Source organism: Providencia sp. PROV209, from assembly GCF_028479485.1.
Taxonomy (GTDB): Bacteria; Pseudomonadota; Gammaproteobacteria; order Enterobacterales; family Enterobacteriaceae; genus Providencia; species Providencia alcalifaciens.
In genome coordinates this window covers 1-57,671 of the sequence record NZ_JAMPNR010000020.1, presented here as the reverse complement: position 1 = coordinate 57,671, position 57,671 = coordinate 1, and the positions used below count along the sequence as shown (strand labels likewise).

The following is a 57,671-nucleotide window of genomic DNA, read 5'->3' as shown; positions in this document are numbered from 1 at the left end:
CTCCCCCAAATAGGCTAAACTATCCACCTAAAAGCTATCAGCAATCAATTTCTATTCATTCACCCAATGCGCTATATCTGCCATAATACCGCTAGCAAATTTATTTGAGCGTTCTAAGCCAATAACAAGATTAAGAGGTAACGATTTATGGATCAGTGTCATACTAACGGTTTGATTTCTCTAGAACTTGCATTAGAAAAATTACTGTCTAACACCCCAACCGTGACTAGCACAGAAATCATTCCACTCACTGAGTCTGCTCAACGTATTATTGCCGAAGATCTCATTTCACCGATCAACGTTCCACCTTTCGATAATTCAGCGATGGATGGTTATGGTTTCCGCTTCGCAGATTGGGATGGAAAAACCCCCATGCCTGTCGCCGGCAAATCATTTGCAGGCAATCCAATGGAAGGCAAACTTCCGGCGGGTAGCTGTGTACGTATTATGACCGGTGCACCAATCCCTAATGGTGTTGATACCGTTGTCATGCAAGAAGCGACCGAACAAACTGACCAAGGCATTGTTTTTACAGAAGCCTTTAAACTCGGTAACAATATCCGCAAAGCGGGTGAAGACATTGCACAGGGTCAAGCCGTATTTCCAGCGGGAACGTTACTGTCCACAGCACAGTTACCCTTGATTGCTTCACTGGGTATTGCCGACGTGACCGTTTATCGCCGCTTAAAAGTCGCTGTATTCTCAACGGGTGATGAACTTCAAGCAGTAGGCAGCCCACTGGCGGACGGTCAAATTTATGATACCAACCGTTTTGCTGTGCGCTTGATGTTAGAAAAGCTCAATTGTGAAGTATTAGACCTCGGCGTCATTCCCGATTCGCCAGAAAAATTAAAACAGACATTTATTGAAGCGAACCAGAAAGCCGATTTAGTCATCAGCAGCGGCGGTGTCTCAGTTGGCGAAGCTGACTACACCAAACAAATTCTTGATGAACTGGGCGAAATTGGCTTTTGGAAGTTAGCCATCAAGCCAGGTAAACCTTTTGCTTTTGGTAAACTCAGTTCAGCATGGTTCTGTGGCTTACCTGGAAATCCTGTCTCCGCCGCGCTCACTTTTTATCAACTCGTTCAGCCGCTCATTGCTCGCTTATCGGGTCACAGTCAATGGAAGGCGCCTGTACGTTTTAAAGTTCCTGTCACCACTCCATTGAAAAAATCACCTGGACGCCTTGATTTTCAACGTGGAATTTTAAGTGTTAATGAACAAGGTCAGCTGCAAGTTGCGACCACAGGGCACCAAGGCTCACATATTTTCAGTTCCTTCAGCCAAGCAAACTGCTTTATCGTATTAGAACGTGAGCGAGGAAAAGTGGCTGTGGGCGAAACTGTTGATGTGGAAATGTTCAATTACTTATTAAAAAGTGAGTAACGACTGTGCAAGAACTGACTGACCAAGAAATGCTGCGTTATAACCGCCAAATTATCCTACGCGGTTTTGATTTTGACGGGCAAGAAAAACTGAAAGCCAGTAACGTTTTGGTGATTGGACTCGGTGGTCTTGGCTGCGCCGCAACCCAATACCTTGCAGCTGCGGGTGTTGGGCACTTAACACTTGTGGATTTTGATACAGTTTCCCTGTCAAATTTACAGCGGCAGACCCTACATCGTGATGCAACGATTGGTCAACCTAAAGTCGACTCTGCCAAAGCACAACTGGTGGCAATCAATCCTCACATACAAATTGATACCATTGATGCACAATTGGACGATCCTGAGTTAAATGAACTCGTACAGCGGCATGAGGTGGTCTTGGACTGTACTGACAATGTCGCTATTCGCGAGCAACTTAACCGCATCTGCTTAAAGCATAAAACCCCTTTCGTTTCCGGCGCAGCAATCCGTATGGAAGGTCAGCTTTCTGTATTTACCTATGAAGATGGAATGCCTTGCTATCACTGCCTTAGCCGGTTATTCGGTGACAATAGCCTAACTTGTGTGGAAGCGGGAGTTATGGCGCCACTTGTTGGCACAATTGGTACATTAGAGGCAATGGAAACCATCAAATTGCTCACTCAATATGGCACCGTAACAACTGGAAAAGTGCTGCTATTTGATGCAATGACGCTCGATTTTCGCCAATTTAAATTGAATAAAGATCCGAACTGCGAGGTTTGTTCCTAAACATAATCCATGGCGAGGACTCTCTCGCCATTTCCCTCGGCTTAAATTTAGGAATATTCCTAAAAATAAGTTTATCTTGTCTTTGGTCTTATACTATCCCCCTTTCGGGGAACACGAGTATCCCACTGGTTTGAACTATGACCGTATGAGTCATTACTGAGAATATAAATATGTCATTACCTCCTTGCCCAAAATGTCAGTCCGAATACACCTATACTGACAACGATATGTACATCTGCCCTGAGTGTGCGCACGAATGGAACGATGCAGAGCCAGTTGCTGACATTGATGAACTCATCGTAAAAGATGCTAATGGCAACTTATTAGCTGATGGCGATACTGTTACAGTGATTAAAGATCTCAAGGTGAAAGGAAGTTCTTCAATGCTGAAAATCGGTACCCGAGTGAAAGGGATCCGTTTAGTGGAAGGTGACCATAATATCGATTGTAAAATCGATGGTTTCGGTCAAATGAAACTGAAATCTGAGTTCGTGAAGAAAAACTAATTTCTCAGCAGCATCTCACTGCCAAAATAAAAATAGCCCCGCTGAACGCAACTTCGCGGGGCTATTTTTTTGCCTAAAACGTCATTAGATTACAACGCCTTGGCTCTTCAGATATTCGTCATACGTTCCTTTAAAATCAACCACTTTATCTTCTTTAATTTCTAAGATTCTGGTCGCTAATGAACTGACAAATTCACGGTCATGGGAAACAAAGATCAGTGTGCCTTGATACATTTCTAACGCTAAGTTCAGCGATTCAATGGATTCCATGTCTAAGTGGTTAGTTGGCTCATCCATAACCAAAATATTTGGCTGTTGCATCATCAGCTTACCAAATAACATACGTCCTTGTTCACCACCGGATAATACAGATACTTTTTTCTTAATGTCATCTTGAGAGAACAACAAACGACCTAAAATACTGCGGACGGCTTGCTCATCATCCCCTTCATTTTTCCACTGACTCATCCAGTCAAAAACATTCAGGTCAGTATCGAAATCTTCAGCATGGTCCTGCGCATAGTAACCAATATTGTGGTTTTCAGACCATTTTACCGTTCCGCTTGTCGCCGGTTGTTCACCTACCAGCGTTTTTAAGAATGTTGTTTTACCGATACCGTTAGCACCGATAACCGCCATCTTTTCACCCACTTCCAATAACAAGTTCACATTCTTAAATAATGGACCTTGGTCATAACCATTGGTTACCGCTTCTAATTCCAACGCGTTACGGAACAGCTTTTTCTCTTGCTCAAAGCGAATGAATGGGTTTTGGCGGCTAGAAGCTTTAACTTCATCTAATTGAATTTTATCAATTTGACGAGCGCGAGAAGTCGCTTGTTTGGATTTTGATGCGTTAGCACTGAAGCGGCTAACGAAAGATTGTAACTCTGCAATTTGCGCTTTTTTCTTCGCATTATCGGATAAAAGGCGCTCTCTCGCTTGAGTTGCCGCAATCATATACTCATCATAGTTACCCGGGAATAAACGCAACTCACCGTAATCTAAGTCCGCCATATGCGTACAAACGGTGTTTAAAAAGTGTCTATCATGGGAAATGATGACCATGGTGCAGTTACGATCATTCAAGACTTGTTCTAACCAACGGATTGTGTCGATATCCAAGTTGTTGGTTGGTTCATCAAGTAACAAAATATCAGGATCCGCAAACAGCGCCTGAGCCAGCAGCACACGTAACTTCCAACCCGGAGCAACTTCGCTCATCGGACCATAATGTTGCTCAACCGGAATACCAACACCTAGTAACAGCTCACCAGCACGGGCTTCCGCGCTATAGCCATCCATTTCACCATAAGCCACTTCCAGATCAGCAACGCGATAGCCATCTTCTTCGCTCATTTCTGGCATTGCATAAATTCTGTCGCGCTCTTGTTTGACATCCCAAAGCTCAGCATGTCCCATGATAACGGTGTCTAGCACAGTAAATTCTTCAAACGCAAACTGATCTTGGCGTAATTTACCCAGACGTTCGTTTGGATCTGTTGTACTGACATTCCCTGCGGTTGGTGTTAAGTCACCGCCGAGGATCTTCATAAATGTAGATTTGCCCGCGCCATTTGCGCCGATTAGACCGTAACGATTGCCTGTACCGAATTTTACTGAAATGTTTTCAAACAGCGGCTTACTGCCAAACTGCATAGTGATATTATTGGTTGTTAACACTGCGATGCCTTAAATTGATCTTTGTAGAGTCGTCCCCGAGACTGGCTTATTTGCCCTGTTCCCGCCGACTTGAAGTCTGATTAGAATAAATAGCCGCGCATTATGCCATAATCCAGCGTTTAGATCTTGTGCTGATTTTCGCGCTACGTTTTCTGACATGAATAAGGTCAACCACGATACCGATTTAGATATCGTATCCGTTAATCACAATCTAAAAATGAAAATAGCGAAAAAGCTCCCCATAAAAGCAGAGCCTAAAAAATTACAACGAGATCCCCATTGTGCGAGATACCTCAGTTAATCCTTCACGTTCATAAAACTTAATAGCTTGATGGTTTTGCGCTAATACAGAAAGCTCTAAATGACTAAATTTTTGCTTTTTTGCCCACTCTTTCATTCCATCCAAGAGCTCTTTCCCTGCCCTTTCGCCACGAAAATCTGGGGAGACAATTAAATCAAAAATATATCCAAAATCCCTCGGTACAATACAGCTATAAGGATCTGAGGTCTGTTTTTGAGCAATACAAAAACCTTTAATTTCACCTTCATGATCAACCACTAAAAGATGAAACTTAGTGTCATTAATTGCATTCTCAACAAACTCGTTCGATTGTTCCGCGTCTTGTAAGCGCTCACTATCAAGCTTAGCCATCTCCGCAAATAAAATTTGATAGAGAGAAAGAATGGCTGATAAATCCTCTTTTTTTGCGGTTCTGATCATTGCATCACCCTTTTCAATCGTAGGTTTTTACTGGCGGTGCAATGTATGTCTCAAATTGATCTAATAAATCTGCTGGGGAAGATTCCACAATCGCAATATGACGATATTTCTCATGCAGAAAACCTTCATCCGCCATTTTGTTGGTCATATCAATCAACGGCTGCCAGTAATGATTAATATTGAACAATCCACAAGGCTTAGTGTGTAAACCAATTTGGCTCCATGTGAATACTTCACTGTATTCTTCTAATGTACCGTATCCACCAGGCATGGCGACAAATCCATCCGCAAGCTCAATCATTTTACTTTTACGCTGATGCATAGTGTCTACTTTGTACAATTCAGTCAGATTTTTATGGGATATTTCACGTTCTTCAAGGAGAGATGGAATTACACCTATCGCTTTCCCACCTAAAGATAATACTGTATCTGCAATGGTGCCCATCAGCCCAACACTCGCCCCACCATAAACTAAAGCGATATCACGTTTAACCAGCTCTTTGGCAAATTCAATGGCCTGTTTTTGATAAATGTCGTTATTGCCCATGCTAGAGCCACAATAAACCGCCACACTTTTAATTTTTTTCATGTTCTACCTTTCATACCTATTATCATTCTTGTCAGCGCGAAATTATACGGCACCCACAACGAAGCTCAACTCACAATATTTGATTATTTATAACTTAGTGACTCTCTAATATTAAATAATATGGTCAATACTCCATATTTAACAAAGCAATATAATCTGCATGAATTCTGTGAGATAATTCACGTCAATTTGCTGGCTAAGTGTAAATATCCTAACAGGCCACCATTATTATTTAGATTTACCCATTTTACCTGTCACGTTGCTATCGTTTTTTTGAGGTTTTTTATTCATGTCTGCCGATACTAAAAAGAGTGCATTTCCACTATTACCAATAGGCTTGCTATTACTGGCAATGACCTCAATTCAAAGTGGTGCCTCTTTAGCTAAAACATTATTCCCACTTATCGGCGCTCCCGGTGTTACGGGTCTACGCTTACTATTAGCGACTATTATTTTATGTGTCATTTTTAAACCTTGGCGTTTAAATTTTAGAAAAAGCTCATTAGTTCCGCTACTTGCTTATGGCTTGTCTCTCGGTACGATGAACTATTTATTTTACTTAGCTCTCGAGCGTATCCCTCTTGGTATTGCAGTGGCACTTGAATTCACAGGTCCACTCGCTGTGGCAATGTTTTCATCTCGCCGCCCTATTGATTTTTTATGGATAGGGTTAGTGATCACCGGCTTACTCTTCTTATTACCTATTGGGGATAACATTAACTCCCTAGACCTTCTTGGTGTTGCTTATGCTTTAGGCGCGGGTGTTTGCTGGGCTATTTATATTATCTTTGGACAACGTGCTGGTGCAGGTTATGGTGCTGCAACAGTTGCTGTAGGCTCACTGATTTCAGCGCTAATTTTCTTTCCGATTGGGTTAATGCAAACGGGGGTTGAAGCCATGTTTGACCCAGCGATATTGCCTTTAGCCTTAGCAGTTGCCATACTATCCACGGCATTCCCATACACGTTAGAAATGATAGCGTTAACCAAATTACCCGCAAAAACATTTGGTACCTTAATGAGCCTCGAGCCTTGCATGGGCGCATTTTTAGGCATTGTTTTCCTGCAAGAACATTTGACTATGACTCAATGGTTAGCGCTGCTGTGTATTGTTTGTGCCTCTATCGGATCAACCTCAACGTCAGTGCCTAAATCCAAGATTGAAAAAGTCTCATAAATATTGCCGATTTTTACCATCCATCACCAAGGCTAATAATTTTATTTATTAGCCTTTTTATTATGTTATTTTTTAGCAGAGCCTTTATTTCATTAGCTTGTAAAGTAATATTCATCTATTTGAAAAATACCAACGATAGATTTGATTGGCAAAATCTAAAATAAATACAATTCACTCATTTACCTATTAAAGTAATAGATAATGACTTTATGACATTCTTAGCTTTACGCTCTATATTTATAAACAGACAAGATAATTGAATCAATTTATATTTAAGAGAGGAAATTCTATGAATACTGCAAAATTATTTAAAACCTCTTCAACTGACCTTTTATATACCCGTAATGATATTGAAGATAGCGTTAAACTAGAAACTATCGGTATATTAAACATGATGGTGATTCATTTCACTGATCTTTCTTTAATCACCAAACAAGCACATTGGAATATGCGTGGACTCAATTTTATTGCAATACATGAAATGTTGGATGGCTTTAGAGATAGCATCATTGGGCACTTGGATGAGTTTGCTGAACGAGCTGTTCAACTCGGTGGTGTGGCAACCGGAACATCACAGCAAGTAAATAAGTTCACATCCTTAGAAGCTTATCCTTTAGATATTCATTCAGTCCAAGATCATTTAAAAGCACTCGCTGAGCGTTATGCTGTTGTGGCAAATGATATTCGCAAAGCGATTGATGAAGTTGAAGATGAAAATACCGCAGATATGTTTACTGCCGCTTCCCGCGACCTAGATAAATTCCTGTGGTTATTAGAAGCCAATATTGAGTAGTGTCGTAAAACAGAGTCAATATATTGACCATGAGACCACTTCGGTGGTCTCAATTTATTTATCGTGCTGCCTTATCTGATGTGGGCATATCGGGTTGCTCAATAGGGAAAACAGGTAACGAATTTAATAAACGTTTCCCGTAGTTTTTTGTTAATAAACGTTTATCGTAAATGATGATTTCACCATAACATTCATGGCTTCGAATCAACCGCCCCGCCTGCTGAATCAAATTGAATGAAGCACTTGGTAAACTTTGCACTTCAAATGGATAGCGCTTTAACGATTTTAACCAATCCCCTTCAGTGATAATCACAGGATTCGTTACGGGTGGAAATGCGATTTTGTGAATATGCACTTGAGTTAAATATTCACCTTTTAGATCTAACCCTTCTGCAAATGACTGTAAGCCTATCAAGGCACTTTTTTGTCCTTGCTTAATACGCTCACAATGGGTTTCAACTAAGCGATAACGTGGTTGATCACCTTGAACTAATAACTGTAATCGCAGATCTTTCACATGCTCAAGAAACCCATCCATCGCACGTTGGCTACTAAATAAAATCAGCACCCCATGGTGATTTCCTTCCGTAAATTGGTGACGAAAATAAGTCGCCATTTCTTTTAAATGTTCCGCTTCATGAGCCATCGTTGGCTCATACTTCATTTTAGGAATAACTAATTTACCCTGTTCTACATGATTAAAAGGTGAAGTCAGCGTGACAAACCGGTCATAACTCTTTTCAGATAACCCGGTTAACTCCATAAAACGTGAATAACTGTTCAAAGAGCGTAATGTTGCTGAAGTAATGACAATATGAGGAACATTTCGCCAGAGTAAATGTTGTAACTGCTCGCTCACTCGAATACCGGCGCAATGCATAAAAATACGTGACTGATTTTTTTCATATCGACGGCTAAGCCATTTGGATACAGGTGCGCCAGAACTTTGTTCAAGCGAGGCTAAGCGCCATAATTTAGCCATATTCTCAAAATAACCCATCGCTCGACTCGTGACTAAAATTGAACGATGCAGACGCACAATATCTTGTTTCGCAGTCTGCTCTGTCAGATCGCTTAAAATTGCTTCAGATAACCCGCGCAGCGCGTCCGTGAGCTTAAATAGCTCTTGGCAGCATAACTGCATTGCTTCGGGTAATACTCCCATTGGGAAAAGGTATTCTGACTCTTTGGATGTCTCAGGAAGTAGTCCATTCGCCAACAATGAGAAATCTCGGAAACAATCCCGTAATTTTTCCGCATGCTGCTGTAACTTATCCGGATTTGCCAACTTAGGCGGTTTCGCAGGACGAAACTGAGCCACGTATTGCCCGACATGGTGAATAAAATTATCCACTTGAGCGGTAAGCTGAACGAGTGTAATTTCCCCTTCGACTTCTAAAGCATCTCTCGCGACATCGGGAATATGGTGCCCTTCATCGAGAACTAGCAATAATTTTTTCGGATCGGGCAATACCGATTCGCTTTCCATCGCCGCCATAACTAAGGCATGGTTAGCCACAACAACATCGGCATCTTCAATTTCACGGCGAGCAATAAAAAATGGACAGCGTTGATAAAACTGACAATTTCGTCCAAGGCAATTCATTTTATCAGTACTGACTTTACGCCATAAACTATCGCTAAACGCCTTTTTATGATGATCTCGCAACCCATCCCAAGCAAAACTATGAAAATCATTACGTAATTGCTGGCACTGAGCTCTTTCCTCACTATTCGCAATTTCTGTTTTGTCTTCCACTAACAGCATTAGGTCAATTTGCTCCCCTTCCGCGGCACAAATCGCTTCTAAATTTCGCGGACAAACATAGCGAGCTCGCCCGAACGCACCCGTGAATTTTAAATCAGGAATAATTTTACTCAGCAACGGTAAATCTTTACTGAAGATCTGGTCTTGTAGGGCTACGTTGGCAGTGCTAACCACCAAGGTTTTCCCCTCTTCACGCCCAACAGCAATCCCCGGAATCAGGTACGATAATGTTTTACCAACGCCCGTTGGGGCTTCAATAATTAAATGGCGTCCTTCAGCATCTGACAAATTTTTCGCCACTTCAGCAATCATTTGGCGCTGAGGTGCCCGAGAGACAAAGCCCTCGATTTGATTAGATAACCCTTTATACCATTGAGTTATTTGTTCTTTGATTTTATTTGACAGAGACATAGATACGCTGAAGACCAAGTAAAGAGGATAAGATAACCAATCACAGAAAAAGCAGAAAAGCTGCTAATTAATCTTTTGCGAAACGCTTCGCAAAACTACTGTATTAATTTCCATTATACACAAATTCTGGAAAGCCTTTCGCAAAACACCTATTCGAAGCAAGAAAATCTCCCTGAAAACTTGTTTGCTATTGCCATCCAGTTATACTTTGGCTTCTTCATATCTAATCAGGCTAATAAAAATGAAAAAAGTCGTCATCGCACTGTGCGCTTTATGCGCGTTGAGTTCTATCGGAGGAATTGTGTTAGCAGGGATGAATATTTATACCCGCTCAACGACACCTTTAGAACAAAATCAGGCTCAATCGCCATCAGTATTACCTGCACCTAATCAAATTCAGTAATCAGCCATTAATAATCTAACGGGACGGTGAGTTATGATGTACAACGATTATTTTGTCACGCCAGAGTGGTTAAATTCACATCTTTCAGATAGCAATCTGATTGTACTTGATGCATCAACCCCCCCGCCAACCGCCCCCTATGATTGTTATCAGAGCTATCTTGATGAGCACATTCCACATGCACAATTTTTTAATCAAGATGAAATTGCAGATAAAAGTAGCGACTTACCGCATATGCTGCCTAGTGCAGCCACATTTAGCCAAGCCGTTGGGGCGATGGGTATTAATAACCAGACCCAAGTCATTATTTATGCGCAAAATAACTTATTTTCATCGCCTCGTGCATGGTGGACTTTCCGCACATTAGGCTGTAAACACGTAAAAATCCTAGCGGGTGGAATTAACGCGTGGAAAGCCGCAGGCTTTGCAACACAGTCAGGTAAAATTACACCACCAGCAACACAAACCTTTATTGCAGATAGGCAAAATGCCAATGCCCTGAACCAACAACAAATGTTGGAGATTGCAACTGATGGTAAGATTCAAATCGTTGATGCTCGCGCCGCTGCGCGTTTTCTTGCTCAAGCCCCTGAGCCGCGCCCAGGTTTAAGAATGGGCCATATCCCCGGCAGTAAAAACGTGCCTTGGGATTTATTAGTGGAGAATGGGGAATACAAATCACCAGAACAATTAAAAGCGATTTTTGCCGAGCATGATGTCGATATCCACGCGCCAACAGTGACAACGTGTGGCTCGGGCATGACCGCCGCGGTTGTCTTAATGGCTTTAATGCTACTCGGTAACTCTCATGTTCGCCTCTATGATGGTTCTTGGGCGCAATGGGGTCAAGACAACGGTTTACCCATCGAACCTTAATCTTACTCATTCCCCCTATAGCTACTTTTTAAGTATGGGGGAATGTAATTATTCTCTTTGCGCTTATAGTGTAAATATAAAAAGCATTAAATAAATAACGTCATTTTTCTATTACGTCATTTTAATGAAGATAATAATTAATAAGTGACTGATGGGAACGCTGAGTAATAAACCTAAAAACGCATTCTACTGTTTAAGGCACTGTCGCAGTATGAAAATTGAAAAATTAAAGCCACACATTATTTAGCGATACGTCATAATATGTGGCTTTAATAAATAATTTATAGTGCGGTAGCAGTTTTTTTTACTTTCTCAGAAAACTACTTGATAAACATCCCTGCAAGGAATAGTACGACGATGGCACCAATAACGGCGACAATAAAGCTGCCAAAATTAAATCCATCTACCTTACCTTTACCAAAGAATGTACTGATATATCCCCCAACAACGGCCCCTACGATCCCCAGAACCGTGGTCATAATGAAACCCATTTGATAGGTTCCAGGCATCAGCCATTTAGCTAAAACACCCGCGATTAAACCAAAGATAATCCAAGCAATAACGCCCATTTGAGGCCTCCAATATCCAGTTGCACTCTATCTCTGCAGCATTCTATCTTTGTTGCATGTCATAAATGTTTTATTTCATACGGTGATAGCACTATGTGAAATAAATCATCACCATACCTGTTAATTAAAGACCTAATCTTAAATTTTAGCAAATCACATAATTCTAATATGGCATGACAGGTAGCGATTCCACATGATGTGCAATGATATCTGCGATTTGCTCTGCTGTTTTCAAAGCTCTAACCTGAGAGAACAAAACGTCGGCTTGTTGATACTCTTTACGCAAATAGCTAAGCCACTGTTTAATACGGGCTGCGTGGTAATGTCCCGTATCTCCCTGTTTTTCTAACTCTGTATATTTAAAGAGTATTTTGCCAACCTGCTCCCAAGGCATCTTCGGGACATTGTGTTTGATAACTCGGCTCAAATTCGGTGTATTTAAGGCGCCTCGACCAATCATAATTGAATCGCACCCCGTCATTTCCATACACCGTTTAGCACTTTCATAATCCCAGATTTCACCATTCGCAATCACTGGAATTGACAATTTTTGGCGAATCTCACCAATGGCCTGCCAGTTAATACATTCGGCTTTGTAGCCATCTTCTTTTGTACGCCCATGCACTGTTAACTCAGTTGCCCCAGCTTGTTGCACAGCATCCGCAATTTCATGAGCAAATTGACTACTGTCCCAACCTAATCGAACTTTTACAGAGACCGGTAATTCTTTAGGCACTGCGGCACGTATCGCTTTAGCGGCATGATAGATAAGGTCGGGTTGCTTCAATAATGTCGCGCCACCGCCACTACCATTCACTGTTTTTGAAGGGCACCCACAATTGAGATCTACCCCCCAAGAACCGAGCTCTACCGCGCGGTTGGCATTTTCAGCCAACCACTCGGGATACTGACCTAACAACTGTACTCTCACTAATGTTCCCGAGGGTGTTCGGCTGCCATACTGGAGCTCCGGACATAGCCGATAAAACGTTTTTGCAGGCAGTAATGTATCTACAACTCGTACAAATTCTGTGATGCACAAGTCGTAGTCATTCACCTCACTCAATAAACGGCGAACCAGAGAATCAAGTACCCCTTCCATCGGAGCGAGCAGTACACGCATTAGCTTTCACTACGCCCTTGTCTAACACGCTTCTGAGCGCTTTTCCATGGAGAACCAGCTGATTCAGATTGACCTTTACCCGCGCTTGTATTTTGACGACGAGGACGACTATGACCTTTATTGCTATTACTTCGCTCACCACCACGGTTATCTGGAGAACGACGGTCATTGCGCTGAGAAGGCTTTTGAATCGGCTCAGCTTTGATTGATGGGTTTGGTTCATACCCTTCAATCGCCATTAATGGAATAGATTTTTTCAGTAACTTTTCAATATCTTTCAGCAACTTAGCCTCATCGATACACACTAAAGAAACCGCCATACCCGTTGCTTCCGCGCGCCCAGTACGACCAATACGGTGAACATAATCTTCAGCCACATTAGGCAACTCAAAGTTAACTACATAAGGCAGTTGTTCAATATCCAAACCACGGGCAGCGATATCTGTCGCCACGAGTACACGGATATCTCCCGATTTAAAATCAGCTAAAGCGCGAGTACGAGCTCCTTGGCTCTTATTTCCATGAATTGCCGCTGCTTTTACGCCATCTTTATTTAAATGTTCCGCTAAACGGTTAGCGCCATGCTTAGTACGCGTGAACACCAAGACTTGTTGCCAATTCTCGCGCCCAATCATAAATGACAGTAATTCTGCTTTACGATTTTTATCCACTAAATGGACATATTGGGTCACTTGTTCAGACGCGGAGTTACGCGGTGCCACTTCAATCGATACAGGGTTATTCAGTAATTTACTCGCCAACTGTTTAATCTCATCAGAGAACGTTGCAGAAAACAGAAGGTTTTGGCGCTTTTTCGGTAATTTAGTGATCACGCGACGAATATCGTGAATAAAGCCCATATCCAGCATACGGTCAGCTTCATCCAAAACGAAAACTTCGACTTGAGAAAGATCCACTGCATTTTGGTGCTCCAGATCCAACAAACGACCCGGTGTTGCGATCAGGACATCCACCCCACCACGCAACTTCATCATTTGAGGATTAATGCTCACACCACCAAACACAACAAATGAGCGAATTTTCAAATGGCGGCTATATTCTTTTACGTTTTCAGCCACTTGAGCTGCAAGCTCACGAGTTGGAGTTAAAATCAATGCACGGATAGGACGGCGGTTATTGCCCCGAGGATTGTCTACCAATTTTTGCAAAATAGGTAAGGTAAAACCGGCTGTTTTACCGGTACCAGTTTGAGCACTGGCTAATAAGTCTTTACCCGCTAGAACAGCAGGAATAGCTTGTTGTTGAATAGGCGTAGGACTTTCATAGCCTAATTCATTAATGGCACGCAAGATTTCCTCGTTTAACGCGAGGTCTGAAAAACTAGTCAAATTAATTACTCCGGGCTCCACCGCTTCAATATATTGGGCAGCTCTAGGGGGGAAGGTTTGATATTCAATAGAAGAAAAGCGCAAACTGCCATGCGATACCCAAAAATTCTACCATCATTTGACCGCGATAAATATATTAATTTAGATTGATGAATAAACTAATACAAAATCTGCTTTATATAGTATATATACGTACACAAAACTAAAGATACATCTGTTTTCATCCTGAATAATGAACAAATGCCAACTAAGAGCATGTTAAAAATTTATTTAATTCTGAATCAAAAGGAATGTTTATGAACACAAATTCATCGCCAACATTGCGTGGAGAGAGCGCTAAGCTCCAACTTCTTCTCGCTGCCGCAGACGTTTATGGAGAACAAGGCATTGATGGGGCTACCACTCGCCAAATTGCCCAAGCATCAGGGCAAAACATCGCTGCAATTTCATATTATTTCGGTTCAAAAGAAGGGCTTTATCTGGCGGTTGCTCAGCAAATTGCAAACAATATCAAGGAGAGCTTTGAGGAAAGTATTAATAAAATCGATTACTTTATTAGCCAGCCAGCAGAGTTACAAATTCCTGAAGAAGCACTCGAACTCTTAAAAAACACCATTATTTCTTATAATTTTTTCCAACTTAAAAAAGAAAATCTCAGTTTTTCACGTATCCTTGCTCGCGAACAACTCAACCCAACCGAAGCCTATGGTTTAATTCATGAGCAGGCTTTGGGTCCTATCCATTCACGGCTTAACCGCTTAGTTTCTATCTATATCGGCGCTGATCCAAACGACTTAGCAACATTAATTCACACTCATGCCATTTTAGGTGAAACACTTTCTTTCCGTATTGCGAGAGAAACACTACTGAGGCAAACGGGCTGGAAACACATCAATGAGAATGAATTTAAAATTATTAATCAGGTTCTTATTGAACACATCGATATCTTATTATTGGGGTTACGGCATCGCCAACAATCAGAAAAGTGATATGATATATAGATAAAACTAAATCATAATCTTGAGTAATGAGTTTACCCGTCACTAAGGTTAGTTATGAACACAAAACGCCGCACACAAGTTCTTTTACTGATTATTCTGCTGATTGCCGCCATTTCAGGGGGCTATTACTATCAATCGCTTCAGGACAAAACATTCGCTCTATATGGTAATGTGGATGTGCGTACCGTTAACCTCAGCTTCCGTGTCGGTGGTAAACTCGCCTCTTTAGAGGTTGATGAAGGGGCGCAAGTCAAAGCTGGACAGTTACTTGGAAAATTAGATGACGCTCCTTACATCAATGCCTTAAATAAAGCCAAAGGGCTCCGTGACAGTGCCAAAGCACAGTTAGCACTTAAAGAAAAAGGCTATCGCACCCAAGAAATCGCCCAAGTTGAAGCTGAAGTTGCCCAGCGCCAAGCTGCTTGGCAATATGCGGACAATTTTTATAAGCGCCAACAGGGCTTAGCTGCCCAAAAACTGATATCTGCCAATGATCTGGATAATGCTAAAAATAACCGTAATCAAACGCTTGCCGCACTGAAAGCATCCCAAGATAAACTTAATCAATATCAAAGTGGATTTCGCCAAGAAGAGATAGCCGCAGCACGAGGAGAATGGCTACAGGCAGAAGCGGCTGTTGCTCAAGCGGAACTCGACCTTGCCGATACTCAGTTACTGGCTCCTTCTGATGGTACTGTATTAACCCGAGCCATCGAGCCAGGTACCATTATAGGCTCCGGTAATACCGTTTTTAGCGTAACTTTAACCCACCCAGTTTGGGTTCGCGCCTATGTTAGCGAAGCACATTTAGGCGATGCCGTACCCGGTAGTAAAGTTTTGTTATTTACCGATAGCCAACCCAATACCCCCTATCATGGCACTATTGGCTTTGTTTCCCCCACTGCCGAATTCACGCCAAAAAGCGTACAAACTCCGGATTTACGCACTGATTTAGTGTATCGCTTACGCATTATTGTCGATGATCCAAATGATAAACTTCGTCAAGGGATGCCCGTTACCGTTCAATTTGCGGCTCCTCAACAGTAGGGCGCATTATGGCTCAGCAACATATCATTTCGTTAAATTGTGTTGAGAAACATTTTGCCGGACTGGGTACCCCTGCCGTTGAAAGCTTAACGACTGAAATTCATGGTGGTTCAGTCACCGGATTAGTCGGGCCTGATGGCGCAGGCAAAACCACACTGATGCGTATGCTTGCTGGGTTACTTAAGCCAGATTCAGGGCAAATTAGTTTAATGGGGTTAGATCCTATCCGAGATAGCATTGAGGTACGAGCTAACCTCGGCTACATGCCGCAAAAATTTGGGTTATATGAAGATTTAACTGTTCAAGAGAACCTTGATTTATATGCAGATCTTCGAGGTGTCGTTGGTGAAGAGCGCCAACAAACCTATCAACAATTACTGACATTCACTAGCCTCGAACCTTTTACTCAGCGTCTTGCTGGTAAGCTGTCAGGGGGAATGAAACAAAAATTGGGGCTTGCCTGTACTCTATTAGGTAAACCCAAAGTGTTACTTTTGGATGAACCCGGCGTTGGTGTTGACCCTATTGCCAGACGAGAACTTTGGCAAATGGTGCACACCTTAGCAGATGAAGGTATGTTGATCCTTTGGAGTACCTCGTATCTGGACGAAGCAGAGCAATGCAAAGAAGTCCTTCTGCTCAACGAAGGCAAGCTACTCTATAGCGGAAAACCGGAGCAGCTGACGCAGAAGATGGTGGGTCGTTCATTTTTACTCGAAGTGCCCGCCACCCAAAAACGTACTATGCTACAAAATGCATTAGTCTTGCCAGAAACCACAGATGGCGTAATTCAAGGGCGTTATATTCGATTAATTTTAAAACCCCAAGCCTCTCAACAGAGCTTACTTCAAGCGTTGAAAATGGATCATCAAACGCTTATTGAAGCCGAGCCTCGCTTTGAAGATGCCTTTATTGATCTCTTAGGGGGCGGTCCATCCCATCGTTCCGAACTCGCGGCTATCGTGCCACAAATTCCGCCAGCACCTAATGAAACGGTGATAGAAGCTCGCAATCTGACCAAAAAATTTGGGGATTTCGCAGCCACTGATACTGTCAATTTCCAAGTCAAACGGGGAGAGATTTTTGGGCTATTGGGACCGAATGGTGCAGGTAAATCTACTACGTTTAAAATGATGTGTGGGCTCATGAAACCCACCGATGGGCAAGCATTAGTGCTTGGGATGGATTTAAAAACCAGCTCAAATAAAGCTCGCCAACATCTCGGGTATATGGCGCAAAAATTTTCCCTCTATGGCAACCTCAAGGTCGGGCAAAACTTAAAATTCTTCTCCGGTGTATACGGTCTACATCATAAACAGCAAACCACCAAAATGCAGGAAATGATCAACGCCTTTAATTTTACGCCAATTATTAGCCAAATTACCGACTCCTTACCTCTCGGTTATAAACAGCGACTCGCCCTCGCCTGCTCCTTGATGCATGAGCCAGATATTCTCTTTTTAGATGAACCCACGTCTGGTGTGGACCCGCTAACTCGCCGAGAATTTTGGTTACATATCAATGGGATGGTGGATAAAGGTGTGACCGTGATGGTCACAACCCACTTTATGGATGAGGCGGAATACTGTGACCGTATAGGACTCGTTTATCATGGTAAAATCATTGCAGCGGGCACACCCGATGAATTGAAGCAGCAAGTTGCTAGCACTAAAAACCCCAATCCTTCCATGGAAGATGCTTTTATTGAATTGATTTTTAACTACGATAAACAGCAGGAGGCGCAATGAGTACTACCGCTTCAGGTTTTTCATGGCGTCGGCTAAAAGCACTCTGCTGGAAAGAGAGCAAACAGATTGTTCGTGATCCCAGCAGCGCATTGATAGCCATTGTTATCCCGCTGATGCTGCTGTTTATTTTTGGTTATGGAATTAATCTCGACTCCAGTAAATTACGCGTTGGTATCTTGATGGATCAACAAAGCCAACCCGCTCGTGAATTAGTGGATACCTTTACAGGGTCGCCTTTTATTGATGCCACTATCAGTGATAACCGCAACTTATTGATTAATAAAATGCAGGCCGGAGAAATTCGCGGCATCGTGGTGATCCCCGTTAATTTTGCAGAGCAACTTTTGCGTCCCGATGGACATGCGGCAATTCAAGTGATTACCGATGGGAGCGAACCCAATACTGCCAATTTTGTTCAAGCCTATACCAAAGGGGTATGGCATACATGGCTTATCCAACAAGGTGAAAATCAAGGATACCCAACTGACCCACTGATCGAACTTAATATGCGCTATTGGTTTAATGAAGCGGCATTAAGCCAGCATTTTATTATTCCAGGCGCAATTAGTATTATCATGACTGTTGTCGGTGCGATATTAACGTCATTGGTTATTGCTCGAGAATGGGAGCGCGGTACGATGGAAGCGCTGCTTTCCACCCAAATTACCCGCACTGAGTTACTACTTTCTAAATTATTGCCTTACCAGCTTCTCGGCTCCTTTGTCATGGTGCTGTGTATGCTGGTGACAACCTTGATATTGGATATTCCGTATCGTGGCTCTTTATTAATTTTATTTGTGATCACCAGCTTATATTTAGCAACCGCGTTAGGCATGGGATTACTCATTTCTACTATTACTCGCAATCAATTTAATGCGGCAATGGTGGCACTAAATGCCGCGTTCTTACCTGCGATTATGCTTTCTGGATTTATTTTCGAAATCGATAGTATGCCGGTATTTATTCAAGTCGTGACCTATTTCATTCCGGCTCGCTACTTTGTGAGTAGCCTTCAAACCTTGTTTTTAGCGGGGGATATCTACTTGGTATTATTGACTGATTTCTTACTGCTGATTGCCTCAGCCATATTATTCATCGGCTTAACGGCGTTGAAAACGCGCCGTCGTTTGGATTGAGGTTCCTATGTTTTATCGCCTTTACACCTTAATTATGAAAGAGTTGCAATCGTTATTACAGGAAAAACAGACTCGTATTATTTTGATCATGCCAGTCATTTTCCAGATGATTCTCTTTCCGCTGGCAGCAACCTTAGAAGTCACGAATACCACCATTGCCATTTTTGACCAAGATAGCGGTGAGCACTCTATTGAACTCACCCAACGGCTAGCCAAAGCGAGTGCATTTTCTCATGTTCTTTTGCTAAAAAATGAAGCGGAGATCCGCGAAACGATCAATAACCGTAAAGCCCTATTGGTCGTCCGTTTTAATCAAAATTTCAGTGCAGATATTGCCAGTCATCACACCGCCAATATGATGCTACTACTCGATGGTCGAAACTCAAATAGCGCGCAAATTGCCGCGAACTATATTGAGCAAATCGTCACGCAATACCAGCAGGAGCTCACGCAAACACAGCTGAAGCCCAATAATAGTGAGCTGATAGTCCGCAATTGGTATAACCCAAATCTAGATTATAAATGGTTTATCGTGCCATCGTTGGTCGCGCTGATTACGACGATTGGGGTTCTTATCGTAACCTCGCTGTCAATTGCGAGAGAGCGTGAACAAGGTACTCTAGATCAATTATTGGTTTCCCCTCTCACGACATGGCAAATCTTTATTGGTAAGGCAATTCCGGCTTTAGTCGTTGCCACCGCACAAGCTACCTTAGTGTTAGTGATTGGGATCTTTTGCTATAAAATCCCGTTTGCTGGTTCACTATTACTATTCTACGGTACGATGATCTTTTATGGCTTATCGCTGGTGGGGTTTGGTTTGTTGATCTCTGCATTATGTTCGACACAGCAGCAAGCGTTCATCGGGGTATTTGTGTTTATGATGCCAGCAGTGTTGCTATCTGGTTATATCTCACCTGTCGAGAATATGCCTGTTTGGCTGCAAGACATTACATGGATTAACCCGATTCGCCATTTCACGGATATTACCAAGCAGATCTACCTCAAAGATGCCGACTTCTCGGTGATATTTCATAGCCTATGGCCACTTCTGATTATTTTCCTAGTCACCAGTACCCTAGCCTATTATCTATTTCGCAAAAAAATCGCGTAATAACCAGATAGAAGCCATAAAAAACCCCGCAACAACTGAGTTATTGCGGGGTTTCGTGTTTCAATCTGTTCAACTAACGATTAACGGCGATCACCAAAAATACGCAGTAACATTAAGAACAGGTTGATGAAGTCTAAGTACAGAGATAACGCACCCATAATTGAGTATTTACGCATATTTTCTCTGTCATCTTGGTTGATCTGCTCACCCATTTCTTTCAGTTTTTGAGTGTCATATGCTGTTAATGCAGCAAACAGTAACACCCCACCGTAAGTGATGACCCAGTACATCATTGAGCTTTGCAGCCAGATGTTAACCAGTGAAGCTACAACTAAACCAATCAGTGCCATAAACAGGAAGTTACCCATTCCTGTTAAGCTACGCTTCGTGGTGTAACCAAAGAAGCTCAGTGCACCAAACATAACGGCGGTAATGATAAAGGTACCTACAACAGATTCACCAGTATAAACCGCTAAAATCACAGAGATAGTGAGACCCGTTAGCAATGCGTACAGCATAAACATACCTGTCGCAATCGCACCGCTCATTTTAGGCAGTAAAAAAGACAACCCCATCACTAAACCAAGTTCAGCGATGATCATGCCGAAAAATAGCACTTTATTTGTAGCGATAGTAAAAAACAGGCCGCTGCTTAAGGAATACCAAGCAACAAAAGCTGTGAGCAATAATCCAACTGTCATCCAACCGTAGACTTGGGACATAAATGCCTGAACGCCAGTGCTGGCATTCTGGACAAGAGAATCATTACGTTGATCAAATTGACCCATGATGGTTACCCTTCCATTTTAAGTAAAATCGACCCAGCAAAACCACCAACAGAGTAATCCTTACTGTGGTCGGACAAATTTGTTCCAAAGTTTATCACAATATTTTGACATTACCATTCGGCTTATTCGCATTTTCCGCATAACTATTTTGGATTACCAGCGGTTTGCTGATGCTTCATCACTCTCTTTAGCTTCAACCCAACGCTCGTTATCGGGAAGAGACTCTTTCTTCCAAAATGGTGCTTTCGTTTTTAGGTAGTCCATGATGAATTCAGCCGCTTGGAATGCGGCATTACGGTGTGCACTTGTCACCCCGACAAACACGATTTCTTCGCCCGGTTGTAAAGTGCCGATACGATGAATAACACTGACTCGCTGTAATGGCCAACGCTCTCTAGATTGCATCACTATGTCTGATAATGCTTTTTCTGTCATACCGGGGTAGTGCTCAAGCGTAAGAGCGGCAACGCTATCCCCTAAATTATGATTACGTACTTTTCCGGTAAACGTGACAACCGCACCATCACTATCACATTGAGCTAGCCATGAATATTGCTCGCCCACACTGAAATTTTCGGTTTGTACTGCAATATGGGTGTTATTCATGCTTAGCCTCCAGTGACAGGCGGGAAAAAGGCGACTTCATCACCAGCCGTGAGCGGGTGGTCAGCTGAAACAAACGATTGATTAACAGCGGCTAACAATTTGCCATCTTCCAGTGCCAGAGCCCAACGTTCGCCCTTTTGTGATAATGCTTGGCGTAGTGCTTCAACGGTTGGGTAATCTGCGGATAACACTAAACGGTCAGTACCAACTAACTCGCGAACTTGAGCAAAAAAGAGGACAGTAATCATACTTCCACCTTAAAATGACCTGATTTTCCACCGGTTTTTTCTAATAAACGTACCGGACCAATCACCATATCTTTTTGCACCGCTTTGCACATGTCATAGATGGTTAACGCAGCAACTGATGCCGCCGTCAAAGCCTCCATTTCTACCCCTGTTTTCCCTGTTAGACGACAACAGGTTTCGATGCGTACACGATTATGCTCTGGTTCCGCTTCAAGAGTGACTTCAACTTTTGTCAGTAACAAAGGGTGACACAGTGGGATTAACTGCCATGTGTTTTTTGCTGCTTGGATCCCTGCAATACGTGCGGTTGCGAACACATCACCTTTATGGTGACTACCCTCCACAATCATCGCTAATGTTTCTGGGTTCATGGTCACAAACGCTTCTGCGCGCGCTTCTCGGACAGTTTCAGCTTTTGCTGATACATCAACCATATGCGCCTCGCCCGACGCATTAAGGTGGGTCAGTTGGGACATAATTACTCCTGAAAATCAAAAAATTATTAACCGCCAATAACGGAAAGATTTGGGGTGATCCCGCTGTCGCCTTGGTGAAGAAAATGGGTTTCGCGCTTAGACATTAAACCACTTTGGATGCGCGCTTTCAGGGCTTCATTCTGGTTTTCATCACCCAGTAAATCACGCAATGGAATCCCATTTTCACCAAATAAGCACAGATGCAGATTGCCCAAAGAAGAAACTCTTAAACGGTTACAACTTTGGCAGAAATCCTTCTCATACGGCATGATCAGCCCGATTTCCCCTTGATAGTCAGGGTGGCTAAAGACTTGGGCAGGACCATCACTACGAGAACGAGGCTGCATATACCAACCTTCTGCAATAAGACGATCACGAACGGTTTCACCAGACACATGGTAACGTTGGAATAGACTGCTCCCTTCCCCGGTCTCCATGAGTTCAATAAAACGTAATTGAATTGGACGATGTTTGATCCAATTTAAGAATGACTTGAGGGCGATATCATTGACATTTTTCATCAAGACCGCGTTGACTTTGACTTTGTCAAAACCGGCATCAAATGCAGCATCGATACCTTTCATCACTTGGAAGAATTTGTCTTGTCCAGTGATCGCTGCAAATTGGCGAGGATCAAGGCTATCAACACTCACATTCACCGCATTTAAACCCGCATCACGCCATGCTTGCACATCTCTCGCCATGCGATAGCCATTGGTTGTTACCGCGATTTTTTTGATCGAATCATTTTCTTTAATCGCCGCAATAATGTCAGTGAAATCTTTACGCATTGTGGGCTCGCCACCAGTAATACGCACTTTTTCTGTGCCAAGTTCGGCAAAAGCGCGGCTCACTCGACGAATTTCATCCAGTGTTAAGAATTCGTGGCGACCACTTGGTTTGTAACCATCAGGCAGGCAATATGTGCAACGGAAGTTGCAAACATCGGTTATAGATAAACGAAGATAGTAAAATTTTCGGTCAAATTGATCGACAAGTTGCTGCATATTCACACCTTTCCAAATACGGGAGATGCAGACATTTCTATCTCGCACCCTGGTGACTCAAGGCCACGGCCAGAACATCATATTCATCAGGAACTTAGACGCAAAGGCTAGGAGTTTTATCGGGAACCCAGTCTGTAGATAAAGTCCAAATCGTTAAGACGATTATCGTCACTTGGTTCACTTATTTTCTGTAAGAATTTTAGCCCATTGCAAACCAAAAAGCTAACCAAAATACGATATATAACTTAATATACAACGACTTATGGAAGCAGTAACTAATTTCAGAAGTCCTTATTATTATAGATAATTTTCTCTTCTTCCTATGCTAAAACCTAAATTCATCTGTCAAATCTTCGTCAAAATGAGGTTAATTCTATGCACATTGTTTGTTGTAGATCAGTTTTATACCGCGCTTTTTGATAGATAAAACCAAGAACCCAGAAATATGATGCTGCGAGTTATTACATCACGGCATTTCCATCTGGTAATATAAAGAATAATTTTAAATGACATGCTAGAGGATAAAACATGTATTTAAATTCAGCGAATTCAAAAAATAATAATCCATATTATTTTACAACAAATAATACCCAGCTAATTTCTATTTATGAAAAACAACATCTCAATTATCTTGATAAAATGATGACCAATGAAAATATTTCATCTCATATTCCTTATTATACTGATGGGCTTAATCAATTAAGCCAACATTACACTAAGGAATATTTAGAGAATGAAACAGCACTTGATATTCATGACCAAATTCGACTATTTAATAATACGCATTCCTTTAACAATATGCATTTTGTAGATTGGTTTGCTCTACAGGACTATAAACATGCCGGGTATGTCAAAATTAATCAAACATTGCGGGATAATCCACACAACGCCACTCACTATCCAGCAGAAATAAAACAGCTTTATTTAACCTTAATGCATCAAATATTATTGCAATCTATTCCACTTAAACATGAAGAAATCCTCTACCGAGGAGAAGTTCGTGATATTAACTTCACTCATAGGCTCAATAAAGGCGATGTAATAAAATCTCATGCATTTTGGAGTACATCAAAAAATAAAGAGACCGCCAATAGTTTTTGTGATGATGCGAATAGTTTAACAAATGATGAATTTAATATTTTCTACGTTATTGAGAATAATAGCCCTTATTCAGGCGCCAGTATTAGTCAAATTCTGCACGATAGTGAAAATGAGTTTTTATTTTTACCACAAACTGAATTTAACGTTATCGATACCTACCGTGATGAGAAAAATAACATTTTCAATGTACGATTAGAAACTGTCCCAACCACTGAATATGCGCTTACCGAAAAAATTCATCAGATTATTTTTTCTTAATTATCTTAATTAGAAGGCATCTCAATTTCTCTTGTATGATTCTGTTTCCACGCCTTATTCGTCCATTTCACTTAGCTCTTTACACAATAAATTTGTGATACCGATCGAGAATATTCTCTTTTATTGTTTTTTATCACGGTAAGTAAACTTCAGATGATGTTTTATGATAAATTAGCGCCAATTTTGTTTTAGCGCTGATTCTAGAAACATAGATTGATAGTTTAAATAGGAACACTATGCCAAACCGTAGTTTGACAAATCTTAATCACGTCGTCGCTCTCGGGGGTGGACATGGACTTGGTCGAGTGATGTCTTCTCTTTCATCTTTAGGCTCTCGTTTGACTGGCATCGTCACCACTACCGATAATGGTGGTTCTACTGGTCGTATTCGCCGTTCAGAGGGTGGAATCGCTTGGGGCGATATGCGTAACTGCTTGAACCAGCTGATTACCGAACCCTCTATTGCATCCAAGATGTTTGAATATCGATTTGCAGGAACAGGAGAATTATCAGGGCATAATCTTGGCAACCTGATGTTAAAATCACTGGATCATTTAAGTGTTCGTCCACTCGAAGCCATCAATCTAATTCGTAATATGTTAAAGGTGGATGCGCAGTTAATCCCGATGTCTGAATCTCCCGTCGACCTGATGGCAATTGATGATATGGGTAATGAAGTCTACGGTGAAGTTAACGTTGATGCTCTCGCCGAGTTACCGAAAGAATTACGCCTGTATCCGCCTGTAAAAGCCACTTCCGAAGCCCTTGATGCTATCCATCAAGCAGATTTGATTTTCATTGGTCCGGGCAGTTTTTTTACCAGCCTAATGCCTCTTTTGTTACTCGATGATATTGCTTGTGCACTGAAAGAAAGCCAAGCACCTATGGTGTACATCGGGAATTTAGGGAAGGAAATCAGTACGTCAGCAGCTAGCCTCACACTTCCCGAAAAACTCGTGATGATGGAACAGTATATTGGGCGCAAAAAAATCGATGCGGTCATTGTTGGACCCCGTACTGATGTGAGTACAATCATCCAAGAACGCAAGGTCACTCAACGTGTTTTAGAAGCAGACGATATTCCTTATCGCCATGACCGAAATCTGCTATTAAAGGCGATTGAAGAAACCATTCCTCTTTTGTAATACATTGAATATGAAGTTACAGGTTAATACCTGTAGCTTCATTAGCTCATCTTACGTTCGGTAATGATGCTTATCCAATCCATACTTTTTCATCCGTAAATACAATTTTTTACGCGGCATTTGCAAATATTCCGAAACATCATTAATTCGCCCTTGATGAATATTTAGTGCTTCCGTAATAATTTGGCGCTCATAGTTTTCAATTTGCTGATCTAATGCTGTCGGTGCTACCGATGTTAATAATGGGTTTGCCGTTTCCCCCATAGGCATAATACCTACCGCGTACAACTCTGCGGCATTCGCTAATTCAGTGACATTTCCAGGCCAATGACGACGACTGAGTTTTTTCATAAAGGATTCATCTAATTCAGGCAAATCTTGATTCAATCGTATGCAGGCAAGCTCTAAATAATGCTGGAACAAAACGGGAATATCCGCTTTACGCTGAGATAACGGTAAGCAATTCACTTGAGTTAACGAAAAATAATAGTAGAGCTCAGCAATAATTTGCTGCTGCTTAGCTAAAATAAGCAATGGCTGCTCAGAAATACCAATTAAACGAAATCCCCGCGGGTCTTGCTGCAAATGTTGAACAAGATAACGTTGCTGATTAACCGGAAGTAACTCAATATTTTTAATCACCAAGGTGCCTGATTGAGCCTCTTTCACCCACATTTCTACTGGAGCGTCTTGGTCGCTAAGAAGTGTTTTGATGACTAAAGGCGCTTGTTGATGCGTACTGATTTGATGCAAGTAACGCGCCAAATAAGTGCGACCACTGCCCAATTCCCCTTGCAAAAAAACGGCGGCAAGTGTTTCAGATAATCCTTGAAGCTGCCCACGAATCTGCTGTGACCACTCACTAATTCCCACAAAGTTAAGCTGCCATTGATTTTTTCCCCAGCGACGTTGCAGTACCCGCTGCTTACGCGCCGCCAATGCTTTTGAAACTTGCTCTAACAGATACTCTGGATTAACCGGCTTTTGTAAAAAATCCCATGCTCCCATTTTGACGGCTTCAACCGCCATCGGGACATCCCCATGACCCGTAATCAACACCATGGGAAGATGTTTATCTTTTGACAAAAACAACGACATGAGCTCGATCCCCGAACATTCGGGCATACACACATCACTGAGCACAATACCGCACCAGTCTCGGTGAACTAACTCTTTTGCCGTTAATGGATTATCGCAAGCATAAACTCGATACCCAGCTTGAGCGAGTAATAGACAGTACGCTTCCAATACATCCTTATCATCATCAATCAGCAATATGTCATGGTTATCATCAAGCATCTTCAAGCACCTTCTTAAATTCTAAAATTACACATCCATTTCCGCGCAATGTTGAAGCGATACGCAGCTCACCACCAATTTGTTGCATAATCGATTGGCTGATAGATAGCCCCACCCCAAGACCGATTTCCTTACTTGTGGTAAACGGCTTCATTAACGTATCAGCTAAATGTAATGGCCACCCGCCCCCGTTATCACATAACGTCAGCGTCAGTTTGTCGGCAGCTTCACTGTAATCAATGGTGATTTCTGCGTTCTGCGGACTCGCATCAAGGGCGTTCGATAACAAATTCACCAGCACTTGCTGAATACCGATCTCATCTCCTAAGACTTGAGGTAAAACATCAGGGTAACTCAGCATAACCTTACGCGTTTTATGTTGTAAACGCAGGACATCCCAAGCACTTTGAATAGATTGGCGTAAGCTAATAGGTTGTAGCTGTTCGTTATCATCACGTTTACGGGCAAATTGACGAAGAGAACGCACGATGCCATCCATGCGCGCAACCAGCTGCTCCGATTTATTTAGCGCCATTAATGTGGCTTCACACTCTTGTTCTGGTAACCCTTTCTTCGCCATAAATAAATGCATAGAGAGTGCATTCAAAGGTTGGTTAATTTCATGGGCTAATGTGGTCATTGTCTGCCCGACAACGGCGAGTTTTGCCGTTTGAATCAATTCATTTTGTGTTGTCCGTAAGTTTTTCTCAATTGCCTTACGCTCTGCAATCTCTTGCTCTAATTGATTTTTTTGTTGATTTATTTGCGCAATACTGCGCTGTAATAATGTGCCTATCCGCCCTAATTCGTCACGTCCTTCTACAGGGATCGTGGTCGTAAGATCCCCGATACTGATCCGAGCTACCGCTTGGTTTAATGCCGTAAAACGTTTAACTAATCGAGGGCGAATAAACAACATATTGAACAACAACACTAAGAGTAAGGCTAACCCTGCGGTGATAATGATAATCGTGCCACTCCACGACATAATATTCGCTAAACGCTGGTTTAATGTCTGCAACTGGAAGTGGCTACTGCCTAGCTGTACATCAAGTTGGTTGCGAAAACTCGCCAAGATACGCTCTTTCTCCTTCGTCACTTCACTGAGCGCTATCTTCGCCGTCTGGTAGTTTTGCAGCACCTCCAACATTTGATTGTCAGAAAGTCCGATATCCAATAACTCATCAATCGTTTGGCGTAGCGTGACTGAACTTGGGTATAAACTCAACGCTTCTTCATTTGCCGATAAGTTGGTTTTTAAATAGCCTAAATAACGTGCGTATCCACCAACATCAACAGGGTCATCAAGGGAACTATCGCCTTGAATATCTTTTAAGCGCCCAGTCAAAATATTCGTGATCTGCTCTTCTAAACGCGCCAGCGTATAAATTAATTGCAGTTCACCTTGAACATTACGTAATCGACTTTGTAATCCCTTCGCTTGGCGAGGGTCTTGCTCAATTTTATCCAACAAAGAACCTTGCTGTAGGCTGATATCTTGGGATAACGAGTTTAATTCGGTATTAAAATCATCATGTAGCCAGTTGATCCGAGCAGAGAGTGTGTTGGTCTTTTCTCGTGCTAAAAACAGGGTATAAAGCGCTTTATCCAGCCGCTGTAATAGATCCTGACTTTGCGACAAAATCATGGCTATCTGCTGCTGGTCTTGCCCATTTAACTGTTGATTAAACGCTTCAATTTGCGATAGATGGGCGGTAATTTGATTGCGTAGTTGTAATCGCGTGGCGGTATTCGGCGCTTTTAAAAATTCATTTAACTCATTCACTAATGTATTCAGCTGCCCTTCAATCAAAAATGAAGCCTGCATTTTGGGAAAATAATCCCCAAGCGCATAACGAATCTGTTTATTTTGCTCTTGCCATGCATACAGGCTGACGCAGCTCACAATCACCGTCATTAATGCGCCAGTGATAAATGCCCCGCGTAAAATGGCAGTGATACTAAAGCGTCCCATCAAACTACTTATCGATATTTTCATTTGATAGCTTCCAACTCGCTAATTGCTTGGCGCTGCTGTTCCTGAAAAAAGCGCTGCCAGCGCATATACTCTTCTTCCGCTTTACGGCTATCTTCAAAACGCGAGTAATAAGCCGGATCTTCACTCTCCTTAGCACTGACAGGCATTGCAGTCAGTAAAGCCCGCACGTCGGGTAACGGACGCTTTAATTTAGCTTCCGCCATATACACCGCACGCCATGCATCTTTGGATTCCGTTAAACGGAATGTAATCGCTGCATCAAATAATTGCTGAACTAACCGTTGACGCTGCAACACTAAATGGACATCTAATGGTTTAGGAGAATCTAACAACTTGCTCTGTTGTACTTTCCGAGGGTTATTATTCTCAAGCGGTGTGACTGGATATTTTCCTGTGCTGCTGTCTGCAAAAATTTTTTGCCCTTGTTCACTGAGTAAAAAATCAATCAGTTGACGTGACTTTTCAGGCGTCAAACTATGGCGAGTGATCGCAATAAATGTCGGGGATGTTGCAGAATCAGGAAGATAATGAAATTCAAGTTCAGGATCGGACAGCAACACATTCGCGTAATTATCAATAATCGGGGCCGCACCACCAAGCCCAACTTTTATTTTATCGGCAACACCAAAACTGCGGGAGGATACGGTAGCTAAGTTTCCCGACATGCCAAGCAAAATGTGCCATCCATCTTCCCATCCTCGCTGCTGTAATAGCGATTCAATCATTAAGTGGTAAGTATCCGAACGAGATGGGCTACTGATCAACAATGAACCTTGATACTGACTATTGGTAAGGTCATCCCATGTCTTTGGAATAGGTAACTGATTTTGCTCCATCCATTTACGGTTAGTCAAAATGCCATATCCGGAGAATGCAACCGCAGCAACCGAGCCTCTTAATGATGATGGAATTAAACGCTGTGAGTATTCGGGGATCTCAGGTAGTGCACTCAATCGATTATGCTGCTGTAAATGATGCATTAGCATCGGTGATGACGTCAGTATTAAGTCGACATTCTCCAACGCTTCCGTGTCCAGTAAACGCTCTAATGAGGCACTTGTACGGTTAATGGTGCGAATGGGTATTGCATCTGCTCGCGCATTCCAATTTGTGACAATAGCCTGTGTCGCTTCAGGTGAAAATGTCGTTGCTATCACTAACTCATCACTTTTCGCATAACTATTTCCCATGCCATTGAGTATCACGATGAACAAACACAGCGAAGTTATCAGTGGACGAATTTGTATTATTGATCTCATTAGAGTAGTCATCCCCTGGGTAGATGTGATTCATATCAAAGAAAGTAACAATAGTTCGAGTTTGCCAAAAATCGCATTTGAGACAAATTTTACCCTTTTCGGATTTATAGGCTCATCGCAACACATACCCGCTTTATTCTCATTGTTAGGCGATTAAATCAACCTTTAGTTGTTCATTTTTTGAAATGCATTCTCGTTAATTTTCGAATGAGTCAAATTGACGCATGACTATGCAAAATTGGGTCAATTTTGACCCAAATCCTTCATATTGCGATATTTTTTCAACAAGAACATGATGACCCTGTCAGAAATAAAACGACAAAAACATCAGGGAATTTCTTTTTACTTTATTTCACAGGTGAACCTATGCTGTCATTTTTAAAGCCAGCCACGGCAAAAAAACAAATTGCACCAGAAAAAGTTCCTACTACCTATAAACGTTATCGGGTACAAGCTCTGCTCAGCGTTTTCTTAGGTTATTTAGCTTATTACATTGTTCGTAATAACTTCACGCTCTCTACCCCTTATTTAAAAGAAAACTTAGATTTAAGTACGACACAAATTGGTCTATTAACCAGCTGTATGCTGATTGCTTATGGGATCAGTAAAGGGGTGATGAGTAGCCTTGCAGACAAAGCGAGCCCAAAAGCGTTCATGGCTTTCGGTTTGATCTTATGCGCTATCGTCAACTTCGGAATGGGATTCAGTAATGCCTTTTGGTTATTTGCTGGGTTTGTTGTCCTCAATGGGATGTTCCAAGGTATGGGGGTTGGACCTTCATTTATCACCATCGCTAACTGGTTCCCTCGTCGTGAGCGTGGACGTATTGGCGCATTTTGGAATATTTCTCATAACGTCGGTGGCGGTATTGTTGCCCCAATCGTCGGTGCCGCATTTGCGGTATTAGGAACAGAGCACTGGCAAAGCGCCAGCTACATGGTACCTGCATGCATTGCTATTCTGTTTGCTGCTGTCGTATTAGTATTAGGTAAAGGCTCACCAAAACAAGAGGGTTTACCCGCACTTGACCAAATGATGCCAGAAGAAAAAGTCATTCTGACCTCTGCCCAGAAAGAGAAATCACCAGAGAACATGAGTGCATTCCAAATCTTCTGCACTTACGTACTGAAAAACAAGAATGCTTGGTATATCTCCTTTGTTGACGTATTTGTGTATATGGTACGTTTCGGTGTGATCAGCTGGTTACCTATCTATTTACTGACAGAGAAGAACTTCTCCAAAGATCAAATGAGTGTGGCGTTTTTATTCTTCGAATGGGCAGCTATTCCATCCACTTTATTAGCGGGTTGGTTAACAGACAAGCTATTCAAAGGCCGTAGAATGCCATTAGCTATCGTTTGTATGACGCTGATTTTCTTCTGCCTTATTGGTTACTGGCAGAGCCAATCATTAGCTGTCGTGACATTTTTTGCGGCTGTTGTTGGTTGCTTAATCTATGTACCTCAATTTCTCGCATCGGTTCAAACCATGGAAATTGTCCCAAGCTTTGCTGTCGGTTCAGCGGTAGGGTTACGTGGCTTCATGAGCTATATTCTTGGCGCAACATTGGGAACAAGCCTGTTTGGTTTCGTAGTTGACCGTATGGGTTGGCATGCAGGCTTCTATTTACTGCTAGGTGGAATCGTCTGCTGCATTATTTTCTGTGTATTGTCACACTTGGGCGCGCTTGAACTTGAGCGTAATCGCCAAGAAGTGTTAACCAATGGTCAATTAGCTAACGCGTAATCCCAGTCAGTAATGAATAAGGCAGCCCTCAGCAAAATACTGAGCGCTGCCTTTACAATTTATTGTTAATTACGAATTGGCGATAAATTGGTTACGTAGAATTTGTAATTCATCACGCACCCGTGCAGCTGCCTCGAATTCCAAATCTTGCGCATGCTTATACATTTGCGATTCTAATTGAGAAATACGCTGTTCCAACTCTTTGGTTGACATGGATTGCACATTCAGTGCAGATTCATCTTTAATACTTTCTTTACTGCGTCCCTTGCCTTTACCACCCACTTTATGACCAATTTGTAGGATATCCCCTACTTTCTTATTTAAGCCTTGAGGAATAATGCCGTGAGCTTCGTTAAACGCCATCTGTTTCGCGCGACGTCGTTCAGTTTCGGCAATGGCTTTCCCCATCGAGTTAGTGATTCTGTCTCCATACAGAATCGCTTTACCATTCAAGTTACGTGCCGCACGACCAATGGTTTGAATCAATGAACGCTCTGAACGTAAGAAGCCTTCTTTGTCTGCATCAAGAATCGCAACCAGCGAAACTTCAGGCATATCCAAACCTTCTCGCAGTAAGTTGATTCCCACTAGCACATCAAATTCGCCAAGACGCAAATCACGAATAATTTCGACACGCTCGACGGTATCAATATCCGAGTGCAAGTAACGTACACGCTCCCCATGCTCTTCTAAATATTCAGTAAGATCTTCCGCCATTCGTTTGGTTAATGTGGTCACCAATACGCGTTCCTGTTTTTGGACACGAATACGAATTTCAGAGAGTAAATCATCCACTTGAGTCGCTACTGGGCGCACTTCAATAAGAGGGTCAAGGAGTCCTGTTGGTCTCACTACCTGCTCAATGACTTCCTGCCCTGATTTATCCAACTCATAGTTACCAGGCGTTGCAGAGACATAGATAGTTTGCGGCGCCAAAGCTTCAAACTCTTCAAAGCGCATAGGACGGTTATCTAACGCGGAGGGAAGTCGGAAACCGTATTCTACTAATGTTTCTTTACGCGACCGATCCCCTTTGTACATAGCGCCTATTTGCGGAATAGTCACATGGGACTCATCCACCACCAATAAACCATCCGCGGGTAAATAGTCAAATAATGTCGGAGGTGGTTCACCTGGTGCTCGACCCGATAAATAACGTGAGTAGTTTTCAATTCCCGAGCAATACCCCAGCTCACTCATCATTTCTAAATCAAACTGAGTTCGCTGAGTAATTCGCTGTTCTTCTAATAATTTATTATTTTCTAACAGCACTCTGCGCCTGTCCGCTAGCTCAACCTTGATATTCTCCATCGCTTCCAGAATACGCTCTCTTGGCGTTACATAGTGCGTTTTAGGGTATACGGTAAAACGAGGAACACGATGTTGAATCGCCCCTGTTAATGGGTCAAATAGCGATAAACGCTCGACTTCTTCATCAAAGAGCTCAACTCGCAGTGCATATTCATCGGATTCAGCAGGGAAAATATCAATCACTTCACCGCGAACTCGGAATGTTCCTCGCGTAAACGCTTGGTCATTGCGGGTATATTGCAGGTCAGCAAGGCGGCGCAAAATAGAACGTTGGTCGATAATCATGCCATCAGTCAGATGCAGCATCATTTTCAAGTAGCTATCGGGGTCACCCAATCCATAAATTGCCGACACCGATGCCACAACAATGACATCACGACGTTCAAGCAAGGCTTTTGTTGCAGACAAACGCATTTGTTCAATATGTTCGTTTACTGAAGCATCTTTTTCAATAAAGGTATCTGAGCTGGGGACATAGGCTTCTGGTTGATAATAATCGTAATAAGAAACGAAATATTCCACTGCATTTTCAGGGAAGAAGGCTTTCATTTCGCTATATAGCTGCGCTGCCAATGTTTTATTATGCGCCATCAACATGGTTGGGCGATTTTCTTGAGCGATAACATTAGCAATCGTAAACGTTTTACCTGACCCCGTAACCCCTAGTAAGGTTTGATGAGCAAGTCCATCTTCTAACCCTTCTCTTAATTTACGAATCGCCTCGGGCTGATCACCCGCAGGCTGGAAATCAGAATACAGTTTAAAATCCTTGCTCATAGTTATGCCTCTTTAATAATCTCTTGCCTATGATACTGGATAAAAAACCAGCTTCAAGTGCTGAAGATAAATTTCCTTTTTATGAGGTTGAAATCTATTTACGAAAATGTTATCCCCAAAATAAAACTTGACCTTTTTAAAACCAGATATTTTATGCTTTTGGGTTTTTTAGCTTTAACGCAAATCTAAACAGAACGCTTGATTTTACTTAATTATTTGTATTTAAAAGAAATTTCATAAAAGCCCAGAATCACATCAAATAAAGGCAAAGCCGCTTGTCACCTAGCATCACAATGGTTTTTGAATGTTAATTCACAAGGTTATCCACAGAAATAGTGGATAACTCTGGGAGCCCTTCCCCCTCATGCATTCCCGTAACGTGCTCATTTTGCCATTTGCCCATGAAATGACAGAAATATGGCGAAATGATGAAAGTATTTTTGCTCTCTATTCGTGACAAAAGAAATATTTTCTGTTTTTTTACGAAAACTACTTAGTATTTTCCCTATAAAACTTGACAAAAAAAGGATCATTAACGTTAAAAAAGATCGTTAAAAATACAAAAAAAGAGTCCTCCCCCTAGAACAAACTGCCTAGAGGGTTTTCGCGGAAATTAAAGTCCATAAAGATCTAAATATTGACCTAAAGACGCCGTTGATTGGTCTTCAATATAAGGAATGATCCCCAAGCAGGGCGCTTCGATCATACGTTTAAGTGCAGCGAGATATTCGTGTTGATAAGTGCCCGCAGGCTGGACTTCATTGGCAATCCATCCCACTAAAGATAACCCTGCGGCTTGTATCGCTTGTGCAGTGAGTACGGCATGATTGATGCATCCTAATTTCACTCCTACCACGAGGATCACTGGTAATTGCTGCTCTACTACCCAATCTGCGTAAGTTTTCTCAGTCGAAAGCGGTGTATACCATCCTCCTGCACCTTCGACTAATACCCACTCAGCATATTCTTGTAGCTGCTTTAACCCGCGAGTCATTACTGAAAATTCAATCGGGGTACCTGTTTTTTCACTCACAATATGGGGTGAAGTTGGTGCTTCAAAAATGATGGGATTGATTTGCTCATAGGGTACTTTGACGCTGCTATTTGCCTGAAGCTGTAATGCATCACTATTACGCAAACCGTCTAGCGTCATTTCGCTTCCTGAAGCAACAGGCTTATACCCCACCGTCTTCAATCCTTGAAGATTTGCAGCTTGTAATAATGCACAACTCGACATCGTCTTACCGATTTCGGTATCCGTTCCGGTTACAAAATACGTTTTAGTCACGATACATAATTCCAAATACAGTTTGATAGGTTAATGGCAATCCTTTATCCGCCATTGGGTACACCGCGCTTAATCGCTGCAAACGCTGGCGCGTCATCAGCCCTGCTTGGCGTCCTGCGGTTAAATGAGTTGCACCAATACCTTTCACTGAATTGAGTAATTCAATGAGATTAGAAAAATAGAGCGTGTCTGCTTGTTGATAAAGCTGGCAACGCCATGATTGGCAGTCTTCAACAATCTGTGAATAGGCGAGAAAACGGTTAACATGGGGGTCATCATCAAGGGTTTGCCAAGCTTGGGCTAGCTCCCCTAAAGAGTGCTCCGCTAATGTGGTAAATCCCACTACGCCACCCGGCTTTGTTACACGATACAACTCGCTGAGTGCATGAGGTAAATTCTGGCACCATTGGATAGCCAAATTTGAAAATACCCAATCAAACGAGGCATCCGCAAAAGGAAGCGCATCCATATCCCCACAGACGTATCGATGTGCGGCTTGTTTATTTTTTGCCACCTCCAGCATACCGACAGAGAGATCAAGCGCAGTCACATAAGCACCACGCGCTTGGAGTATTTGGCTAAAAAATCCCGTACCGCATCCAGCATCTAGTACCTGAAGAGGTTCTAAGGGTATTTCTGCTAAAGCGTGATCCTCAATGAAACCCAATAACTGTTTACCACTATTTTGTTGGTAATTGGCTAATGCATCGTAGCGTGGTGCAGCTCGTCCAAATGCGGTGGCAATTTTGGTTTTTTCTCGAAGATTTTGTGACGCTTTATTCTCGTCATGACACAAAGACAAACTCATTGAGCGCCTCCAATAATTTGTCGATATCCCTTTGCTGATGAGCAGCACTTAATGTGATTCGCAACCTGGCACTGCCTGGAGGAACGGTTGGTGGTCTAATCGCCTGAACCCAAATCCCTTTTTCACGTAAAAATTGTGACAATTGCAGGCTTTTTTGGTTATCACCCACGATGAGTGGCTGAATTGCCGTATTAGAGTCCACCAGCTGCATATCCGGTAAATTGAGTTGACGTCTAAAATAGCGAATGTTGTTCTGCAACTGACACCGTTGAGCATCCGCTTGCTGGATTTGTTCCACCGCTGCTGAGATAGCCACAGCTTGCGCGGGTGGCATTGACGTGCTGTAAATAAGATGACGAGCTGCTTGAATAAGAAAATCGGCGGTCTGCTCATCGCACAGGACTGCCGCGCCACTCACACCAACTGCTTTGCCAAACGTTGCAACCAAAATATCAGGCTTAATACCATAGTCATCACAGCTGCCGCGGCCTTGAGCACCACAGATACCGAGTCCATGGGCATCATCCACCATCAACCATGCATTATGGGAATGTGCTACCGTTTGTAATTTATCCAGTGGTGCGCAGTCCCCATCCATACTAAAGACCCCTTCAGTGACCACTAAAGTTTTCGATGAATGGGGTTTGCTAATTAATTTTTCTAGGGAATCAACACTATTGTGACTAAAACGCCGCAACTGTGCTTGGGAGTGAATCGCGCCTTCAAGGAGAGAAGCATGGCTGAGCCTATCGGCTAAAATACGATCTTCCGCCGTCATTAAGGCAGTAATAAGTGCATGATTCGCCGCAAAGCCTGAAATAAACAGAATCGCGCGAGGATACCCCAACCAGTCAGCTAATTTTTGCTCTGCATCTTGGTGCGCTTGAGTGAAGCCCGTGATATGCCCTGAGCCGCCACTGCCCACACCGTAGATCTGTGCACCTTGCTGCCATGCACGAATAATCTCAGGGTGTTGACTCAATCCTAGATAGTCATTTGAAGAAAAATTAAGGTAATTTTTCCCTTGATAATCTACTGTCCTACCAGAACTTTTTTCAATACAGCGGCGTTCGCGCCATGCAGAAGCGTCTTTACGCTTCTGCAATTGATCGCCAATAAACGATTGCCAGCTCATTAGACTGCCGCATTATAGAACTGATTGTTATCCGCGGTTAACAAGGTTTCAGCCAGTTTAACCGCCTGCACATTATCACCCTCATGGGTTTCAATACGCTCAGGATTAATATTCAGTTTTTTAAACAGTGCGATATCTTTATTTTCATCGGGGTTTGGCGTCGTTAACAGTTTGCAACCGTAGAAAACAGAGTTTGCACCCGCCATAAAACACAGAGCCTGAGTCTGTTCATTCATATGCTCGCGCCCAGCGGATAGACGTACATAAGAACTTGGCATCATGATCCGTGCTACCGCAATCGTACGGATAAAATCAAATGGGTCTACATCCTCATTATCCGCCATTGGCGTGCCTTCTACTTTCATCAGCATATTGATTGGCACACTTTCCGGTGGTTTTGGAAGATTTGCCAATTGCACTAACAATGCAGCGCGATCACTGACTTTTTCACCTAAACCTAAGATACCGCCTGAGCAAACCTTAATTCCGGCATTACGCACGTTATCTAACGTATCTAAACGGTCTTGATAAGTCCGTGTGGTAATGATGTTGCCATAATATTCCGGCGAGGTATCTAGGTTATGGTTATAGTAATCCAGCCCTGCATCCGCTAAACGACCGGCTTGTGAATCATCAATCATGCCGAGAGTCATACAAGTTTCCATTCCAAGCGCTTTAACTTCTTTGACCATCATCTCCAAATACGGCATATCGCGTTCTTTTGGATTACGCCATGCAGCGCCCATACAAAAACGCGTTGAACCTGCATTTTTGGCTTTTTTTGCCGATTCAACGACCTGCTGAACTTCCATCAAACGCTCAGTTTCTAAACCTGTTTTATATCGCGCACTCTGAGCGCAATACTTACAATCTTCAGGGCAAGCCCCTGTTTTGATTGACAACAATGTACTCACTTGCACTTGTTGCGGGTCAAAATGTTGGCGATGTACTTGCTGTGCTTGAAATAACAATTCAAAAAATGGCATTGAAAACAGTTCATTAGCTTGTTTTATTGTCCAGTTTTTTACTGAGCATTGTTTTAATTGGCTCACAGGATCTCTCCAGTTGAAAAAGTTGTTGCCAGTTTAAATATTGCGATTATCATGTCAACTAAATGATCTAAAAAAAGTTGACGATAAAGAAAGATGGACAGTTGCGATATTGCTTTTGACACCAAACATATTTGGCACCCTTACACCTCAATGAGCCACCCTATTCCTGCCTACCCAATCGTTGCCGCAGAAGGTGCTGAGCTCATTATGGAGGATGGAAAAAGATTGATTGATGGAATGTCGTCATGGTGGTCAACACTGCATGGTTATAATCACCCAGTGTTGAATCAAGCTGTCATTGAGCAGCTTGGTAAAATGTCCCACGTGATGTTCGGTGGTATTACTCATCCACCCGCCATTGCACTATGTAAACAACTCGTCGAGATAACGCCAGAGCCATTAGAATGCGTTTTTCTTGCTGATTCAGGCTCAGTTGCTGTCGAAGTTTCCCTCAAAATGGCATTGCAATACTGGCAAGCGCGTGGAGAGAAACGTCAACGTATTCTCACACTACGCCATGGTTACCATGGCGATACCTTTGGAGCGATGGCGGTTTGTGATCCTGATAACTCCATGCACGGTTTATACAAAGGCTACTTGCCACCTCATATTTTTGTGGATGCACCACAATGTGCTTTTCATGATGAATGGAATGAGAGCGATCTTCAGCCACTCAAACAACAACTAGCTAAAAATCATCGGGATATTGCCGCGATCATCCTCGAACCTATCGTTCAAGGTGCGGGAGGTATGCGATTTTATCACCCTAATTATCTCAAAGGCGTACGCGAGCTATGTGATCATTATGGTTTGTTGCTGATCGCAGATGAAATCGCCACAGGCTTTGGTCGTACGGGAAAATTATTTGCTTGCCAACATGCGGGCATTTCACCTGACATCATGTGCTTAGGTAAAGGTTTAACGGGGGGATATATGACGCTTTCTGCGACCATCGCGACCCGCCATGTTGCAGAGACAATTAGTAACGGGGAAGCCGGCTGTTTTATGCATGGTCCAACTTTTATGGGGAACCCATTAGCGTGCGCCGTCGCCAATGCCAGTGTAAAATTATTACTTGAAAGCCCATGGCAAAAAACCGTTGAAAAAATTGAGGAACAACTAAAAACAGAATTACTACCTCTAGCCCATTATCCTTCTGTTCATGATGTAAGAGTGCTCGGAACGATTGGTGTCATTGAAATGAAACATCCCGTCAACACAGCTGAATTGCAGAAAATTTTTGTCGCAGAAGGCGTGTGGGTGCGTCCATTTGGCAAACTCATTTATGTTATGCCACCGTATATTATTAAACCCGACCAGCTGAGTAAAATTACCCAAGCAATGGAAAAGGTGCTCACGGCGTAACGAAACATGTCGCTGAGCAATCCACTCAGCGACATCGTCATCAACCGTTAACGGAAGGTGACCCACATACAGCCCGCGGACGCTTTATAGCGTGCTAGTTCCGTCAATTCCCCCGTTATCTGATCAATTTTTGATACTGAAATATGATCGGATTTTTGCCCACTCGCCACTAAGAAACAACCGGTTGGATCAATATTAAAGCCTCGCGGTTGCGCCTCTGTTGGGTAGCGTTCTACCAAGCTTAATTCTCGCCCATTATCTGAAACTTGATAGTGGCTTAAATAACTTTCTGAACGCTCACTCGCATACAAATGACGACCGTCTGGTGTGATATGAATATCTGCCGCCCAACGTTGGCTTTGATTGCCCGCAGGGTACAGTGCGACATTCTGCATTTCACGGTAACGTGTAAATTTATGATAAACGTTAATCGTTGAATCTAACTCATTAAGGCAGTAGATCACGCTCTTATTCGGGTGTAAGGCTAAATGGCGTGGACCTGCCTTCGGTGCAGTTGTAATTTGATCTGCCGTGGCTTCGGTTAAATAACCATTTTCTGCCAGATTAAATAAACGGATGTGATCTTCACCTAAACATGGCACCCAAAGTTGCTGATTATCCGCATCCATATGCGATGAATGTGGATGACGTAGCCCTTCAATCACTTGAATAGGCGCACCAGCAACCCCATCACAACCAATCGGCAACACCGCTAAGTTATGCTGATGATATGAAGGGACAAATAAAAATTTACCACTGTTATCCAGCGATAAATGCACCGGTTTACCTGGTACGCTAGTTTGTGCTTTAAAACGTAGTGTGCCTTGAGGTTCAATGTCATAAGTCACTACACTCAGATGAGGACCCACCCCAATATACAACTGCTTTTTGTCGTGACTAACCACCATTGGCTGCACTTGTCCCGGTGTACTCACAGTTTGCAGTAGTGAAAGTTCTCCAGTCTGATTCATTGCCCAAACGTGAATTTGTTGGCTTTCTGGGCTGGCAACATAAACAACCTGATCCATCCTGACTCCTTGATTGATAGTAAAAACAGCAGCATGAAATAATGGATTGACTATACCGAAAAAAAATCAAATTACCGCTAAAAACCGCCTCCGCACAGTTTAATGTATAAACACTAATCAACTTCAGTTATCATAAAGCCCTAAAATGAATCCGAAAAAATCTGATGGAGTCGTTTATGTCATACCGTGTTATTGCCCTCGATCTCGATGGAACGCTACTTGATCACCAGAAAAAAATTCTGCCTGAATCCCTAGAAGTGCTAAATGAAGCCCGTCGACAAGGGGTTAAAGTCATTATTGTGACAGGTCGTCACCATGTGGCCATTCATCCGTTTTATCAGACCCTTGACTTAGATACCCCTGCCATCTGCTGTAACGGTACCTACCTGTATGACTATTTAGGCAAAAAAGTCCTTAAATCTAACCCAATGACGGTTGACTCCGCAGCCTTACTGATTGATAAACTGCGCGGTTCCGATATCCAACACTTAATGTATGTTGATAATGCCATGCTATACCACACCAAAACTGAAGGTGTGACTCGCACATTAAATTGGGCACAATCTTTGCCCCCAAATCAACGTCCAAACCTCGAGTTTATCGAAGATTTTGCTCATGCACTGAATAATTATGAGTCTATTTGGAAATTTGCGGTCACTTCACCGGATCACCAACGCCTACATGATGTTGTTCGTGAAATTGAGTCAGAATTAGACTTGGATTGCGAATGGTCGTGGGAAGATCAAGTGGATGTGGGTCGTAAAGGTAATAGCAAAGGTCAACGCCTGAAAGAATGGGTAGAATCCCAAGGTATGAGCATGAATGATGTGGTTGCTTTCGGCGATAATTTCAATGATTTAAGTATGCTCACAACGGCGGGTCTAGGTGTTGCCATGGGCAACGCTGTTGATGAAGTCAAGCAGCAAGCGAAATTAGTGACTCGCGTGAATACCGAACCTGGTATCGCCGAAGTCATTCGCAAATATGTTTTGTAAAACGACTCAATGTAAGGCTCTGAGTTATTCTTATTGCCGCTAGGCGACAAATTCATTCATCCCTAGGCATATACTTGTGTATATGACTAGGGCAAGTGAATGAAGTCAACAATGCTACGATGTGAAGAATGACGAGCCTTTAGAAAGAGAGATTGACTTAACCTGCGCAAATACCTTACGCCCTTTACGAATCGACAACTCATCCCTTGCCCAGCGCGTGATCCTCGCCCATAAATAGTGTTCATCGCCCAGATCTAACTTCACATCCACTTGCTCTCCATCCTCTATCCACTCCACCACTTCCGCTGACAGAATATTTCTAATACTACTTATTAACGGTTTTTCAAGCACTAAAGAGACATCGGATGCATCGATACGTAATCGTAAAGCGCTATTTTTATCAACATCAACACGGGGGATCCACAGCTTCTGAGTTCCCACCATAACAGCTGTCATTTGGTAGTCAGGATGCTGGCTGTGGACTTCTACATTCAATACACTACTCAAGGTTTCTTGCTGCAACCAAGGACGTAATGCGCTACTCGCCCATACATCCTCTAGCGGACCAAATGCTTTAACTTTACCCTGCGCCATCACAATCACTTTATCCGCCAAGCGCAAAATTTCATCCAGACTATGGCTAACATACAAAATCGGGATTTTAACGTCTTGCGATAATTTTTCTAAATAAGGCAGTAATTCTCGCTTACGCGGCAAGTCGAGCGATGCTAGCGGCTCATCCATCAATAAAATTTCTGGCGCCGTTAATAATGCTCGCCCAATGGCAACTCGTTGTTTTTCTCCGCCAGAAAGCGTAATGGGGAAGCGATTAAGTAGCTTTTCAATACCCAGTAATTCAACTATGTCATCAAACTTATCTTTCATTTGCGGTGCCATACCGTAGCGCAAATTACTTTTAACCCGATAATGAGGAAATAGCCGAGCATCTTGGAAAACATACCCAATATGGCGTTTTTCGGGGGGTAAACAAATTCCCTTTTCAATATCCACCAGCGTACGTCCATTCAGAACAATACGCCCTTTGTTTGGTTTGGTTAATCCGCCAATGACGTTGATTAAGGATGTTTTACCCGCTCCAGATAAACCAAAAACGGCAGTAATACTTTCTGTTGGTAACTGGGTGTTAACTTCCATTTGTAAGTCACCCAATTTTTGAGAAAAATTCAGTTCTAACATATTAAGCTACCCCCAGACGCTTCTTGCCCCAACGGGTTAGCCATTCTGAAATTAATAACGAAATTAATGCTAAGACAATCGCAATAATACACAGGCGCGCCGCATCCGTTTCTGCTCCGGGCGTTTCTATCAAGGTGTACATCGCTAATGGGATTGTCTGAGTTTCCCCCGGAATATTAGAAACAAACGTAATTGTCGCACCAAATTCCCCGAGAGAACGAGCAAACGCTAAGACAGTACCAACAATAATCCCGGGTAATGATAGTGGGATAGTAATAGTAAAAAATACCCTTAATGGATTAGCGCCAAGGGTTCGAGCGGCTTGTTCAAGTTTTTTATCTACCGCTTCGAGCGCTAAGCGAATAGCCCGAACCATGAGGGGGAATGCCACCACGGCTGATGCTAATGCGGCTCCTCGCCAACTAAATGTAAAACTGAAGCCAAACCAGTCATACAACCATTCGCCAATAAATCCACGCTTACCCATGCTGACTAACAGTAAATAGCCCACTACCACTGGCGGTAGCACCAGTGGCAAGTGGATGATACTGTCGAGCAATGTTTTGCCCGGAAAATGGCAGCGGACTAACACCCAAGCCATTAAAATACCAAGCGGTAAGCTAAATAGCACCGCCACACTGGAAACTTTTAAACTTAGGTAAATCGCTTCCCATTCATAAGGACTTAACATCTGCAACGATATGATCTCTTAGCTATTTTTGATTTGGAGTGAAACCGTAACGTTTAAATACTTCTGAAGCCGCTGGGGTTTTTAAGTATTCATAGTAATCACGGGTCGCTTTATTATCCTGATCTTTCACAATTCCCATTGGATATTCAACAGGTTTATGAGTATCCGCAGGGAAAATTCCGACTACTTTGACTTTCTGGCTTGCTACCGCATCAGAACCATATACGATGCCTAATGGCGCTTCTTGACGCTCAACTAACGCCATGCCACTGCGTACGTTATTTGTACGTGCCAATAACGGATCAACCGTTTCCCAAGCCCCTAAATAGGTCAACGCTTCTTTTGCATAAATACCGACAGGAACGTGGTCAGGGTCACCGACAGCTAACCGACCGCCATCTAACAATTTTTTCCAATCTGTCTGTTTATTGATTTCAACTTTATCAATTTTTGAATCTTTCGGTGCGATTAACACTAATTCGTTACCTAACAAGGTGTAACGCGTGTCTTTAACCATGAGATTTTTATCAATCGCAAAATCCATCCATTGCTGATCAGCAGAGATAAACATATTTGCTGGCGCACCTTGCTCAATTTGGCGGGCCAACGTTGAAGAAGATGCGTAAGACGCCACCACTTCCACATTCGTTTCTTTCTTATATTGCTCTGAAATTTCATTCAGGGCGTTTGTCAGTGATGCAGCAGCGAAAACTGTAATTTTTTCAGCCGCGAAACTATTACCAGCCATCGTCAGCGTTAACGTGGCACCAGCGACTAGAGATATCAAACCTTTTTTCATGTTAATCCACCATTGTATTATTCAACTCGCTATATATATCAAGATACAGCGTTAACTTAAAGTTAAACCATCCATAAAAGTGTGCTAGCTCAATAATTGGTGGATTTACGCACATATAACAATAATATCGACAGGAGGATAGACAACATTAGTATTTCTATTGCCTATCCAATCATAGTGACTAAAAAATTTATTTAACAACAGACTGACATTGCCGATCGTCAATTTCGAGGGATTCTGCAATAGAGCCTTTGATGTAAAAATCTAAATAAATAGCTTTAGGTTTTGCCATCCCAAACTTATTCATAAACAAATCACAGTGCCTTGCAACCTGCTGATGTTTAATTTCGTTATTGAACTTTTGCTGGAATGCCTCTTTTGTCATGTTATCCACTTGGTATGAAATATGAATAACATTGGCTTTCTTTTCTGCCCCTGTCACACTCAGCCAATCATTTATTTTTAGGGGACTTTGTTGATTTAAAACATCCACAAAAATATCCGTGGATTTATCAACATCGGCACGCATTTCGCACAACTTTTTCCAAAACATGCCATTAAAATTATTCTCCCCTGCGATTTCCCAATTGCTACTCGTCTCTGGGTAAGGAATATCTGGCTTACCCGTCGCATATGGGTTAGCAAAGAATCCGATTGGTCGCTCCGTATATTTATTGGTTTTTCTACAATCGTAAACATGCGTCGCTCTCATCGACTTCATTTTCACACCGCGGAACTCTTCTTCTTTTTTAAATGACGTCACGATATCAATCTGAACCAGATCAGGGTTACCTTTGTAGTAATGCGAATCTGGTTTCGCCATATACAAGTTGCTTGATTTCGTTTCAAACCACTTTACATATCCTGCGGGCAGCGCTGAAGATTGGAAATCGGATTGCGTTGAAGATTTACCGATATTTTGGCAACCCACGACGGTAAGGCAGGCAAATGACAGCATCATGAATTTAACTTTCATTTGATTAACCCTGATTCACGTAGATCCTTCTGATCGACTTTTCCTTGGATAGTACAAAATAGCGTCACTTTTTTGTCGCTATTAACTTCAATAATGAAAAGCTTTTCAGCCGATTCTTCATCAGGAGCCATATTTGACGCAGGTGAGTTATTTTTGAGCCATTTATCCAATACAGAATTACGATACATTGCGTTATATACGTAAGAATCATCTGAGACTTTAACTAAATCTATTTGTGGTGATAACGCTTTAATTACGTCATTAAAAGGCTGGTTTGTTTCAAATCCCCAAAAATAATATTCTCCCGTCGGTGCATTTGGTACAACACCCTTATATTTATTGAAGTCCGTATATTCTACTGAAAATTTTTCGAGTTTTAATTTACCGTCTTGTATTGAAATTGGCTTGATAAAAGCGTTGCCATCAATCATTTTTTGTTGATAAAATTCATTAAAAATCTGATTTAACTCTTTATTTTTACTGGCTTCTTTGAAAAAACCAGCATCACAATTCGATAATGATTTTACCAGTGCGGAGGCGCTCGCCGTATTAATACCTAATATCACTATCAATTGAATAAAAATCGCCATAAATAACTTCATAAAACCATCCTTTAAATAACATTTAATCTTCAAAAAATACTTATAATATTAATATAGTATGCGTTATAAATTTAATAAGTGAGTGCATCTATACACATTGGTTATATATATCGAATTAAATGGAATAATTACAGCAGAAATACATTTATCGTTGATAATTTTTGATGGGCTTCCCATAACAGCCTGTTGGCTATTATAAAGAATCATTTTTGGAGCGTTAAAAATGACTTGCCCCCCAGCTACTCAGTAGTCAGAGGGCAATAATTAGCAAGAAAATAAATCTATAAGAGATTATTTGCTTTCTTCATGATGATGGTGATGCGGAACGTGCGCTTTAGACAATAGGTTAAAAAATGAACCTAAGCCATAGATCAGACCCATAATCAGCACCATGACAACTGGAACCATTAATAGGGCAAAGCCCAAACTTTTGATAAGTTCTAACATCGAAACCTCTTCAGTGATACTGTGCTCACCAGCATGCTGATACGCTGACGAGGAAAAAACCAATACAACGAAAATAATAACGCACAATAGCATTATATTGCATACTATTTTAGACAAATTATTATACTAGCAACATACTAAATGTGCTTTTTGTCTTTGCCGCCATAATCCTAGCTAGGGAGTTCGAATACAATGCAGGCCGAAATCTTACTTACATTGAAACTACAGGGAAATTTGTTTGCCGATCCTCGCCGAATTGCCCTATTGAAACAGATAAAAGCAACAGGTTCAATTAGCCAAGGCGCTAAACTTGCAGGGGTCAGCTATAAAAGCGCTTGGGATGCCATCAATGAGATGAACCTGCTCACCGATGACATTCTCGTAGACAGGGCCACTGGAGGCAAAGGCGGCGGTGGGACGACCCTGACGCCCTACGGAGAAAGACTGATTCAGCTCTATGATTTACTGGGACAAATTCAGCAAAAAGCGTTTGATGTACTCAAAGATGATAGCCTACCACTGGATAGCTTATTAGCCGCCATTTCTCGCTTTTCACTACAAACCAGCGCCCGTAACCAATTTTTTGGCACCTTGATTGCTCGAGATCACAATCATGTATTGCAGCATGTTCAAGTCAAACTCGCCGATCAAAAAACCGTCATCAACGCAGCACTGACTGAATCCAGCGCTAATCGTCTTGGCTTAGTTGAAGGAAAAGAAGTTCTCGCTCTCATTAAAGCCCCGTGGGTCAAATTAACGAAACAACCGAGCAAGACTCACTTTGATAACCAACTGAGCGGCGTCGTTTCAACCCTCGAAAGAGGACCAGAAAATAGCGAGATTCTCGTCACTTTATCGGGTGGTGAAACGCTTTGCTCCACCTTATCAAATCAAGAAGTTGATGCGCTAAAACTCGCAGTTAATGATCCAATAACTGCACTATTTAATGCAGATCAAGTGATTATCGCTACACTTTGTTAGATTTTTAGGGATTAACACCCCCAATACAGACCTTTTATTCGACTTTTTTAGCTTCCGTCCAGAGTGACTTATTGACTTTGCTTGTAAACCTGATTATTTGTGGTAACAGACAGGTCAATGATAAGGAAGCTAAATGAGCTCGATAACAATACAAAATGGGTGCTTTAAGCTGAGCGAGACTCAAACGCTCGATATTCCTCATCTCGAAATTCATTCGGGTGAAAGCTGGGCTTTTATTGGCGCAAATGGCAGTGGAAAATCATCGCTAGCCCGTGTGTTGTCTGGGGAGCTTCAATCTCTTTCAGGCATGATCCAAGTTGACTTTAAGTCGCCTATTCGCCTCTCTTTCGAGCAGCTTCAAAAGATTATTGCCCAAGAATGGCAACGTAATAATACCGATTTACTCAGCGAGGATGAAGACGACACAGGTTTTACCGCAGCTGAAATTATTCAACTTCATCATAAAGATAACGAACTGTGCTTAGAGCTCGCCGCTAAATTTGGTATTAGTGACTTACTGTCACGTCGATTTAAATATCTCTCGACGGGAGAAACCCGCAAAGTCTTGCTGTGCCAAACCTTAATGGGCTCACCCGATTTAGTGATCCTCGATGAACCCTTCGATGGTCTAGATATTTATTCCCGTCATAATCTTAGCGAGCTCCTGTTTGATCTTCATGAAAAAGGTCTCACATTAATATTGGTTCTCAATCGTTTTGATCAAATTCCTGATTTTGTCGAACACCTAGGTGTAGTTGCTGACTGTAAGCTCACTATGAGCGGAGATAGAGAGTCTGTGCTTGCTAATACATTAATTAGCCAGCTACAGCACAGTGAAAAAATCAAACAGCTCACGATCCCTGAGCAAGAAGACCCGACTCTTGATGATGGACTAGATCACGAAATACCACACATTATTTTGAATAATGGTGTTGTGAGCTATAACGATAAACCGATTTTACATGGCTTAAATTGGCAAGTTAACCCTGGTGAACATTGGCAGATCATTGGTGAAAATGGTGCAGGTAAATCCACATTATTGAGCCTGATCACCGGTGACCACCCTCAAGGTTATAGCAATGATTTAACCCTGTTTGGACGCCGCCGGGGTAGTGGAGAAACCATTTGGGATATTAAACGTCATATTGGCTATGTCAGTAACAGTATTCACCAAGAATATCGTGTGGCAACCAGCGTTCTCAACGTGATTATTTCTGGCTTTCATGATTCCATTGGTTTGTATCAAACCCCATCTGACCGCCAGATTCAGCTAGCGTATGAATGGTTAGCGCTACTTGGATTAGCACCACAAACGGCTCAACAACCCTTTCATAGCTTATCGTGGGGTCAGCAGCGATTAGTCCTCATTGCCCGAGCCTTAGTTAAACACCCTGCCTTGCTGATTCTTGATGAACCACTACAAGGACTCGATGGATTAAATCGACTTCTTGTGTTGCGTTTCATCGATATCATGCTCAGCAAAGGGAATACCCAGCTGTTATTTGTTTCCCATCATCAGGAAGACGCCCCATCGTGTATTACACACCGACTCAGATTTGTCCCTGAGGGTGAGAAATACCGTTACGAGATTGATAAAATTTAACGCTATGCTATATCGCTGATAAATAGAATATTCTGTTTTCAGCGATATTCAATCTAATGATTGAATATAAATATTAATAAACCAAAATTAACATATTGATTAATAAGAATTATTTTAGCCAAAATACAGAAATAACAATTTAAAATCGAAAATTAGCCAAATTTCCTTAAAATCTGCCGTTTTAATAATTTAAATATTTATATAGGTATTACTTATGGCTTGGTTAATGTTAGCCTCATCACTTGTCACACTCACCACACATCGATTTGTTTCATTGTTACTCTTGTTCATTGCCATCACCATCGCAGCATTCACTGGCATCATTCATTGGCAAGCACTGCTATTACTCGGCTTTATTACGGCTATTTGCATCATTCATTTGTACTACTCACACATTTCAATCCTAAAAATAGGCAGTGAAATCATCCTTGTTTCCTGCGCTATTGGACTATTGATTCATGCACTTTCAGGATTTAATAATCTAAAATATTTAGATAAAGCATTCGTTGGTGCACAAAGCGCATCATTTACGCTGTATTTTAACTTTGATAAAGCATTAATTCCTTTTATTTTGCTCGCTTGCTTACCCACTTTACTCGTCTCTAAACCGGTAAAAAATGCCTCTCGTTGCCAGTGGCTACTACTCATTATCGCGGTTCCTGTGCTACTCATTATCGCCACACTTGCAGGTGGTTTAGGCGTTGAATTTCATTTACCCACTTGGCTACCTGCATTTGTTATCAGTAATATACTGTTCGTTTCTTTCGCTGAAGAAGCACTATTTCGTGGATACCTACAACAACGTCTTACTCAATGGTCAGGCTCGCCTTATCTAGCATTGATACTCACGGCATTATTGTTTGGTGCTGCCCACTTTGCTGGAGGACCGTTATTAATCCTGTTTGCTACACTTGCAGGTCTGATTTATGGTCTTGCTTGGATGTGGAGCGGTAAATTATGGCTTGCTGTATCGTTTCACTTCGGGTTAAATTTAGTTCATCTGTTATTTTTTACTTATCCCATAAAAATGGTATCTGGGCAATAAACAGGCAATTTAGTCACTTTTACGCCAACGATTTTCATGTAAAAGTACCTGCACTGGTGCATTTTTTGATTTGGCTTGGTGAAAACGTAAGTTGTTACTAGCGTTCGAGTTGACTATCCCTATAATGTAACTCAGCAATAATTCATTTTTAATTTGAATGTACTGATAGGAGTTTTAGCTATGGCTGTAACTAAACTGGTTTTAGTAAGACACGGTGAGAGTGAGTGGAACAAAGAAAACCGCTTCACCGGTTGGACTGATGTAGAACTGTCAGAAAAAGGTCGCGAAGAAGCAAAAAATGCAGGTCAACTGCTGAAAAAAGAAGGTTTTGTTTTTGATTTCGCTTATACCTCTGTTCTGAAACGTGCTATTCACACCTTATGGAACATTCTGGATCAAGTTGAACAGCAATGGCTGCCAGTTGAAAAAAGTTGGAAACTAAACGAACGTCACTACGGTGCACTGCAAGGTTTAGACAAATCAGAAACCGCAGCAAAATACGGCGATGAGCAAGTGAAACTGTGGCGCCGTGGCTTTGCTATCACGCCTCCAGATCTGACAAAAGATGATGAGCGTTTCCCTGGTCACGACCCACGCTACGCAAACTTAAAACCATCTGAACTGCCAGTTACTGAAAGTTTAGCAACAACTATCGACCGTGTTGTTCCTTACTGGGAAGAAGTGATTAAACCACGCGTTGAGAAAGGCGAGAAAGTGATCATCGCTGCACATGGTAACTCACTGCGTGCACTGGTTAAATACTTGGATAACATGGGTGAAGAAGAAATTTTGAACCTGAACATCCCAACAGCAGTGCCGCTGGTTTATGAATTTGATGAAAACATGAAACCAATCAAACACTACTATTTGGGCAACCAAGATGAAATCGCAGCGAAACAAGCAGCGGTAGCTAACCAAGGTAAAGCGAAGTAATCACTTACTTCATGTAAGACCTAAAGTGGTTAAATTGAGGGTTAAGCTAATGGCTTAGCCCTTTTTTATCACTATTTTCCCCATTTTACTGACTCGATCATAAAATCTATTCGCTTGGAGTGTCGAAAACGACAATAACCGACTATCATAGGCAAAATTTACTGAAAGGTTGATAAAACAAGATAATGAATAAATTTAATCTTTATGTCTGGGTTGGGTTGATCCTCAGCGCCAGTATTTTAGGTGCGCTCCTGTATATGTTACAAACCGGAGAAATGAGCCTTGAAGGGCCCGCGGGAAGTGCAAACCCTGAATTGATGAAAACATTGATGGTCATCGCCTGTGTCAGCTTCCCACTGCAAATTGTGAGCATGATGGTACTCAACTATAAGCCGACATTTGCCATTGTCCTTGCCATTATCAGCAGTATTGCGTTAATGCCCATTACGATTGTCTTTGCGATGGGAATGATTTTTTCTGCTATTCGTTGGCGCTACCATCAACTGACCCCATTTGATACTACGATTAATGTACCTTTCGACATTAATATTCCAATGAACAAGCGCAACAATACTATCATTGTGTTTTCCATTGCTATTTTAGGTATCGTGCTGATTGTATTAAGTCAGAGCTTAGGAATGTTTTTATTTGTATTCGCCGTTTTCTTGGGTTTCTTTGGTAAAAAAGCCAGTTCTTCGACCTACCTAGCTATCAAGGATAACCATTTTTATATTCGTCCAAATATCTTTGCTTATTGTTACCGTATTCCACTCAAGGATGTGTTCTACGTAAAAAGCGAGAAAGGAAAATTATTTTTCACCGCTAAAGTGGAAGGTTCAGATATTCAGCTCTCTGCTAATCCTACAAATATGGCACCTGAAGATCAGGCAAGCATTGAAAAATTATTAAGCCGAATTCAAAAATAGCGATAAAAATCTGCCTACAAAAATAGTAGGCAGATTTCATTATTAATTAACTTGAATAGGAACCATTATTTCTTTCGAAGGGAATACATCCATACCAATGTCATGGACTGTCGCTGTATCCAATACATCGATTCCCGCCATAGAGATAGATAATTGATCAAATATATCCATTGAAATATCAAGAAAGCCTGAAACTGGAATATTATATTTCAAGACATTAATTCCATATTTATTTAAAACAGGCGCAGCCTTCTCTGCCCATACCAAATAATCAACAATAGCTTCATTAGCACTATCAATATTATAATTAATTCTCATAATCTCATGTTCACTTAAAGAATCCGATTTTAACCTCTCATTCTGTGAATTAATATACTCTCTCTGCCTTTTAATTAACTCTCCATAATTTTTAAATATCCCAACATAATCAATGCCTTTATATTCACCATGCTCTTTAACATTCTTAATAGAGCTGTTAATATTATATGCTACGGTTTCTAGCATAGACATGTTACTGTGAGTCTGCATAACTTTACTGTTTGATTCAGTTAATAATCCCTTTGATTTAGGTGACAACTTAGATAGTAAATTAAACAAGTTACGCTTATATTCAGGTGGATATACTTTTTTAGCTTCAAGCTCGTCAAATTTTTGCATTATTTGAATTGCTTGTTCACTTGCCTCTTCGTCATTATTCATAAAACTATTAATTTTAGTTAATAGATGGGAATATTCTTCATTTCTATCGACATAGTAATTACAATATTCTTCTATCGAATTGATATACTTTGTTATTTCATCCAATTCTCTTTCATCTATATTTCCAGTATTAAAATTATTTTCAACAAAAAAATTATAGTAATCTAAATTATTGTTTAAAATCATCTTATCCAAGGATGAGTATGAGAGTCTATTTTTATTATTAATCCTCTTTGCATGACCATGCCAGTTCATTAAATCAATTTCGTAATTAGCTCTGTTTAACTTATTTGAATCATTCAAATTCATAATTCAACCTCCTATTGAATTAATTAATCACAATAACTTCGAAAATTAAATTAGCCAAGAAAAAAGCAAAAAACAAATTTATTTTTCATATTGTTAATTAATTTATTTTATAAACATGAATACTTCATAAAATGGACATTAAAAAGCCCACTCAGATTTTGAGTGGGCTACAATATATGACTAGAATAATTTAGATTATTTATTTCGACGAGCAATGACTGCTTCCGATAATTGGCGTAATACTTTTTCCGTATCATCCCAGCCAATACACGCATCTGTCACGCTCTTGCCGTACACTAAAGGTTCGCCAGATTCTAAATTCTGGTTACCTTCAACTAAGTGACTTTCGATCATCACGCCCGTAATTGAGCGATCACCTTGACTGAGCTGAGTGCTCACATCCGTCGCCACTTCCATCTGTTTTTCAAATTTCTTACTGCTATTAGCATGACTAAAATCAATCATAATGCTTGGGATTAACCCTGCGTTAATTAACCCTTCTCGTACAGCTTTAACATGTTCAGCACTGTAGTTTGGCTCTTTTCCACCACGCAGAATAATATGGCAATCAGGATTCCCGCTCGTATTCACAATGGCTGAATGCCCCCACTTAGTTACAGACAGGAAGCTATGTGCTGAACGTGCTGAATTAATTGCATCAATGGCAATTTTAATTGTCCCATCCGTTCCATTTTTAAAACCTACGGGACAAGACAAGCCTGATGCTAACTCACGATGAATTTGCGACTCGGTAGTTCGGGCTCCAATTGCCCCCCAACTCATCAAATCAGCTACATATTGCGGACTGATCACATCGAGAAACTCACCTGCTGTTGGTAAACCTTGGTCATTAATCGTTAACAGCAGCTCACGTGCAATACGTAACCCTTCGTTAATATCAAAGCTATGATCCATATGAGGATCATTAATAAGCCCTTTCCAACCGACGGTGGTGCGCGGTTTTTCAAAATACACACGCATCACGATTTCTAAGGAATCTTTTAGTTCTTCACGAATTTCTTTCAAACGCTCAGCATATTCCAACGCTGCTTTTGTATCGTGGATAGAACATGGACCAATAACAACGACAAGACGATCATCTTTTCCTACTAGGATATTATGAATAGCATGACGAGCTTCATGAACGGTAAACGCCGCTTTATCGGTTGCTGGAAATTTTTCGAGCAGTGCAATAGGGGGTAATAATTCTTTTATTTGTTTTACTCTGACGTCATCGTTCTGATAGTTCATACTGGTATATCCAATGTTTATTATTTTTCCTAAGGTTGAATTACATACCCTTTTGAGTCTCAATAGCTAACAATTAACTTAAAATGCGACAGGTATCGAATTTTCAATCTAACCGTTCCCTAGCCATCTGTAAACAGCCAAAATGGCAAGATAACCATCCATTATTTAAGTTCTGATTATAAAATGGGGTGAAACATTGATATTTAGCACAATTGCTAAATGATAGATGGGTTATACAGAGTAAAAATATACAGAAACGGCTAAACAACGATAATGTTACTTTAGCCGTTTTTTGCATTTTTTCCTATCGAGCTGTATGTTCAAGCTACCTGTTCAAAAATACTTAATCGCGAGATAGTGCTCTTGAGCCATTTTGTTTTGCAGATTTGATCCACAACCGTGACCCATTTAACGCAATACCTAGCAATATTAAATATTCTAGGGACATAGCGTATACCCCTTGAATAAAGAAGATCACAACGCTAATTACGTTAATTACCACCCATAGCAACCAGTTTTCCACATATTTACGGGTCATTAAAATCATCGCAACAACCGATAATACCGTCATAGTGGAATCCCAGAATGGGAAAGCATCTGGGTCAAGAATTGGCAATGTTAAATTAGCGCCAAATAGATTTAAGAGTTCAACCGCCCACGTTGCTAAACGACCAAAGACGACATCAATATTTAGCGTAAGAAAAATGATAGCCAAAATCGAAATTACCAGTGTCGTTAACGCTTTCGGCAAGCTTAACCAACGAATTTTCAATTCAGCTTCTTGAGCGCTCGACATTCGGCTCCAAGCATACCAACCATAAATATTGGCGCCGAAGAAAAATACCTGTAAAAGTAAATTCGCGTATAACTGAATTTGGAAGAAAATGACTGCAAATAAGGTGACGTTAATCAGACCAAATAAGTAGTTAATGGTTTTTTCGAAACTTGCTAATAAAATACACAGTAAACCAGCCACTGTACCGACAGCTTCAATATACGAAAGATCATAAACAGAACCCCATAATGGGATCTGGATTAACGTATTTGCGGTGCTAAAAAACTCCATTCCTAAATCCTATTTATCATCAATAGTTAAAATAGCATTGCTCACCAATATCACAGGGTTAACTCATTTGAAATTAAACCCTAAATTTTTGTTTATTATTTTAGACTTTCTGCAAACTTTAACATTTTATCTAATGGCAAGAGCGCTTTTTCACGTAAATGCTCCTCTACATAAATTTGATTCGCACTGCCATCCCCTTCAAGGGCTTCTGTAATCGCTTGTAAGCCATTCATTGCCATCCAAGGACAATGAGCGCATGTACGACAAGTCGCGCCTTCACCGGCTGTTGGTGCGATGTACAACGACTTATCTGGGCATGCCTGCTGCATTTTGTAAAAAATCCCCTTATCCGTTGCCACTATCATCGATGGATTGGGTAAATTTTGTGCGGCTTTAATCAGTTGACTGGTCGAGCCAACAGCATCGGCTAAATCAACAATGGCTTGAGGTGATTCTGGGTGTACCAATACCGCGGCTTCTGGATACATGGCTTTCATTTTTTCCAGTGACTGAGTTTTAAACTCGTCATGAACGATACAAGCCCCCTGCCAACATAAAATATCTGCGCCAGTTTGTTGCTGGACATAACGACCTAAGTGTTTATCCGGTGCCCAAATGATCTTTTCACCAAGGCTATCTAAATGATCAATCAATTCTACCGCAATGCTAGAGGTCACAACCCAATCGGCACGCGCTTTAACCGCTGCGGAGGTATTGGCGTATACCACAACCGTCCTGTCTGGGTGCGCATCGCAAAAATGCGCAAATTCTTCATCCGGACAGCCAATATCTAGCGAGCATTGGGCCTCCAGCGTTGGCATCAAAATATTTTTTTCGGGGCTCAGGATCTTAGCGGTTTCGCCCATAAATCGAACACCAGCAACAAGGAGAGTTGAAGCATTATGTTTAGCGCCAAAGCGTGCCATTTCAAGAGAATCAGCCACGCAGCCCCCTGTTTCTTCAGCTAAAGCTTGAATTTCAGGATCGGTATAGTAATGCGCTACAATCACGGCGTTTTTTTCAACTAATAATTTCTTAATACGCTCACGATAAAACGCTTTTTGATCGGTATTCAACGGTGCTGGTTTTGGTGGAAAAGGATAAACAGCATGGTCAAAATCGATAAACTCGCTCATGTCTTGCCTCTGTTTAGCAGAAAGTTATTTTATGCCTAAAAAATTTCATAGAACCACTAATTCTGCATTTTTTGTTTTATATACTAAACAAGATACGCCAGTTTGGCTAAGATGTCTGCAAGGATTTCACCTAACGAGGGAATGATTTTACGTCCCCCCCCTTTCCACGATTTGTTTTTCGCTTTTCTCCTCATTTGTCGGTATCTTAGCGACTCCTGTTAACTCCAATAGGTCAGTTATGGAATCACCTGCAACGTTACTCAATAAAATAATTTCTATTTCATTACTCGAACCTAGAATCGACGCCGTCATACTCACGGGATCTAGAGGGAGAGAACTCAATATTGATAGCTATTCTGATATCGATATTGAACTCATTGGTCATGGTGTCACCGCACTTTTCCATGATAAAAAATGGATCAGCCTTATTGCCAATCCATTGATTGCATTACATTTAGAAAATGGTGGAGAAAATGAGCCTGAAAGCCCTACCTGCTTAGTGATTTATGAGGAAGGGCGCAAAGTCGATTTTACCTTTGCCGAGCCTTCACGATTACTCAATATGCAGCAACAAGGGTTAGATAGTACTTACTCACGCGGTTTTGTCGTGCTGTTAGACAAAACAGGCATTACCGATGCACTCTCAATACAGAACTCTAGTGCATTAAAACCAACACCATTGACTGAGCAGCAATTCACCGAATTAGTGACTGATTTTTGGTTTGAAGCTCATCAAGTCGCGATTGCGTTAACGCGTAATGAGCTATGGGTTGCTTGGTCAAGAAGTACAGATATGAAACGCTTCTTTCTCAATCTACTCGAGCGAACTGTTGCTCATAGAGTACCACCACAAGATGTTTGGTATAACGGCAAACAATATCAGCAATGGATGCCTGAACGTATAGTCCAATCAACTGAAACGCTTTTCGACTGTGGAACTACACAAAAAGCAGCATTATCTCTACATTGCTTGATGGGTCATTTTATGGAAGCGATGACTGAGGCCATTGAACTGTTTGGTTATCAAGATAATCGAGCGGTAGGTTTAAAAGTGCAAGAAATCGTTATCGGGATCTTAAAGGATAATGGGTTAATCCCTGAAAATCTGGAATAAATGATATTGAGCTGGCGAGGGAATGCTGGTTTTTTAGATGGGGTTTGAAA

Annotated in this window: 54 protein-coding genes and 1 riboswitch; of the genes, 23 read left to right on the top strand and 31 right to left on the bottom strand. The window is 41.7% G+C overall.

The genetic code is table 11. The features are described from left to right. Positions 1-147: 147 nt before the first annotated feature. The 3 genes from moeA (at position 148) to PR795_RS14060 (ending at position 2,647) form a co-directional block, all read left to right on the top strand. Positions 148-1,389, top strand: a complete 1,242-nt coding sequence (gene moeA / locus PR795_RS14070) for a molybdopterin molybdotransferase MoeA (protein ID WP_112860110.1) — start codon at positions 148-150, stop codon at positions 1,387-1,389. Between the two features lie 5 nt (positions 1,390-1,394). Next, positions 1,395-2,141, top strand: a complete 747-nt coding sequence (gene moeB / locus PR795_RS14065; RefSeq protein ID WP_071992609.1) for a molybdopterin-synthase adenylyltransferase MoeB — start codon at positions 1,395-1,397, stop codon at positions 2,139-2,141. A gap of 170 nt (positions 2,142-2,311) precedes the next feature. Further along, positions 2,312-2,647, top strand: a complete 336-nt coding sequence (locus PR795_RS14060; protein WP_006662278.1) for a zinc ribbon domain-containing protein YjdM — start codon at positions 2,312-2,314, stop codon at positions 2,645-2,647. Between the two features lie 84 nt (positions 2,648-2,731). Here the strand turns inward: PR795_RS14060 and PR795_RS14055 are convergent, their stop codons facing one another. From PR795_RS14055 to PR795_RS14045, 3 genes are all read right to left on the bottom strand, one after another. Continuing rightward, a complete protein-coding gene (locus PR795_RS14055) occupies positions 2,732-4,330 on the bottom strand; it encodes an ABC-F family ATPase (RefSeq protein WP_006662279.1) in 1,599 nt (532 codons plus the stop codon). 262 nt (positions 4,331-4,592) lie between these two features. After that, positions 4,593-5,051 (bottom strand): GNAT family N-acetyltransferase, encoded by a 459-nt coding sequence (locus tag PR795_RS14050; protein ID WP_181480691.1) that lies wholly within the window; start codon positions 5,049-5,051, stop codon positions 4,593-4,595. A 13-nt stretch (positions 5,052-5,064) separates the two neighbouring features. Further along, the gene (locus PR795_RS14045; RefSeq protein WP_272516875.1) at positions 5,065-5,640 is read right to left on the bottom strand and encodes a TIGR00730 family Rossman fold protein; all 576 of its coding nucleotides are present in this window, start codon (positions 5,638-5,640) and stop codon (positions 5,065-5,067) included. Positions 5,641-5,929: 289 nt separating this feature from the next. Between PR795_RS14045 and rhtA the strand changes: the two genes are divergently transcribed. After that, the gene (rhtA, locus tag PR795_RS14040; protein ID WP_006660158.1) at positions 5,930-6,817 is read left to right on the top strand and encodes a threonine/homoserine exporter RhtA; all 888 of its coding nucleotides are present in this window, start codon (positions 5,930-5,932) and stop codon (positions 6,815-6,817) included. A gap of 289 nt (positions 6,818-7,106) precedes the next feature. Further along, positions 7,107-7,610: a DNA starvation/stationary phase protection protein Dps gene (gene dps / locus PR795_RS14035; protein ID WP_272516874.1), complete on the top strand. Its 504-nt coding sequence runs from the start codon at positions 7,107-7,109 to the stop codon at positions 7,608-7,610. A 58-nt stretch (positions 7,611-7,668) separates the two neighbouring features. On the opposite strand, the gene dinG is transcribed toward dps, so the two are convergent. Further along, positions 7,669-9,789, bottom strand: a complete 2,121-nt coding sequence (gene dinG / locus PR795_RS14030) for an ATP-dependent DNA helicase DinG (RefSeq protein ID WP_181480690.1) — start codon at positions 9,787-9,789, stop codon at positions 7,669-7,671. A gap of 241 nt (positions 9,790-10,030) precedes the next feature. On the opposite strand from dinG, the gene PR795_RS14025 reads away from it, so the two are divergent. Together PR795_RS14025 and sseA are read left to right on the top strand one after the other, a co-directional pair. Continuing rightward, a complete protein-coding gene (locus tag PR795_RS14025; RefSeq protein ID WP_006660161.1) occupies positions 10,031-10,192 on the top strand; it encodes a hypothetical protein in 162 nt (53 codons plus the stop codon). A gap of 36 nt (positions 10,193-10,228) precedes the next feature. Further along, positions 10,229-11,068, top strand: a complete 840-nt coding sequence (sseA, locus tag PR795_RS14020) for a 3-mercaptopyruvate sulfurtransferase (RefSeq protein WP_036979614.1) — start codon at positions 10,229-10,231, stop codon at positions 11,066-11,068. Between the two features lie 320 nt (positions 11,069-11,388). Here sseA and PR795_RS14015 read toward each other — a convergent pair whose 3' ends face one another. The 3 genes from PR795_RS14015 to rhlE form a co-directional block, all read right to left on the bottom strand. Then, positions 11,389-11,637: a GlsB/YeaQ/YmgE family stress response membrane protein gene (locus PR795_RS14015; protein ID WP_006660163.1), complete on the bottom strand. Its 249-nt coding sequence runs from the start codon at positions 11,635-11,637 to the stop codon at positions 11,389-11,391. A 163-nt stretch (positions 11,638-11,800) separates the two neighbouring features. Next, positions 11,801-12,760 (bottom strand): tRNA dihydrouridine(16) synthase DusC, encoded by a 960-nt coding sequence (gene dusC, locus PR795_RS14010; RefSeq protein ID WP_006660164.1) that lies wholly within the window; start codon positions 12,758-12,760, stop codon positions 11,801-11,803. Further along, complete coding sequence (gene rhlE / locus PR795_RS14005; RefSeq protein WP_036962016.1) at positions 12,760-14,109, bottom strand: ATP-dependent RNA helicase RhlE; 1,350 nt, start codon at positions 14,107-14,109, stop codon at positions 12,760-12,762. The genes dusC and rhlE overlap by 1 nt, the downstream gene beginning before the upstream one ends. A 290-nt stretch (positions 14,110-14,399) precedes the next feature. On the opposite strand from rhlE, the gene cecR reads away from it, so the two are divergent. The 5 genes from cecR to PR795_RS13980 all read left to right on the top strand — a co-directional run bounded on the left by cecR (position 14,400) and on the right by PR795_RS13980 (position 20,155). Then, a complete protein-coding gene (gene cecR / locus PR795_RS14000; RefSeq protein WP_006660166.1) occupies positions 14,400-15,098 on the top strand; it encodes a transcriptional regulator CecR in 699 nt (232 codons plus the stop codon). A 66-nt stretch (positions 15,099-15,164) separates the two neighbouring features. Next, positions 15,165-16,157 (top strand): secretion protein HlyD, encoded by a 993-nt coding sequence (gene hlyD / locus PR795_RS13995; RefSeq protein ID WP_006660167.1) that lies wholly within the window; start codon positions 15,165-15,167, stop codon positions 16,155-16,157. An 8-nt stretch (positions 16,158-16,165) separates the two neighbouring features. Continuing rightward, positions 16,166-17,905 carry an ATP-binding cassette domain-containing protein gene (locus PR795_RS13990; RefSeq protein WP_181480688.1) on the top strand — a complete coding sequence of 580 codons (1,740 nt, stop codon included), beginning with the start codon at positions 16,166-16,168 and terminating at the stop codon, positions 17,903-17,905. Beyond that, positions 17,902-19,041 carry an ABC transporter permease gene (locus PR795_RS13985; protein WP_006662284.1) on the top strand — a complete coding sequence of 380 codons (1,140 nt, stop codon included), beginning with the start codon at positions 17,902-17,904 and terminating at the stop codon, positions 19,039-19,041. The genes PR795_RS13990 and PR795_RS13985 overlap by 4 nt, the downstream gene beginning before the upstream one ends. A 7-nt stretch (positions 19,042-19,048) precedes the next feature. Continuing rightward, positions 19,049-20,155 (top strand): ABC transporter permease, encoded by a 1,107-nt coding sequence (locus tag PR795_RS13980; RefSeq protein WP_036961967.1) that lies wholly within the window; start codon positions 19,049-19,051, stop codon positions 20,153-20,155. Positions 20,156-20,235: 80 nt separating this feature from the next. Here PR795_RS13980 and PR795_RS13975 read toward each other — a convergent pair whose 3' ends face one another. The 5 genes from PR795_RS13975 to moaA form a co-directional block, all read right to left on the bottom strand. Then, complete coding sequence (locus PR795_RS13975) at positions 20,236-20,943, bottom strand: Bax inhibitor-1/YccA family protein (RefSeq protein ID WP_006660171.1); 708 nt, start codon at positions 20,941-20,943, stop codon at positions 20,236-20,238. Positions 20,944-21,096: 153 nt separating this feature from the next. Next, a complete protein-coding gene (gene moaE / locus PR795_RS13970; protein ID WP_006662286.1) occupies positions 21,097-21,549 on the bottom strand; it encodes a molybdopterin synthase catalytic subunit MoaE in 453 nt (150 codons plus the stop codon). Positions 21,550-21,551: 2 nt separating this feature from the next. Continuing rightward, positions 21,552-21,797 carry a molybdopterin synthase sulfur carrier subunit gene (gene moaD / locus PR795_RS13965; protein ID WP_006660173.1) on the bottom strand — a complete coding sequence of 82 codons (246 nt, stop codon included), beginning with the start codon at positions 21,795-21,797 and terminating at the stop codon, positions 21,552-21,554. Then, on the bottom strand, positions 21,794-22,273 hold the full coding sequence (gene moaC / locus PR795_RS13960; protein WP_006660174.1) for a cyclic pyranopterin monophosphate synthase MoaC: 480 nt from the start codon (positions 22,271-22,273) through the stop codon (positions 21,794-21,796). The genes moaD and moaC overlap by 4 nt, the downstream gene beginning before the upstream one ends. Positions 22,274-22,299: 26 nt before the next feature. After that, positions 22,300-23,280, bottom strand: coding sequence for a GTP 3',8-cyclase MoaA (moaA, locus tag PR795_RS13955; RefSeq protein WP_006660175.1), 981 nt, complete (start codon positions 23,278-23,280; stop codon positions 22,300-22,302). After that, positions 23,270-23,406: riboswitch (molybdenum cofactor riboswitch) on the bottom strand. It overlaps the preceding gene by 11 nt. Positions 23,407-23,808: 402 nt before the next feature. Here moaA and PR795_RS13950 point away from each other — a divergent pair. Together PR795_RS13950 and PR795_RS13945 are read left to right on the top strand one after the other, a co-directional pair. Continuing rightward, positions 23,809-24,639 (top strand): ADP-ribosyltransferase domain-containing protein, encoded by an 831-nt coding sequence (locus PR795_RS13950; RefSeq protein ID WP_272516873.1) that lies wholly within the window; start codon positions 23,809-23,811, stop codon positions 24,637-24,639. Positions 24,640-24,875: 236 nt separating this feature from the next. Beyond that, positions 24,876-25,784 (top strand): gluconeogenesis factor YvcK family protein, encoded by a 909-nt coding sequence (locus tag PR795_RS13945; protein WP_006660177.1) that lies wholly within the window; start codon positions 24,876-24,878, stop codon positions 25,782-25,784. A gap of 51 nt (positions 25,785-25,835) precedes the next feature. Here the strand turns inward: PR795_RS13945 and pgtA are convergent, their stop codons facing one another. The 3 genes from pgtA to PR795_RS13930 are packed head-to-tail and all read right to left on the bottom strand — an operon-like array spanning position 25,836 to position 30,272. Continuing rightward, a complete protein-coding gene (gene pgtA, locus PR795_RS13940; RefSeq protein WP_181480685.1) occupies positions 25,836-27,083 on the bottom strand; it encodes a two-component system response regulator PgtA in 1,248 nt (415 codons plus the stop codon). Continuing rightward, positions 27,076-29,082 (bottom strand): two-component system sensor histidine kinase PgtB, encoded by a 2,007-nt coding sequence (pgtB, locus tag PR795_RS13935; RefSeq protein WP_006660179.1) that lies wholly within the window; start codon positions 29,080-29,082, stop codon positions 27,076-27,078. The genes pgtA and pgtB overlap by 8 nt, the downstream gene beginning before the upstream one ends. Continuing rightward, a complete protein-coding gene (locus PR795_RS13930) occupies positions 29,079-30,272 on the bottom strand; it encodes an ABC transporter substrate-binding protein (RefSeq protein WP_006662288.1) in 1,194 nt (397 codons plus the stop codon). Before PR795_RS13930 ends, pgtB begins: the two co-directional genes overlap by 4 nt. Positions 30,273-30,707: 435 nt before the next feature. Here PR795_RS13930 and pgtP point away from each other — a divergent pair, with 435 nt between their 5' ends. Continuing rightward, positions 30,708-32,087 carry a phosphoglycerate transporter PgtP gene (pgtP, locus tag PR795_RS13925; protein ID WP_006662289.1) on the top strand — a complete coding sequence of 460 codons (1,380 nt, stop codon included), beginning with the start codon at positions 30,708-30,710 and terminating at the stop codon, positions 32,085-32,087. A gap of 69 nt (positions 32,088-32,156) precedes the next feature. On the opposite strand, the gene uvrB is transcribed toward pgtP, so the two are convergent. The 5 genes from uvrB to bioB form a co-directional block, all read right to left on the bottom strand. After that, positions 32,157-34,175, bottom strand: a complete 2,019-nt coding sequence (gene uvrB / locus PR795_RS13920) for an excinuclease ABC subunit UvrB (protein ID WP_006660182.1) — start codon at positions 34,173-34,175, stop codon at positions 32,157-32,159. A gap of 613 nt (positions 34,176-34,788) precedes the next feature. Continuing rightward, positions 34,789-35,463, bottom strand: a complete 675-nt coding sequence (gene bioD, locus PR795_RS13915; RefSeq protein ID WP_006660183.1) for a dethiobiotin synthase — start codon at positions 35,461-35,463, stop codon at positions 34,789-34,791. Next, complete coding sequence (gene bioC, locus PR795_RS13910; RefSeq protein ID WP_006660184.1) at positions 35,456-36,271, bottom strand: malonyl-ACP O-methyltransferase BioC; 816 nt, start codon at positions 36,269-36,271, stop codon at positions 35,456-35,458. Before bioC ends, bioD begins: the two co-directional genes overlap by 8 nt. Beyond that, positions 36,249-37,406, bottom strand: coding sequence for an 8-amino-7-oxononanoate synthase (bioF, locus tag PR795_RS13905; RefSeq protein WP_181480684.1), 1,158 nt, complete (start codon positions 37,404-37,406; stop codon positions 36,249-36,251). The genes bioC and bioF overlap by 23 nt, the downstream gene beginning before the upstream one ends. Further along, positions 37,406-38,392: a biotin synthase BioB gene (gene bioB, locus PR795_RS13900; RefSeq protein WP_048654629.1), complete on the bottom strand. Its 987-nt coding sequence runs from the start codon at positions 38,390-38,392 to the stop codon at positions 37,406-37,408. Before bioB ends, bioF begins: the two co-directional genes overlap by 1 nt. Before the next feature lie 159 nt (positions 38,393-38,551). Between bioB and bioA the strand changes: the two genes are divergently transcribed. Then, the gene (bioA, locus tag PR795_RS13895; RefSeq protein ID WP_154630516.1) at positions 38,552-39,823 is read left to right on the top strand and encodes an adenosylmethionine--8-amino-7-oxononanoate transaminase; all 1,272 of its coding nucleotides are present in this window, start codon (positions 38,552-38,554) and stop codon (positions 39,821-39,823) included. Between the two features lie 47 nt (positions 39,824-39,870). Here bioA and pgl read toward each other — a convergent pair whose 3' ends face one another. Next, the gene (gene pgl, locus PR795_RS13890) at positions 39,871-40,851 is read right to left on the bottom strand and encodes a 6-phosphogluconolactonase (protein ID WP_006662293.1); all 981 of its coding nucleotides are present in this window, start codon (positions 40,849-40,851) and stop codon (positions 39,871-39,873) included. A gap of 176 nt (positions 40,852-41,027) precedes the next feature. Between pgl and PR795_RS13885 the strand changes: the two genes are divergently transcribed. Continuing rightward, on the top strand, positions 41,028-41,846 hold the full coding sequence (locus PR795_RS13885; RefSeq protein WP_006662294.1) for a pyridoxal phosphatase: 819 nt from the start codon (positions 41,028-41,030) through the stop codon (positions 41,844-41,846). A 114-nt stretch (positions 41,847-41,960) separates the two neighbouring features. On the opposite strand, the gene modC is transcribed toward PR795_RS13885, so the two are convergent. The 6 genes from modC to PR795_RS13855 form a co-directional block, all read right to left on the bottom strand. Continuing rightward, on the bottom strand, positions 41,961-43,043 hold the full coding sequence (gene modC, locus PR795_RS13880) for a molybdenum ABC transporter ATP-binding protein ModC (RefSeq protein ID WP_006660190.1): 1,083 nt from the start codon (positions 43,041-43,043) through the stop codon (positions 41,961-41,963). 1 nt (position 43,044) lies between these two features. Then, positions 43,045-43,734 carry a molybdate ABC transporter permease subunit gene (modB, locus tag PR795_RS13875; protein WP_006660191.1) on the bottom strand — a complete coding sequence of 230 codons (690 nt, stop codon included), beginning with the start codon at positions 43,732-43,734 and terminating at the stop codon, positions 43,045-43,047. A 22-nt stretch (positions 43,735-43,756) separates the two neighbouring features. After that, positions 43,757-44,533 carry a molybdate ABC transporter substrate-binding protein gene (gene modA / locus PR795_RS13870; protein WP_006660192.1) on the bottom strand — a complete coding sequence of 259 codons (777 nt, stop codon included), beginning with the start codon at positions 44,531-44,533 and terminating at the stop codon, positions 43,757-43,759. A 190-nt stretch (positions 44,534-44,723) separates the two neighbouring features. Further along, positions 44,724-45,509, bottom strand: a complete 786-nt coding sequence (locus PR795_RS13865) for a surface-adhesin E family protein (RefSeq protein ID WP_006660193.1) — start codon at positions 45,507-45,509, stop codon at positions 44,724-44,726. Further along, positions 45,506-46,111, bottom strand: a complete 606-nt coding sequence (locus tag PR795_RS13860; protein WP_181480683.1) for a hypothetical protein — start codon at positions 46,109-46,111, stop codon at positions 45,506-45,508. The genes PR795_RS13865 and PR795_RS13860 overlap by 4 nt, the downstream gene beginning before the upstream one ends. 291 nt (positions 46,112-46,402) lie before the next feature. Continuing rightward, the gene (locus tag PR795_RS13855) at positions 46,403-46,558 is read right to left on the bottom strand and encodes an AcrZ family multidrug efflux pump-associated protein (protein ID WP_006662296.1); all 156 of its coding nucleotides are present in this window, start codon (positions 46,556-46,558) and stop codon (positions 46,403-46,405) included. 192 nt (positions 46,559-46,750) lie between these two features. Here PR795_RS13855 and modE point away from each other — a divergent pair, with 192 nt between their 5' ends. The 5 genes from modE (at position 46,751) to PR795_RS13830 (ending at position 52,046) form a co-directional block, all read left to right on the top strand. After that, a complete protein-coding gene (gene modE / locus PR795_RS13850; RefSeq protein ID WP_181480682.1) occupies positions 46,751-47,539 on the top strand; it encodes a molybdenum-dependent transcriptional regulator in 789 nt (262 codons plus the stop codon). A 133-nt stretch (positions 47,540-47,672) separates the two neighbouring features. Then, on the top strand, positions 47,673-49,142 hold the full coding sequence (gene modF / locus PR795_RS13845; protein ID WP_036982875.1) for a molybdate ABC transporter ATP-binding protein ModF: 1,470 nt from the start codon (positions 47,673-47,675) through the stop codon (positions 49,140-49,142). Positions 49,143-49,356: 214 nt separating this feature from the next. After that, on the top strand, positions 49,357-50,187 hold the full coding sequence (locus PR795_RS13840) for a CPBP family intramembrane glutamic endopeptidase (protein ID WP_181480681.1): 831 nt from the start codon (positions 49,357-49,359) through the stop codon (positions 50,185-50,187). Positions 50,188-50,367: 180 nt separating this feature from the next. Next, entirely contained in the window at positions 50,368-51,120 is a 753-nt protein-coding gene (gpmA, locus tag PR795_RS13835) for a 2,3-diphosphoglycerate-dependent phosphoglycerate mutase (protein WP_006660200.1), read from the top strand. Positions 51,121-51,305: 185 nt separating this feature from the next. Beyond that, positions 51,306-52,046 (top strand): hypothetical protein, encoded by a 741-nt coding sequence (locus PR795_RS13830; protein ID WP_181480680.1) that lies wholly within the window; start codon positions 51,306-51,308, stop codon positions 52,044-52,046. A gap of 42 nt (positions 52,047-52,088) precedes the next feature. Here the strand turns inward: PR795_RS13830 and PR795_RS13825 are convergent, their stop codons facing one another. The 4 genes from PR795_RS13825 to nadA all read right to left on the bottom strand — a co-directional run bounded on the left by PR795_RS13825 (position 52,089) and on the right by nadA (position 56,507). Continuing rightward, a complete protein-coding gene (locus PR795_RS13825; protein WP_181480679.1) occupies positions 52,089-53,054 on the bottom strand; it encodes a hypothetical protein in 966 nt (321 codons plus the stop codon). A 195-nt stretch (positions 53,055-53,249) separates the two neighbouring features. Then, positions 53,250-54,305 (bottom strand): 3-deoxy-7-phosphoheptulonate synthase AroG, encoded by a 1,056-nt coding sequence (aroG, locus tag PR795_RS13820; RefSeq protein ID WP_006660203.1) that lies wholly within the window; start codon positions 54,303-54,305, stop codon positions 53,250-53,252. A 343-nt stretch (positions 54,306-54,648) separates the two neighbouring features. Then, positions 54,649-55,371 (bottom strand): nicotinamide riboside transporter PnuC, encoded by a 723-nt coding sequence (gene pnuC / locus PR795_RS13815; protein ID WP_006660204.1) that lies wholly within the window; start codon positions 55,369-55,371, stop codon positions 54,649-54,651. A gap of 95 nt (positions 55,372-55,466) precedes the next feature. Next, the gene (gene nadA / locus PR795_RS13810) at positions 55,467-56,507 is read right to left on the bottom strand and encodes a quinolinate synthase NadA (protein ID WP_036961938.1); all 1,041 of its coding nucleotides are present in this window, start codon (positions 56,505-56,507) and stop codon (positions 55,467-55,469) included. 238 nt (positions 56,508-56,745) lie between these two features. Between nadA and PR795_RS13805 the strand changes: the two genes are divergently transcribed. After that, positions 56,746-57,621 (top strand): aminoglycoside 6-adenylyltransferase, encoded by an 876-nt coding sequence (locus PR795_RS13805; protein WP_154600777.1) that lies wholly within the window; start codon positions 56,746-56,748, stop codon positions 57,619-57,621. The last annotated feature ends 50 nt before the right edge of the window (positions 57,622-57,671 follow it).

Bases quoted from the DNA above. Each gene is read 5' to 3' on its own strand.
- moeA (WP_112860110.1), top strand. From the start codon at position 148: ATGGATCAGTGTCATACTAACGGTTTGATTTCTCTAGAACTTGCATTA.
- PR795_RS14060 (WP_006662278.1), top strand. From the start codon at position 2,312: ATGTCATTACCTCCTTGCCCAAAATGTCAGTCCGAATACACCTATACT.
- PR795_RS14050 (WP_181480691.1), bottom strand. From the start codon at position 5,051: ATGATCAGAACCGCAAAAAAAGAGGATTTATCAGCCATTCTTTCTCTC.
- PR795_RS14045 (WP_272516875.1), bottom strand. From the start codon at position 5,640: ATGAAAAAAATTAAAAGTGTGGCGGTTTATTGTGGCTCTAGCATGGGC.
- rhtA (WP_006660158.1), top strand. From the start codon at position 5,930: ATGTCTGCCGATACTAAAAAGAGTGCATTTCCACTATTACCAATAGGC.
- dps (WP_272516874.1), top strand. From the start codon at position 7,107: ATGAATACTGCAAAATTATTTAAAACCTCTTCAACTGACCTTTTATAT.
- dinG (WP_181480690.1), bottom strand. From the start codon at position 9,789: ATGTCTCTGTCAAATAAAATCAAAGAACAAATAACTCAATGGTATAAA.
- PR795_RS14025 (WP_006660161.1), top strand. From the start codon at position 10,031: ATGAAAAAAGTCGTCATCGCACTGTGCGCTTTATGCGCGTTGAGTTCT.
- sseA (WP_036979614.1), top strand. From the start codon at position 10,229: ATGTACAACGATTATTTTGTCACGCCAGAGTGGTTAAATTCACATCTT.
- PR795_RS14015 (WP_006660163.1), bottom strand. From the start codon at position 11,637: ATGGGCGTTATTGCTTGGATTATCTTTGGTTTAATCGCGGGTGTTTTA.
- dusC (WP_006660164.1), bottom strand. From the start codon at position 12,760: ATGCGTGTACTGCTCGCTCCGATGGAAGGGGTACTTGATTCTCTGGTT.
- cecR (WP_006660166.1), top strand. From the start codon at position 14,400: ATGTTTATGAACACAAATTCATCGCCAACATTGCGTGGAGAGAGCGCT.
- hlyD (WP_006660167.1), top strand. From the start codon at position 15,165: ATGAACACAAAACGCCGCACACAAGTTCTTTTACTGATTATTCTGCTG.
- PR795_RS13990 (WP_181480688.1), top strand. From the start codon at position 16,166: ATGGCTCAGCAACATATCATTTCGTTAAATTGTGTTGAGAAACATTTT.
- PR795_RS13985 (WP_006662284.1), top strand. From the start codon at position 17,902: ATGAGTACTACCGCTTCAGGTTTTTCATGGCGTCGGCTAAAAGCACTC.
- PR795_RS13980 (WP_036961967.1), top strand. From the start codon at position 19,049: ATGTTTTATCGCCTTTACACCTTAATTATGAAAGAGTTGCAATCGTTA.
- PR795_RS13975 (WP_006660171.1), bottom strand. From the start codon at position 20,943: ATGGGTCAATTTGATCAACGTAATGATTCTCTTGTCCAGAATGCCAGC.
- moaE (WP_006662286.1), bottom strand. From the start codon at position 21,549: ATGAATAACACCCATATTGCAGTACAAACCGAAAATTTCAGTGTGGGC.
- moaD (WP_006660173.1), bottom strand. From the start codon at position 21,797: ATGATTACTGTCCTCTTTTTTGCTCAAGTTCGCGAGTTAGTTGGTACT.
- moaC (WP_006660174.1), bottom strand. From the start codon at position 22,273: ATGTCCCAACTGACCCACCTTAATGCGTCGGGCGAGGCGCATATGGTT.
- moaA (WP_006660175.1), bottom strand. From the start codon at position 23,280: ATGCAGCAACTTGTCGATCAATTTGACCGAAAATTTTACTATCTTCGT.
- PR795_RS13950 (WP_272516873.1), top strand. From the start codon at position 23,809: ATGTATTTAAATTCAGCGAATTCAAAAAATAATAATCCATATTATTTT.
- PR795_RS13945 (WP_006660177.1), top strand. From the start codon at position 24,876: ATGCCAAACCGTAGTTTGACAAATCTTAATCACGTCGTCGCTCTCGGG.
- pgtA (WP_181480685.1), bottom strand. From the start codon at position 27,083: ATGCTTGATGATAACCATGACATATTGCTGATTGATGATGATAAGGAT.
- pgtB (WP_006660179.1), bottom strand. From the start codon at position 29,082: ATGAAAATATCGATAAGTAGTTTGATGGGACGCTTTAGTATCACTGCC.
- PR795_RS13930 (WP_006662288.1), bottom strand. From the start codon at position 30,272: ATGGGAAATAGTTATGCGAAAAGTGATGAGTTAGTGATAGCAACGACA.
- pgtP (WP_006662289.1), top strand. From the start codon at position 30,708: ATGCTGTCATTTTTAAAGCCAGCCACGGCAAAAAAACAAATTGCACCA.
- uvrB (WP_006660182.1), bottom strand. From the start codon at position 34,175: ATGAGCAAGGATTTTAAACTGTATTCTGATTTCCAGCCTGCGGGTGAT.
- bioC (WP_006660184.1), bottom strand. From the start codon at position 36,271: ATGAGTTTGTCTTTGTGTCATGACGAGAATAAAGCGTCACAAAATCTT.
- bioF (WP_181480684.1), bottom strand. From the start codon at position 37,406: ATGAGCTGGCAATCGTTTATTGGCGATCAATTGCAGAAGCGTAAAGAC.
- bioB (WP_048654629.1), bottom strand. From the start codon at position 38,392: ATGCCATTTTTTGAATTGTTATTTCAAGCACAGCAAGTACATCGCCAA.
- bioA (WP_154630516.1), top strand. From the start codon at position 38,552: ATGGACAGTTGCGATATTGCTTTTGACACCAAACATATTTGGCACCCT.
- pgl (WP_006662293.1), bottom strand. From the start codon at position 40,851: ATGGATCAGGTTGTTTATGTTGCCAGCCCAGAAAGCCAACAAATTCAC.
- PR795_RS13885 (WP_006662294.1), top strand. From the start codon at position 41,028: ATGTCATACCGTGTTATTGCCCTCGATCTCGATGGAACGCTACTTGAT.
- modC (WP_006660190.1), bottom strand. From the start codon at position 43,043: ATGTTAGAACTGAATTTTTCTCAAAAATTGGGTGACTTACAAATGGAA.
- modB (WP_006660191.1), bottom strand. From the start codon at position 43,734: ATGTTAAGTCCTTATGAATGGGAAGCGATTTACCTAAGTTTAAAAGTT.
- modA (WP_006660192.1), bottom strand. From the start codon at position 44,533: ATGAAAAAAGGTTTGATATCTCTAGTCGCTGGTGCCACGTTAACGCTG.
- PR795_RS13865 (WP_006660193.1), bottom strand. From the start codon at position 45,509: ATGAAAGTTAAATTCATGATGCTGTCATTTGCCTGCCTTACCGTCGTG.
- PR795_RS13860 (WP_181480683.1), bottom strand. From the start codon at position 46,111: ATGAAGTTATTTATGGCGATTTTTATTCAATTGATAGTGATATTAGGT.
- PR795_RS13855 (WP_006662296.1), bottom strand. From the start codon at position 46,558: ATGTTAGAACTTATCAAAAGTTTGGGCTTTGCCCTATTAATGGTTCCA.
- modE (WP_181480682.1), top strand. From the start codon at position 46,751: ATGCAGGCCGAAATCTTACTTACATTGAAACTACAGGGAAATTTGTTT.
- modF (WP_036982875.1), top strand. From the start codon at position 47,673: ATGAGCTCGATAACAATACAAAATGGGTGCTTTAAGCTGAGCGAGACT.
- PR795_RS13840 (WP_181480681.1), top strand. From the start codon at position 49,357: ATGGCTTGGTTAATGTTAGCCTCATCACTTGTCACACTCACCACACAT.
- gpmA (WP_006660200.1), top strand. From the start codon at position 50,368: ATGGCTGTAACTAAACTGGTTTTAGTAAGACACGGTGAGAGTGAGTGG.
- PR795_RS13830 (WP_181480680.1), top strand. From the start codon at position 51,306: ATGAATAAATTTAATCTTTATGTCTGGGTTGGGTTGATCCTCAGCGCC.
- PR795_RS13825 (WP_181480679.1), bottom strand. From the start codon at position 53,054: ATGAATTTGAATGATTCAAATAAGTTAAACAGAGCTAATTACGAAATT.
- aroG (WP_006660203.1), bottom strand. From the start codon at position 54,305: ATGAACTATCAGAACGATGACGTCAGAGTAAAACAAATAAAAGAATTA.
- pnuC (WP_006660204.1), bottom strand. From the start codon at position 55,371: ATGGAGTTTTTTAGCACCGCAAATACGTTAATCCAGATCCCATTATGG.
- nadA (WP_036961938.1), bottom strand. From the start codon at position 56,507: ATGAGCGAGTTTATCGATTTTGACCATGCTGTTTATCCTTTTCCACCA.
- PR795_RS13805 (WP_154600777.1), top strand. From the start codon at position 56,746: ATGGAATCACCTGCAACGTTACTCAATAAAATAATTTCTATTTCATTA.